The sequence below is a fragment of the Rosettibacter sp. KY25 genome (assembly GCF_057554405.1).
This window is the reverse complement of the sequence record NZ_BAAJAO010000010.1, coordinates 1-57,671: the sequence shown is the minus strand read 5'-3', so window position 1 is coordinate 57,671 and position 57,671 is coordinate 1. Positions and strand designations below refer to the sequence as shown.

General features: G+C 29.9%; 48 protein-coding genes (1 of these 48 running past the window's edge). 9 read left to right on the top strand and 39 right to left on the bottom strand.

The window, feature by feature from the left end; all coding sequences use genetic code 11:
- The 3 genes in view from hisC to hisG are tightly spaced (each overlapping or abutting the next) and all read right to left on the bottom strand, a layout consistent with a single transcriptional unit that may run on beyond the window.
- Positions 1-178: the start of a histidinol-phosphate transaminase gene (gene hisC, locus AC27L2_RS07800; protein WP_487211176.1), read on the bottom strand. The gene continues 872 nt to the left of window position 1, outside the view; 178 of the gene's 1,050 nt are visible here — the first part of the coding sequence; it begins with the start codon at positions 176-178; the stop codon falls past the left edge of the window.
- The gene (gene hisD, locus AC27L2_RS07795; RefSeq protein ID WP_487211175.1) at positions 165-1,457 is read right to left on the bottom strand and encodes a histidinol dehydrogenase; all 1,293 of its coding nucleotides are present in this window, start codon (positions 1,455-1,457) and stop codon (positions 165-167) included. The genes hisC and hisD overlap by 14 nt, the downstream gene beginning before the upstream one ends.
- Complete coding sequence (hisG, locus tag AC27L2_RS07790) at positions 1,454-2,323, bottom strand: ATP phosphoribosyltransferase (RefSeq protein WP_487211174.1); 870 nt, start codon at positions 2,321-2,323, stop codon at positions 1,454-1,456. The genes hisD and hisG overlap by 4 nt, the downstream gene beginning before the upstream one ends.
- Before the next feature lie 210 nt (positions 2,324-2,533).
- Here hisG and AC27L2_RS07785 point away from each other — a divergent pair, with 210 nt between their 5' ends.
- Positions 2,534-3,367: a metallophosphoesterase family protein gene (locus tag AC27L2_RS07785; protein ID WP_487211173.1), complete on the top strand. Its 834-nt coding sequence runs from the start codon at positions 2,534-2,536 to the stop codon at positions 3,365-3,367.
- Here the strand turns inward: AC27L2_RS07785 and AC27L2_RS07780 are convergent.
- Entirely contained in the window at positions 3,359-6,547 is a 3,189-nt protein-coding gene (locus AC27L2_RS07780) for a PEP/pyruvate-binding domain-containing protein (protein WP_487211172.1), read from the bottom strand. The genes AC27L2_RS07785 and AC27L2_RS07780 overlap by 9 nt on opposite strands.
- Positions 6,548-6,744: 197 nt before the next feature.
- Positions 6,745-8,031, bottom strand: coding sequence for a Glu/Leu/Phe/Val family dehydrogenase (locus AC27L2_RS07775; protein ID WP_487211171.1), 1,287 nt, complete (start codon positions 8,029-8,031; stop codon positions 6,745-6,747).
- A 389-nt stretch (positions 8,032-8,420) separates the two neighbouring features.
- Between AC27L2_RS07775 and AC27L2_RS07770 the strand changes: the two genes are divergently transcribed.
- The 3 genes from AC27L2_RS07770 (at position 8,421) to AC27L2_RS07760 (ending at position 13,170) form a co-directional block, all read left to right on the top strand.
- Entirely contained in the window at positions 8,421-10,526 is a 2,106-nt protein-coding gene (locus AC27L2_RS07770) for a prolyl oligopeptidase family serine peptidase (protein WP_487211170.1), read from the top strand.
- A gap of 35 nt (positions 10,527-10,561) precedes the next feature.
- The gene (locus tag AC27L2_RS07765) at positions 10,562-10,765 is read left to right on the top strand and encodes a PGPGW domain-containing protein (RefSeq protein ID WP_487211169.1); all 204 of its coding nucleotides are present in this window, start codon (positions 10,562-10,564) and stop codon (positions 10,763-10,765) included.
- 128 nt (positions 10,766-10,893) lie between these two features.
- Positions 10,894-13,170 (top strand): TonB-dependent receptor, encoded by a 2,277-nt coding sequence (locus AC27L2_RS07760; RefSeq protein ID WP_487211168.1) that lies wholly within the window; start codon positions 10,894-10,896, stop codon positions 13,168-13,170.
- Here AC27L2_RS07760 and AC27L2_RS07755 read toward each other — a convergent pair whose 3' ends face one another.
- From AC27L2_RS07755 to AC27L2_RS07720, 8 genes are all read right to left on the bottom strand, one after another.
- A complete protein-coding gene (locus AC27L2_RS07755; RefSeq protein WP_487211167.1) occupies positions 13,171-13,776 on the bottom strand; it encodes a YdeI/OmpD-associated family protein in 606 nt (201 codons plus the stop codon).
- Between the two features lie 18 nt (positions 13,777-13,794).
- Positions 13,795-14,667 (bottom strand): sensor histidine kinase, encoded by an 873-nt coding sequence (locus AC27L2_RS07750; RefSeq protein ID WP_487211166.1) that lies wholly within the window; start codon positions 14,665-14,667, stop codon positions 13,795-13,797.
- 154 nt (positions 14,668-14,821) lie between these two features.
- A complete protein-coding gene (locus AC27L2_RS07745) occupies positions 14,822-15,508 on the bottom strand; it encodes a response regulator transcription factor (RefSeq protein WP_487211165.1) in 687 nt (228 codons plus the stop codon).
- A gap of 2 nt (positions 15,509-15,510) precedes the next feature.
- On the bottom strand, positions 15,511-16,509 hold the full coding sequence (locus AC27L2_RS07740) for a Gfo/Idh/MocA family protein (protein WP_487211164.1): 999 nt from the start codon (positions 16,507-16,509) through the stop codon (positions 15,511-15,513).
- Entirely contained in the window at positions 16,509-18,428 is a 1,920-nt protein-coding gene (gene dxs, locus AC27L2_RS07735; protein ID WP_487211163.1) for a 1-deoxy-D-xylulose-5-phosphate synthase, read from the bottom strand. Before dxs ends, AC27L2_RS07740 begins: the two co-directional genes overlap by 1 nt.
- Positions 18,425-18,664 carry an exodeoxyribonuclease VII small subunit gene (locus tag AC27L2_RS07730; RefSeq protein ID WP_487211162.1) on the bottom strand — a complete coding sequence of 80 codons (240 nt, stop codon included), beginning with the start codon at positions 18,662-18,664 and terminating at the stop codon, positions 18,425-18,427. The genes dxs and AC27L2_RS07730 overlap by 4 nt, the downstream gene beginning before the upstream one ends.
- Positions 18,657-19,835: an exodeoxyribonuclease VII large subunit gene (gene xseA, locus AC27L2_RS07725; protein WP_487211161.1), complete on the bottom strand. Its 1,179-nt coding sequence runs from the start codon at positions 19,833-19,835 to the stop codon at positions 18,657-18,659. Before xseA ends, AC27L2_RS07730 begins: the two co-directional genes overlap by 8 nt.
- A 24-nt stretch (positions 19,836-19,859) precedes the next feature.
- Positions 19,860-20,699, bottom strand: a complete 840-nt coding sequence (locus AC27L2_RS07720; RefSeq protein WP_487211160.1) for a hypothetical protein — start codon at positions 20,697-20,699, stop codon at positions 19,860-19,862.
- A 165-nt stretch (positions 20,700-20,864) separates the two neighbouring features.
- Here AC27L2_RS07720 and surE point away from each other — a divergent pair, with 165 nt between their 5' ends.
- Genes surE through AC27L2_RS07705 form a run of 3 tightly spaced genes read left to right on the top strand, consistent with a single transcriptional unit; the run spans position 20,865 to position 24,493 of the window.
- Positions 20,865-21,647 (top strand): 5'/3'-nucleotidase SurE, encoded by a 783-nt coding sequence (gene surE / locus AC27L2_RS07715; RefSeq protein WP_487211158.1) that lies wholly within the window; start codon positions 20,865-20,867, stop codon positions 21,645-21,647.
- 3 nt (positions 21,648-21,650) lie between these two features.
- Positions 21,651-23,780, top strand: coding sequence for a hypothetical protein (locus AC27L2_RS07710; protein ID WP_487211157.1), 2,130 nt, complete (start codon positions 21,651-21,653; stop codon positions 23,778-23,780).
- Positions 23,781-23,809: 29 nt separating this feature from the next.
- On the top strand, positions 23,810-24,493 hold the full coding sequence (locus AC27L2_RS07705; RefSeq protein WP_487211156.1) for a ComF family protein: 684 nt from the start codon (positions 23,810-23,812) through the stop codon (positions 24,491-24,493).
- On the opposite strand, the gene argS is transcribed toward AC27L2_RS07705, so the two are convergent.
- From argS to AC27L2_RS07680, 5 genes are all read right to left on the bottom strand, one after another.
- A complete protein-coding gene (gene argS, locus AC27L2_RS07700) occupies positions 24,494-26,122 on the bottom strand; it encodes an arginine--tRNA ligase (RefSeq protein WP_487211155.1) in 1,629 nt (542 codons plus the stop codon). It lies immediately after the preceding gene.
- A complete protein-coding gene (gene rsfS / locus AC27L2_RS07695) occupies positions 26,123-26,536 on the bottom strand; it encodes a ribosome silencing factor (protein WP_487211154.1) in 414 nt (137 codons plus the stop codon). It abuts the gene before it with no gap.
- A gap of 7 nt (positions 26,537-26,543) precedes the next feature.
- Complete coding sequence (locus AC27L2_RS07690) at positions 26,544-26,954, bottom strand: LytR C-terminal domain-containing protein (RefSeq protein ID WP_487211153.1); 411 nt, start codon at positions 26,952-26,954, stop codon at positions 26,544-26,546.
- 130 nt (positions 26,955-27,084) lie between these two features.
- Positions 27,085-27,573: a hypothetical protein gene (locus AC27L2_RS07685; protein WP_487211152.1), complete on the bottom strand. Its 489-nt coding sequence runs from the start codon at positions 27,571-27,573 to the stop codon at positions 27,085-27,087.
- Positions 27,574-27,690: 117 nt separating this feature from the next.
- Positions 27,691-28,149 carry a RidA family protein gene (locus AC27L2_RS07680; protein WP_487211151.1) on the bottom strand — a complete coding sequence of 153 codons (459 nt, stop codon included), beginning with the start codon at positions 28,147-28,149 and terminating at the stop codon, positions 27,691-27,693.
- A 122-nt stretch (positions 28,150-28,271) separates the two neighbouring features.
- Between AC27L2_RS07680 and mazG the strand changes: the two genes are divergently transcribed.
- Positions 28,272-29,033: a nucleoside triphosphate pyrophosphohydrolase gene (gene mazG / locus AC27L2_RS07675; RefSeq protein WP_487211150.1), complete on the top strand. Its 762-nt coding sequence runs from the start codon at positions 28,272-28,274 to the stop codon at positions 29,031-29,033.
- Positions 29,034-29,148: 115 nt separating this feature from the next.
- Here the strand turns inward: mazG and AC27L2_RS07670 are convergent, their stop codons facing one another.
- The 20 genes from AC27L2_RS07670 to AC27L2_RS07575 all read right to left on the bottom strand — a co-directional run bounded on the left by AC27L2_RS07670 (position 29,149) and on the right by AC27L2_RS07575 (position 54,333).
- Positions 29,149-30,618 carry an aminoacyl-histidine dipeptidase gene (locus AC27L2_RS07670; protein ID WP_487211148.1) on the bottom strand — a complete coding sequence of 490 codons (1,470 nt, stop codon included), beginning with the start codon at positions 30,616-30,618 and terminating at the stop codon, positions 29,149-29,151.
- On the bottom strand, positions 30,603-30,992 hold the full coding sequence (locus tag AC27L2_RS07665) for a PqqD family protein (RefSeq protein ID WP_487211147.1): 390 nt from the start codon (positions 30,990-30,992) through the stop codon (positions 30,603-30,605). Before AC27L2_RS07665 ends, AC27L2_RS07670 begins: the two co-directional genes overlap by 16 nt.
- Positions 30,993-31,118: 126 nt before the next feature.
- Entirely contained in the window at positions 31,119-31,748 is a 630-nt protein-coding gene (locus AC27L2_RS07660) for a hypothetical protein (protein WP_487211146.1), read from the bottom strand.
- Positions 31,745-37,150, bottom strand: a complete 5,406-nt coding sequence (locus AC27L2_RS07655) for a C25 family cysteine peptidase (protein WP_487211145.1) — start codon at positions 37,148-37,150, stop codon at positions 31,745-31,747. The genes AC27L2_RS07660 and AC27L2_RS07655 overlap by 4 nt, the downstream gene beginning before the upstream one ends.
- Complete coding sequence (locus AC27L2_RS07650; RefSeq protein ID WP_487211144.1) at positions 37,137-37,874, bottom strand: WecB/TagA/CpsF family glycosyltransferase; 738 nt, start codon at positions 37,872-37,874, stop codon at positions 37,137-37,139. The genes AC27L2_RS07655 and AC27L2_RS07650 overlap by 14 nt, the downstream gene beginning before the upstream one ends.
- Before the next feature lie 6 nt (positions 37,875-37,880).
- Positions 37,881-39,002, bottom strand: coding sequence for a glycosyltransferase family 4 protein (locus AC27L2_RS07645; RefSeq protein ID WP_487211143.1), 1,122 nt, complete (start codon positions 39,000-39,002; stop codon positions 37,881-37,883).
- Entirely contained in the window at positions 38,992-40,137 is a 1,146-nt protein-coding gene (locus AC27L2_RS07640; protein WP_487211142.1) for a glycosyltransferase, read from the bottom strand. Before AC27L2_RS07640 ends, AC27L2_RS07645 begins: the two co-directional genes overlap by 11 nt.
- Positions 40,115-41,215, bottom strand: a complete 1,101-nt coding sequence (locus AC27L2_RS07635) for a glycosyltransferase family 4 protein (protein ID WP_487211141.1) — start codon at positions 41,213-41,215, stop codon at positions 40,115-40,117. The genes AC27L2_RS07640 and AC27L2_RS07635 overlap by 23 nt, the downstream gene beginning before the upstream one ends.
- A 95-nt stretch (positions 41,216-41,310) precedes the next feature.
- Complete coding sequence (locus AC27L2_RS07630) at positions 41,311-43,356, bottom strand: OPT family oligopeptide transporter (protein ID WP_487211140.1); 2,046 nt, start codon at positions 43,354-43,356, stop codon at positions 41,311-41,313.
- A 74-nt stretch (positions 43,357-43,430) separates the two neighbouring features.
- A complete protein-coding gene (locus AC27L2_RS07625; RefSeq protein ID WP_487211139.1) occupies positions 43,431-44,225 on the bottom strand; it encodes a TIGR02757 family protein in 795 nt (264 codons plus the stop codon).
- Positions 44,215-44,934 (bottom strand): pyridoxine 5'-phosphate synthase, encoded by a 720-nt coding sequence (locus AC27L2_RS07620; protein ID WP_487211138.1) that lies wholly within the window; start codon positions 44,932-44,934, stop codon positions 44,215-44,217. The genes AC27L2_RS07625 and AC27L2_RS07620 overlap by 11 nt, the downstream gene beginning before the upstream one ends.
- Positions 44,935-45,039: 105 nt before the next feature.
- Positions 45,040-45,924: a DMT family transporter gene (locus tag AC27L2_RS07615; protein WP_487211137.1), complete on the bottom strand. Its 885-nt coding sequence runs from the start codon at positions 45,922-45,924 to the stop codon at positions 45,040-45,042.
- Positions 45,921-46,958 carry a glycosyltransferase family 9 protein gene (locus AC27L2_RS07610; RefSeq protein WP_487211136.1) on the bottom strand — a complete coding sequence of 346 codons (1,038 nt, stop codon included), beginning with the start codon at positions 46,956-46,958 and terminating at the stop codon, positions 45,921-45,923. Before AC27L2_RS07610 ends, AC27L2_RS07615 begins: the two co-directional genes overlap by 4 nt.
- Positions 46,952-47,947 (bottom strand): glycosyltransferase family 9 protein, encoded by a 996-nt coding sequence (locus AC27L2_RS07605; RefSeq protein ID WP_487211135.1) that lies wholly within the window; start codon positions 47,945-47,947, stop codon positions 46,952-46,954. Before AC27L2_RS07605 ends, AC27L2_RS07610 begins: the two co-directional genes overlap by 7 nt.
- A gap of 117 nt (positions 47,948-48,064) precedes the next feature.
- Positions 48,065-49,276 (bottom strand): acetate/propionate family kinase, encoded by a 1,212-nt coding sequence (locus tag AC27L2_RS07600; RefSeq protein ID WP_487211133.1) that lies wholly within the window; start codon positions 49,274-49,276, stop codon positions 48,065-48,067.
- A gap of 14 nt (positions 49,277-49,290) precedes the next feature.
- Entirely contained in the window at positions 49,291-50,226 is a 936-nt protein-coding gene (locus AC27L2_RS07595; protein ID WP_487211132.1) for a 3-hydroxyacyl-CoA dehydrogenase family protein, read from the bottom strand.
- 259 nt (positions 50,227-50,485) lie between these two features.
- A complete protein-coding gene (gene icd, locus AC27L2_RS07590; RefSeq protein ID WP_487211131.1) occupies positions 50,486-51,739 on the bottom strand; it encodes an isocitrate dehydrogenase (NADP(+)) in 1,254 nt (417 codons plus the stop codon).
- Positions 51,740-51,852: 113 nt separating this feature from the next.
- Positions 51,853-52,431, bottom strand: coding sequence for a Maf family protein (locus tag AC27L2_RS07585; RefSeq protein ID WP_487211129.1), 579 nt, complete (start codon positions 52,429-52,431; stop codon positions 51,853-51,855).
- A gap of 49 nt (positions 52,432-52,480) precedes the next feature.
- Positions 52,481-52,876 (bottom strand): hypothetical protein, encoded by a 396-nt coding sequence (locus AC27L2_RS07580; RefSeq protein ID WP_487211127.1) that lies wholly within the window; start codon positions 52,874-52,876, stop codon positions 52,481-52,483.
- 53 nt (positions 52,877-52,929) lie between these two features.
- Positions 52,930-54,333 carry an MATE family efflux transporter gene (locus AC27L2_RS07575; protein WP_487211126.1) on the bottom strand — a complete coding sequence of 468 codons (1,404 nt, stop codon included), beginning with the start codon at positions 54,331-54,333 and terminating at the stop codon, positions 52,930-52,932.
- Positions 54,334-54,431: 98 nt separating this feature from the next.
- Here AC27L2_RS07575 and AC27L2_RS07570 point away from each other — a divergent pair, with 98 nt between their 5' ends.
- A complete protein-coding gene (locus AC27L2_RS07570; RefSeq protein ID WP_487211124.1) occupies positions 54,432-54,965 on the top strand; it encodes a helix-turn-helix domain-containing protein in 534 nt (177 codons plus the stop codon).
- Between the two features lie 4 nt (positions 54,966-54,969).
- Here the strand turns inward: AC27L2_RS07570 and AC27L2_RS07565 are convergent, their stop codons facing one another.
- Positions 54,970-57,348: a PAS domain S-box protein gene (locus AC27L2_RS07565; protein ID WP_487211123.1), complete on the bottom strand. Its 2,379-nt coding sequence runs from the start codon at positions 57,346-57,348 to the stop codon at positions 54,970-54,972.
- Between the last annotated feature and the right edge of the window lie 323 nt (positions 57,349-57,671).

Here is a 57,671-nt window from a genome sequence, read left to right as displayed (position 1 = left end):
TTTGCTTTTGATATGGGTCGGGATAACGGTTCACATTTGTAAATTCATCATCAGGCAAAACCGTTCCAAAACTGTTTTCATTTGCATCAAGAAGAATTCCTTCGCTGTGTGATTGACGCGCAGAAGTGTAAGGTTTCAGTTGAAGTATATTTTTTCTAACCAAATTATTTATATCCATCTTCAATCCTTATTTTGATAGCATTTGCATGTGCCTGCAGTCCTTCAGTTTCTGCAAGTGTTATTACTGTATCTGCAATTTTATTTAATCCATCTTTGGATAATTTCTGAAAAGTAATTGATTTCATAAATGAATCAACACTAACTCCGCTGTAAGACTTTGCATAACCATAAGTTGGCAAAGAATGATTTGTGCCAGAAGCATAATCTCCAGCGCTTTCTGGAGAATAATTTCCAATAAATACAGAACCAGCATTAACAATTTTATTTATGAATTTATTATAATTCTTAACAGCTAAAATCAAATGTTCAGGGGCATATCGATTACTAATTTCAATTGCTTCATCAAGATTTTGAACAAGAATAATTCTCGAATTATTTAAAGATTTTTCTACAATTAATTTTCTTGGTAACAATTGAAGCTGATTTTTCAAATCAATTAAAACCTGCTCTGCTAAGTTCTTGCTGGTAGTTAACAAAATTACTTGAGAATCTTCACCATGTTCTGCTTGTGAAAGTAAGTCAGCAGCAACAAATGAACTGACTGCAGATTCGTCTGCAATAATTAAAACCTCACTTGGACCTGCAGGCATATCAATTGCGCAGCCATCAGGGTCAATGCTTACCAATGTTTTAGCTGCTGTTACATATTGATTTCCAGGACCAAAAATTTTATCAACTTTTTTTACATCCTCTATTCCATAAGCCATCATTGCTATTGAATGAGCTCCGCCTATTTTATAAAATTCATCAACTTCACAAATTCTTGCAGCAAATGCTAAGGCAGGATTAATTTCATTCTTAACAGGTGAACAAACAACAATACGTTTACAACCAGCTATTTTTGCAGGTATACCTAACATCAGCATTGTTGAAACTAAAACTGCACTTCCACCTGGAATATATAATCCAACATTTTCAATTGGGACAGTTTTTCTCCAGCATTTGATTCCCTGCATGGTTTCAATTTTATAGTCATATCTTTTTTGTATCTCATGGAATTTATAAATATTATCAGCTGCCTTTAAAATTGCTTTACGAACATCTTTAGATAATTTTTTTTCTGCATTCAATAATTCATTTTTACTTGCAAGAATATTTTCGCTTCTCAACCCATCAAATTTTTTTGCATAGCTTATTACAGCTTTTTTCCCTTTCTTCTTTACATTTTGAAGTATTAGCCGAACTTGTTCATAAATCTCTGCAGTTTTTATTGCAGGACGACTTAACAACTTTTCAATTTGTTTGCTGTTGAGATTTTTGTAATCAATAATTTTCATAATATCATATTTTCAATTGGTAAAAGTAAAATTCCAGAAGCACCTGCTTTTTTTAATTCCTGATAAATTAACCAAAACTGTTCAGCTGGAATTACTGCATGAACAGCAACCATAGTAGGATCAGCAAGTGGTAATATTGTTGGACTTTTCAATGAAGGAATAATTTTTTCAATCTCTTCGAGTGCACTTTTTGGTGCATTCATCATTAAATATTTTGAAGTTTTGGCATTGAGTGCAGAATCAATTCGAACGAGCAGTTGATTTAGCAATGAATTTTTATTTTCATCATTAACAAGATTTTTATTTTTAATCAGAACAGCTTCCGAAGAAAAAACATCAAAAGATTTTTTTAGTTTATTTAGTTTTAATGTATTGCCTGTTGAAACGAGGTCGCAAATAACATCTGCAACACCAAGTGATGGTGCAATTTCAACTGAACCGCTGATTTCTACAATTGTAGCTTTGATGTTATTCTCATCAAGAAATTTTTTCAAAAGATTTGGGTAAGAAGTTGCTATTCTTTTTCCATTTAGTTCGGAAATATTATTCAATGTTTTATTCTCTGGTATTGCAAGGGATAGATTACATTTGCCATATCCCAGTTTTCTAATCACTTCTACATCAGCATTTCTTTCATACAAAACATCTTCACCTACAATTCCAATATCAGCAACTCCATCACTAACATATTCAGGAATATCATCATCTCTTAAGAATAAAATATCAAGTTCGAAATTTCGGGTTGTTATTATTAATCTTTCAGAATAGTCTTCAATATCTAATCCGCAGTTTCTTAATAATTGAAGAGATTTATCAGTTAATCTTCCTCGTTTTTGTAAAGCTAATTTTAAATTTCCATTTAACATTTTTTTACTCCATATAATAAAAAACCCCGACTAAGCGCCGGGGTTTGTTCATAAAATTTATTTAATTAATTTAAAGTATACCGGCGCTTCTATTAAGAAGTAAATGATGATGATGGTTAAGATGGTATACTTTTGTTTTCATTTAAAATTCCTAATTTTGATTGCAAATCTAAAAAATTTGATTTAAGAAACAAAAATATTTTTTAAGAAATGTATTGCTACTTCGTTTCGGATTTACACGGTACAACTGATAAATATCAAAAACTATTTAATTCAATCCTGATTGAAAAACCTGATATAGTTTTGATTGGCGGTGATTTACTTCCTCATTATACAATAAAAAATTTTGTTGCTACTTTTTTAAAACCTGAGCTGGATAAATTGAAACAAAAATTAAAAGATAAATTTCCTCAAATACTGATTATACCAGGCAATAACGACCCAAAATCTGAAGAAGCGCAATTAATCAATCTCGAAAAAGAAGAACTCTGGATATATTTACATTTTAGAAAAATAGAAATCAATAAATATAAATTTTTCGGCTATGCTTACTCGCCCCCTTCTCCTTTTTTACTAAAAGACTGGGAAAAATATGATGTAACTCGAAATACTGGGATTGGATGTATTTCTCCTGAACATGGAATACGCACTATAGAAATACCAGATTCAGAAAAGAAATACTCTACAATTAAGAATGATTTAAAAACTTTTGCAGATAAAGAAGAAAACACTAATACAATTTTTTTATTCCATGCACCACCATACAAAACAAATCTTGATAGAGCTGCACTTGATAGGAAAAAAATTAATAATGTTGAATTAGATGTTTACGTGGGAAGTAAAGCAATTAGAAATTTCATTGAAAGTTTTCAGCCGTATTTAACATTGCATGGTCATATTCACGAATCTTCAAGGTTAACAGGCAGGTGGAAAGACAAAATTGGCAACACACATTGTTTTAGTGCGGCGCATGATGGGAAAGAATTAGCAATTGTAAAATTTCACTTAGAAAATCTTGCTAATGCCTATCGTGAATTAATTTGACTTCGATTTTAATTTAAGTGGATGAGCTGCATCAGATAGAGCATTAATTTTTAATGCAAAGCTTGTTTTATTTTCAATATCATCATCAGTAACATAATGAACATCAAGCAAGCCATCTGTTTTGTAACCTGTTCTTAAATAATTAATTTCGCTTAGGCATAAGCTCCAGCCTTCGAACCATAATTCCAATTCATATCTTTTGCATTTATCTTTATCAATGTGAACAAGCAAATCTATATCACTGCCTGGTCCTGAGACAGCATCTTTAGTACTTCCAAAGACATAAATTCCTTTGACACCAAATCTTTCACCATCAAGTTCTGATGCAATTTTTTCTGCCATTTTCATTCTCCAACGCCAATGGTCGCTTGGATGATATTCAACACTTTCTTTAATTTCTTTTTCAATTTGAATGTCAATAGAAGGATGAACAAACATTGCAATGGCTTCATCAAGTTCAGCATTCATTAAAATACGTAAAATCATTCCTTCAGTTGCTCGAACAATGTCAATCACTCGAATTGTATCCTGCATGTAATAATATTCAGGCAATAAATTTTCAAGAATATTTTCTGATTCTGTTAAAAATTTTTCATTAAATATAATTCCTTCATCATCAGGATAAAGTGGTAAATATCTTATGTTGGACTCTACCAAATCCTGAAAGAAATGTGTACCAAAAGATACTTCAGGGATATAATTGCCTTTCTTTCTTGCTATTTCAATTAGCATTGCAGTATTGTTAATATCAGAGTAAGTAACACTAACACCAAGTTTAATATCACCACGACTGCCCCATCTGCCAGGTCCCATTAAAATAAATTTTCTTTTTGGAAGAAGTTTATTAAGTCTGCTAACAACTCTTCCTACTTGAAGTAATTTGTTTTTATCAGAAATCTCGTTGTATTTAATTGGGTCAACATAAACAATGTGAGTTATTTCTGGCACTTTACCATTTGATACAAATTTTTTTGCAGTAAATAGAATTTTTTCTTTAGGAACATCTTTAGGAATTATATCACCAGCAATTTCTCTGGTTTGACTTTGAGGACGACATTGTAACAAGTAAAAATCTTTTCCATCAGAAGCAAACTCTATATCAACAGGATTTTTCATTTTTATTTGTAAAGTTTTCAATATCATATCAATCTTTTTTAGGAAGTCTGTTTTCAAAAAAAGTCCATCAAATGTAACCACATATTCTTTTGATGGGTCATCAAATTCAAAAGCCATCGGTTGACGAAGCATATTGCCTTGAATGACTGAAAAGACTAAGTCAAATGAAGGATAATTATTATTTGTTTCTTCAAGAAATTTTTTAATAGAAATAGTTTCAAACTCATTTGTTTTTAGATTAATAACATCAATCTTTTTGGGTGAATATCTTAAAATTTCTTCTGGTGATACATTAACTCTTAAATTTGGTTGAGTAGGTGAAATAAGAACTGGATAATCATCACTTAATCGGTCTACTGCACGAGTTCCTAAACCAGGAACTAAGCGAACTAATCCATCTTCTCTCTTTATTCTTGGTGACCAACGAAATTCATTATGGCTGAAAGCAACTCCAGCAAATGCAGGAAGGAAATAGTTTCCAACGCGTGTTCCAACAACTTCTTGAATCATAATTCCCATTTCTTCATGAAAATCAAGTAATCCTCTTTCTGCACGATACTCGATTGGATCGGGACCAAAGGTCGATGCATAAACTTCTGCAATTGCATCCATTAATGCAGCAAGCCTCTGCTGTTTTGTTCCCTGATTTGCAAGGAATAAACTTTTATACTTTCCAGAAAATGCAGCATCCATCTGGTCTTCAAGCAAACTTGAACTTCTTACAATTAACGGTCTATCACCAAAATCATCCAATGCCATTGATAAACCTTTAACCATATCCTGTGGGAATTCTGAATTTTTAAAAAGTTGAACAATGTGAGGATACTCAATTCTAACTTCATCAATATCCTTATATTTTTGTTCTAATACCTCTTCTAAGTTATTATGTTGCATAAAATTAAGCACTCCATCTGAAGCAATATACCATGTTTTAGGAACCTTAACATTTTTCAGTAAATCATTGTTTTCAGCTTCCTTTTGAAGAATATGGGATGCTATAAATAATCCAGCACTTTTACCACCAAGTTTTCCATGACTTCCTGGAGGAAAAATCATTTTGTCTATAAGCTTATAAAAATCTGTAAGCTTTACATATTCTTTTGCTATAGAAATAAAGCTAAGCTGGTCAGTAAAAAATCTTCGGAGCAAAGATACTCTTAATCCTTTGATAGTCGAGGGTGGCAATTCAAATTTTTCTGGAGCAAGATGATAATATTTGCGAATTGCATCTGCTATTTCTGTTAACGAAGTATCCTGATTATCAACTACTTTGATTAATGCACTCGATTTATCTTCTTGAATCCATTTTTGAATTTTATTCAAGATTACTTCATCAGGCAAATGGTCATCAGCAAGCCTTTGTATTCTTTCCACATATTCATCATAATTAATAATTCTTTCTACTTTTGTTGGTTTATTCTCATCTGTAAGTTCTTCATCTCCCAAACCAATTTTTACTCGTCTTGAAATATTAGTGTGTTTCATTAAAAGTTCTGCTTCTTCAATTCCTTTCCAACATAATAGATTAAGAAGTTTTCTCATCAAACTCATAAATAAATTTGGGTCTGTTTTTCTTATCATATCGAGAACAATTTTCCATTCACCTCTGATAGTTTTGCCAACTTCCTGTCTTGCAGTTTGAAGTTCTTCATATAAACTTTTTAATTTCTGATGAAGAATAAAATGCCCTAATCTTTCTGCCACTGTTTTTAATAATTTTTTTTCTTCTTCTAAAAAAGGTGTGCCTTCATCTGTTTTAAATTCTTTTGTATAATAAACAAATATTTTTCCTACTAACTGTTCCTCAACAATAATATCAGTAGTGATAAACCATGGTGTTTCTTCGAATTCAATTATTTGATAAACTATATCATTATAAACAATTTTTGCTTGACAATATTCGGAATATTGAAAGCCCTGAGGTAATGCTTCTAATACTGTATTAATTGCCTGACGAAGTGATATTTCTGAACGATTTAAGCTATCTTCAATTTTAAATAGACAATTTAATACTTTCGTTCTTTCCATTAATAAAATTTCAATCTCATTGTTTCTATTTTTCATAATTAATAATGCCCTTAAAAAATTTTTTTATTATATCACTTTAATTCTCGTTAAAATAAATCTCTTTTGTAATTTATTAAAAAAACAGGTTCTTAGAAATAGAAATATTTAGGAATGCCTCAGTGTAAAGTTTTTAATAAAAAAATATCAGGAATGGACATTAGGTAAATGTCCATTCCATGAATAAGGAAATAAGTTTATACCCAACCTCTGTCTTTGCATGCTTGAGCAACTCGACTTACAGCTATTATATAAGCTGCATCACGCATGTATAAATTTTTCTTTCGTGCGAGTTCGCTTACTGATAAATATGCAGAAGTCATTTTAACATCTAATTTGCTCAGTACTTCGTCACGTTCCCAGTAGTAATTCATATTAGACTGAACCTGTTCAAAATAACTGCAGGTAACACCGCCAGCATTGGCAAGAAAATCAGGTATCAAGAAAATTCCTCTTTCTTGAATAACTTTATCTGCTTCAGGAGTTGTTGGACCATTTGCCCCTTCGACAATAATTCTAACTTTATTGCTTATCTTAGTAACATTATCAGCATGTATCTGATTTTCAAGAGCGGCAGGAAGAAGTATATCAACATCCTGTGTAATCCATTCATCACCATTTAAAACTTCATATCCTAAATCCTTAGCTTTGGTTTTATCAATTCCTCCAAATTTATCTGTAATTTTCAAAAGCTCTTCTTTATCTATTCCATCTTTTTTTCTAAAAGTGTATGAACATTGGTCTTGTTCATCCCAGCTTGCAACAGTAATTACTTTTCCCCCCAATTTAGTATATAACTCTATTGCATATTGAGCAACATTACCAAAACCCTGAACCGACATTGTAGTGTCTTCAATCTTAATTCCCATTTCTTTTAGAGCTTCTCTCAAAGTAAAAATAACTCCATATCCTGTAGCTTCTGTTCTACCTAATGAACCACCCATTCCAACTGGTTTACCAGTTATAAATCCTGGATACTTACCGCCATAGATAGCTTCATATTCATCAAGCATCCAGAGCATGTGTTGTGCATTGGTCATAACATCTGGAGCTGGAACATCATTAACTGGACCAACATTTTTAGCCATTTGTCGAACCCAGCCGCGGCAAATTTGCTCTTGTTCTTTCATGCTTAAATGATGAGGGTCGCAAATTACTCCTCCTTTCCCTCCTCCAAGTGGAATATTAACTACTGCACATTTCCATGTCATCCACATTGCTAATGCACGCACGGTATCAATTGTTTCATGTGGGTGAAATCGAATGCCGCCTTTTGAAGGACCACGTGCATCATTGTGCTGAACTCTGAATCCTCTAAATATTTTTGTTGTTCCATCATCCATTTTTACAGGAATACTGAAGTGATATTCTCGTAATGGATATCTTAGCAGCTGGCGTGTAGCCTCGTCAAGATTTAACATGTCGGCTACTTTGTCGAATTGTGCTTGTGCCATTTCAAATGGATTAAACTCTTTTGATTTCATAATATCCTCAAAATTTTTTATTGAATTTATCTGCCATCATCAATTATTAAGATGATGACTTATTTTATTTTTCTTATGAACGAAAAATAGAGAGAGAATATCATAAAGCAAAATGAATAAAAATTGTTGGCTTTGTTTATTAACTTCTATTTTTAAGAACGAATAGAAAAATATTTTAAGAAAGTTATGTCATGTAATTTTATTTCTTAATTATTATCGAGAACTTTTTTAAATACCTAATTTTTCTCAAAGAGAAAAAAATTTTTTAATTAAAAAAAATTTATGGACATGATGACTTTATTTAAGTCATTTCTTAGTTTGGATTTTTTCCAAATGAATTCTATTTTGTAATCAAATAATCTCCTGTATATCAAACTTTGGAGAATAATATGAAAAGAATTTTTCTATTAATGTTCTGTTTCTCTTTCGCATTTTATCTGGAAGCTCAGAATTTAGAGTATCCAAAAACAAAAAAGATAAATCATATTGACGAATATCATGGAGTGAAGATTGAAGACCCATACCGCTGGCTTGAGGATTTGAATTCTGTAGAAACAAAAGAATGGGTTGAAGCACAGAATAAATTAACGAACAGTTACTTAGCAAACATACCTTTCAGAGAAAAAATCAAGAAAAGATTAACTGAATTGTGGAACTATGAAAGATACAGTGCACCATTCAAAGTGGGAGATTATTATGTATTTTCAAAAAATGATGGCTTGCAAGAACAAAATGTTTACTACATTCAAAAAGGAATTAATGGTGAACCAGAAGTTTTAATTGACCCAAATAAATTTTCAACAGATGGTTCTGTTTCACTTTCAGGAATCTTTTTTTCTAATGATAATAAATATTTAAGCTATGGGATTTCAAGAGGCGGTTCTGATTGGCGTGAGTTTTATGTAATGGAATTATCTACAAAAAAATTACTTGACGATAAAATTATGTGGTCAAAATTTTCTGGCAATGCATGGTATAAAGATGGTTTCTTTTATGCTAAGTATAATGAACCAAAATCAGGCGAAGAACTGAAACAATCAAATCAATTTCAGAAAGTCTATTATCATAAAGTAGGAACACCTCAAACTCAGGATGAATTAATACTCGAAGACAAAGAAAATCCTAAAAGATTATTTGGAGTAAATGTAACAGATGATGAAAAATATTTAATAATTTCTGTTTCTGAAGGTTCATCATCATACAATTTATTATGGTATAAAAATCTTTCCAATAATTCTTCAATTGTTAAATTAATCGATAGTTTTGATGCTGAATATACTTTCATTGATAATATAGACGACAAATTTTTGGTGCTTACAAATTATCAAGCTCCAAATAACAAGTTGATTTTAATTGACCTAAAAAATCCCTCAAAAGAAAACTGGAAAACAATTATCCCTGAGTCAAAAAATGTTATTCAAAATGTTTCTCGAATCGGAGGAAAATTAATCGTAACATATTTGCAGGATGCAAGCAGCAAAGTCTCTGTTTTTACTGAAGATGGGAATTATCTTTATGACATTAAACTTCCAACATTAGGAACAGTTTTTGGTTTTTCCGGAAAAAATAAAGATACGGAAACATTCTACACATTTACATCTTTTACTTATCCTCCAACAATTTATAGATATGATGTTCAAAACAATAAATCTACTCTCTTCAAAAAATCTAATATAAAATTTAATATGGAAGATTACGAAACGAAGCAGATATTTTATGAAAGTAAAGATGGGACAAAAATTCCATTATTTATTGTGCACAAAAAAGGATTAAAACTAAATGGAAATAATCCAACATTGCTTTATGCATACGGAGGATTTAATATATCACAGCAGCCAACATTTTCAATTCCAAGAATTCCTCTTTTAGAAAACAATTTTGTCTTTGCACTGGCTTGCTTACGTGGAGGAAATGAATATGGCGAAGAATGGCACAAAGCAGGAATGTTATCTAATAAGCAAAATGTTTTTGATGATTTTATTGCAGCTGCAGAATGGTTAATAAAAAATAAATACACTTCACCAAACAAACTTGCTATACAAGGAGCTTCGAATGGAGGTTTACTAATTGGTGCAGTAATTAATCAAAGACCTGAATTATTCAAAGTTGCATTCCCTATGGTTGGTGTAATGGACATGCTTCGTTTTCATAAATTCACAATTGGATGGGCTTGGGTTTCGGAATATGGTTCAAGCGATAACCCAGAACAATTTGAATACTTATTGAAATATTCTCCTCTACATAACATAAAAAATGCAGAATATCCAGCCACACTTGTTACAACTGCAGACCATGATGACCGTGTATTTCCTGCTCATTCATTTAAATATATTGCAACTCTTCAAGAAAAAAATACAGGGGAAAATCCAACTTTAATTCGCATTGAAACTAAAGTTGGACATGGTGCAGGCACAAGCACATCAAAATCAATTGATCTCTATACGGATTTATGGTCATTTATGTTTTATAATCTTGGAATAATTCCAAATTATTAATCAATAAACTTTCTTCATCAAACAAATATAATGCTATGAGGAAAAGAAAAATAAGGAAGATAATAATTAGCATTGTTGGAAGTATTTTATTAATAATTGGAATTATAATGATAATTGTGCCAGGTCCAGCTTATTTAATTATACCTGCAGGATTAGGGATGCTTGGAACAGAATATCAATGGGCAAAAAGAATGCATGAAAAAATAAAGGGAATATTGAAAAAAATATTTAGTAAATAAAGTAATTCTGGATCCAATAATAGACATAAAAGAACTTACCTTAAAAGCCATTTCTTCTATGTATCTTTAATGAAACTTTAAAACTCGGAATTCGGTTATTATATGTAATTCATTAAAATGAGATAAGTATGAGAAAAGCAATTTTATTTATACAACTATTATTAATACCAATAGAAGTGTTACCACAAAATTATGGTGAAATTAAAGGATATGTTGTAGAAGCTAATACAAGATTACCTTTACCATTAGCAAATGTTATTATATTAGAAACTAATATAGGAGCATCTACAGATTTAGAAGGAAAATTCATTATTAAAAATGTTCCTCCTAATATTTATAGAATAAAAGCATCAATTATAGGCTATAAGTCTGTTGTTAAAACTGATATCATAGTTAAGCCCAATTCATCAACTCAAGTTAATTTTGAACTTATCCCTGAAACAATAGAACTTGAAAATGTTGTTGTTCAAGCAAATTATTTTGATAAAAATATAATTGAACCTGTGAGCTTAAGAAAATTATCAAACGAAGAATTAAGAAGAAGCCCAGGTGGATTTGAAGATGTAATCAGAGCTTTATCGGTTTTACCTGGAATATCTCAAGCAGATGCTGGAAGAAACGACTTAATAGTTCGTGGTGGAGCTCCTTCTGAAAATTTATATGTTGTTAATGGTTTTGAAATACCAAATATTAATCATTTTGGCACGCAAGGTTCTACAGGTGGACCAATAAGTTACATAAACCTTGATTTTGTCAGTGAAGTTAATTTTTCTACAGGTGGATTCTCTGTAATGTATGGTGATAAAATCTCATCTACTCTAAATATAACTTTACGCGAAGGAAATGATAGTAAATTAAAAGGAAAAGCAACAATTTCTGCTACACAGTTTGGCTTAAACTTTGAAGGACCAACAAATAACAATTCATCTTTTATAATTTCTGCAAGAAGAAGTTATTTAGATTTCATTTTCAAAGCTGCTGGATTTTCATTTGTTCCCGAATATTATGATGTTTTAACAAAATTTGATTATAAAATTGACAATGTTAATTCAATCAACTTTCTATTTATCGGTGCATTTGACAAAACAAAATTTTTTAATGATAATCAAGAAAAAATATCAAATAATTCAAGAATTTTAGGAAGCAATCAAACACAATATTTAGCTGGCTTGTCATATCGTAGAGTTTTTAGTAACGGTTTTATGAATCTCAAATATTATAGAAATTTTACTGACTTTGATTATATGCAAAAAGATACCTTGTTGCAACCAATATTCAAAAACATTTCCAGAGAAGAAGAAAATAATTTTCAACTTGATGTTGTTCATAAATTTTCAAAAAAAATTGAAATGAATTTTGGGGCTGTAACTAAATTCATAGAATTCAACTCTGATGTGTATTTCCCATCATTCAAAACTACTTTTGGTGAATTTTTACCATCATTATCTATCAATCAAATAAATAATTTTATCAAATATGGAACATACATAAATTTCAATTTTCTATTATCACCACAATTATCAACTAATTTAGGTTTACGATATGATTATTTTAATGGCATAAACAAAAAAAATTACCTCAGTCCTAGATTTTCTGCATCATATTTCTTCAATGATATTTTTAGCTTTAATTTTAGCGTAGGAATCTACAGACAATTTCCATCTTACATTTGGCTAATTTCAAATAATCAAAATAAAAATTTAACTGCAATTAAAACTAACCAATATGTATTTGGAATTAATTATTTGCTAAGGGAAGACACAGAATTGAAATTAGAAGCTTTTCTTAAAAACTATATTGATTACCCTGCAAGTGAATTACGAAAATATCTTGTTTTAGCAAACACTGGGGCTGGATTTTCAGGAAGTGATGATAATTTTTCATCATTCGGACTTGACCCCTTAATCAGTGCAGGCAAAGGTACTGCAAAGGGATTAGAGCTATCGATACAGAAAAAAATTTCCGAGATTCCTTTATATGGAATTTTCAGCTTGACTTATTCAAAATCGGATTTTATTGCTTTAGATGGTATCAAAAGAAGCAGTAGTTATGACCAGAACTGGATAATAAATATTGCTGGTGGATATAGATTTAATATGTTCTGGGAATTAAGCATGAAATTTAGATATGGCTCAGGAAGACCATATACCCCATATGATGAAAACGGTTTACAAAGTGTTTCTCATTATAATTCAAGAAGATTAAAATCTTTTCATTCTTTAGACTTAAGAGTTGATAAAAGATGGTTAGTTAACAGCTGGGTACTTATTACTTACATCGATATTCAAAATGTATACAACAGAAGAAACTTAAGCGGGATAAGATGGGATCAAAAAACAAAATCGGTAGACGAAACTACTTCAATAGGTATACTCCCATCTGTGGGTATATCACTTGAGTTTTAGTTATTTCTTGGTCTTGTATTTTTTATACAAATCTTCCTTCTTTAAAATCATTGGAATTATTTTTTCAATTCTTTGGAGTTTTGTTTCTTGCTTTTTTGCTTCTGCAATGTAATCAATATACTCTCTTTTACATGACAGAGATAAATCCTGAAAAGCATTGTACAACTTTTTATTTTTTCTGAAAACATTTTTTAACTCTTCAGGAATAACAAGTTCTTTAGATTTCTCCTTCTTAATAATTTTACCTTGATTAAAGTTATTAATAGATTCTGTTAAATAATCAACTATTATTTTTTTATTCTCAATTATTTCATCGGGGGTTTTGAATCTCCATTGTCGCAACACTTTTGTTTTGTCCTCTTGAGCATTTATCAATTTCTTATACTTATCATTTAATAAAGCTCCTTGATAAAACCATATAGCAGAATAATTTTTAAAAACAGCAAAACCAGCCACATTCTTATTATTATATGAAAAAACTGGAACACCCCACTTAATTGCTGCTGTTAATCCAATTTTCGTTGTTATTTCATATAATAAATTAAAAGCTTTTACCCATGTAGGATATTTTATAATATATTCTTCTATTGAATTTATTTTTACCATATTAACCTCAGTATATTTTTATAAAAATTTTTTAATAAAAAATGAGAACTCGCTTCCCTTTCCCAATTCACTCTTTACTTCTACTTTGGAATTGTGTGCTTCTACAATGTGTTTAACAATAGCCAATCCTAATCCTGTACCACCCATTTCACGAGAACGGTTTTTATCTACTCTATAAAATCTTTCGAATATCCGATTTAAATCTTTCTCGTCGATTCCAATTCCTGTATCTCTTACAAAAATTCTAACTTCTTTTTCAAATTCTTCAACCCCGATTTCTACTTTGCCAACCTCAGTATATTTTATTGCATTGGTAATTAAATTATTCATTACTTGTTTTAATCTTTCTTTATCACCAAATATCTCAAGATTTTGATTTACAGGATGCAATATTAATTCAAGATTTTTCTTTTCTGCATATTGCTTCATTTCACTTACAATATTTTCAAGAAATGGCGCAGCTTTGAAATATCTTAGACTCATTTTCATTTGTTTTGATTCAATCATCGAAATATCAATTAAGTCGTTCAATAAATTGTTAAGATTGATTACATGTTGATTAGCTTTTTGTAAAAATGTTCTATTGACTTTCTTATCATCAATTGCGCCGTCAAGCAATGTTTCGATATAACCCTGAATAGCAAAAATTGGTGTTCTTAATTCATGAGAAACATTTCCTAAAAATTCTGTCCTGATGCGTTCTAATTTCTTTAAATGATTTATATCATTCCTTGCTTTCAAGAACATCTTACGAATTTCATCTTCAAGTTCAGATAAATTTTTTGGTAAATGAATTTCTTCAGGCGATAAATATTGATTCCTTCTGATATCATTGATTGTTTTAATTATAACTTCATTTTCTTTCATTCTCTTTCTTGCTAAATATACCATCAGCATAAAACTCAATAGAAATGTAAAAACAGATAATAAAATAAACTGAGATTTATTCAGATTAGAAATAAAAAGAGTTAATAAAAACAGGGAATAAAAAATTATGAAAGGAATTAAGTAATCAGAAACACTAATTAAAAAGCGATAAGTTTTTTTAAATATTTTTGAATTTATAACCAACTCCTTTTACTGTTTCTATTAAATCTGCATGTTTGCCAAGTTTCTCACGAATTTTTCTGATATGAACATCAATCGTTCTTTCAACCACAATAATATCGTTCCCCCATATGTCAGATAAAATTTTTTCTCTGTCAAAAACTTTTCCCGGATTCGAAGCAAGGTAAGCAAGTATTTCAAATTCTTTTCTTGGTAGAATTATTTTTTTATCATCAACAAAAACTGTGTATTCATCTCTATTAATTTTTATTGGTCCAATTATAATTTCACTTTTAATGCTCTCATCTTTTTTTGCAATTTCTGTTTTTCTAAGATTTGATTTAATTCTTGCTATTAGTTTTTTGGGAGAAATTGGTTTTTGAATAAAATCATCTGCTCCAATATTTAATCCATGTATTTCATCAATCTCGGATGATTTAGCAGTCAAAAAAATAATTGGCGTATGTTTGTGATTTTCATTACTTCTAATTCTTTTGCAAGTTTCGTATCCATCAAGTTTTGGCATCATGATATCAAGAACAATTAAATCAGGATTTTCAGAAAGTTTTGATAATGCCTCCATTCCATTGTAAGCTGGAATTACTTCAAAGCCTTCTGCTTCGAGATTGTATTGAAGAAATTCGATTATGTCTTTTTCGTCGTCTACCAGTAATATTTTTGCCATAATTATATTTTAATTTCTTTGCCTGATTTTGCTGATTTATAAATTGTATCAAGTAATTTCATTCTAATTAATGATTCCTCACTTGATGATATCGGTTGTATATTTTCTCTCACAGATGCAATAAAATGTTTTATTTCATTTTCATAAGATTTTCTAAAAAGATTTGTGATATTTGTTTTTGATGGAGTATAATCAATGTTAGTTGATTCAATTCTTTTATAAACTCTAAGCGGATTTAAATGTGCAGTTCCTTTTGTTCCATGAATAGCCATATTAAAGCTGTCGGTTTCTGAATGAAGTTCCCAGCTTACTTCAAAAGCAATAATCTGACCATTTTCAAATCGAATAATACCTATTGCCGATTCCTCAATATCTTTCAAAGTATGATTGAAAGTTTGAACAGAAACAGAATCAATTTTATCATTATTGAACATCCACAAAGCCAAATCGAGAAGAACAATACCAAGGTCAATAACCACACCGCCGCCTGATTGTTTTTTATTTACAAACCATTTTTGTGCACTGCTTTTTTTTCTTAACCAGCTGCATTTTATATAAAATAAATCTCCTAATTCGCCGCTGTTAATTATGCTTTTCATTAACATCGCATCTGGCCTGAATCTCAAATTCATTCCTACCATAGCAATTTTTTTATGCTTTTTAGCAGTGTTATTTATTTCTTTTGCTTCTTCATAATTGATTGCTATTGGCTTTTCAATTAAAACATTTACATTTGATTTCAAACAATGAAGTGCAATATCTGCATGAGTAGAAGTCGGTGTAGCAATAACAACAGCGTCAAGATTTTCATTAGCAATCATTTCTTTATAATCTTGATATTTCTTTGCAGATGGATACTTTTCTCCAATAGTTTTCAATCTATTCTTATTTATTTCGCATAATGCTGCAAGTTCTGCATTTTCAAGTTTTGATAAAATTGGGAGATGCACAAGTTGTGCAATGCTGCCAAGTCCAATAATTCCAGTTCGTACTTTTTCCATCAGGCTACAATTCCATTTTTGATTGCTTTTTTATTGATAAACTTTAATACTTGATTTGCTATTCCTTCAGGGTCAATGCCAAGCAGTTGATGTAATTGCTGCTGAGTTCCATGTTCAATAAATTTATCAGGCAAACCTATTCTTAAAATATCATTCTTGTAATTTTTTTCTGCAAAATATTCAAGCACACCAGATCCAAATCCTCCTGTCAAAGTATTTTCTTCGAGTGTAACAATTTTATCAAAACGATTTGCAATTTCATCAAGTTTATCTTTATCAAGAGGTTTAATAAATCTCATATTTATTATTTCTGAATTTACTCCATGTTCATTCAAAATTTGAGAAGCTTTCTTTGCATATTCAACCATAATTCCAACTGCAAGAAGAGCAATATCGTTTCCATGCTGAATAGTTTCGCTCTTACCAATTTCCAATTCTTCAAATTCATTCTTAATTGTTACACCAAGTGCATTACCTCGAGGATAACGAATTGCGATTGGACCTTTTTTATAATTTATTGCTGTAAACAACATATTTCTTAATTCAGCTTCATCTTTAGGAGCCATTATAACCATGTTTGGAATTAATCGAAGATAAGACAAATCAAAAGCTCCGTGGTGAGTTGGACCATCAGCACCAACCAATCCTGCTCTATCTAGTACAAATACAACATGAAGATTTTGTAAAGCAACATCATGAATTATTTGGTCAAATGCTCTTTGCAAAAAAGTTGAATAAATTGCAACAACAGGAATTATGCCTTGAGTTGCAAGTCCTGCTGCAAAAGTTACAGCATGTTCTTCAGCAATTCCCACATCAAAATATCTATGGGGAAATTCTTTTTGTAAATAATCCAATCCTGTTCCATCTGGCATAGCTGCTGTTATGCCAACAACATCGGGATTTTGTTTTGCAATTTCAACAAGAGTTTTTCCAAATATTTCAGTGTAAGATGGAACTGCAACAGATTTTTTAACTGTTTCGCCAGTTATCTTATCAAATGGGATTGCAGCATGTAATCGCTGATCATGTTTTTCTGCAGGGGCATATCCTTTTCCCTTTTCTGTCAGAACATGAACAAGAATTGGTCCCTTAAGATTTTTTACATGTTCAAATATTTTTATTAATTGAGAAATGTTATGACCATTAAGTGGCCCAAAATATCTAAATCCAAGAGCTTCGAACAACATTCCAGGTGTAACAATAGCTTTTATTCCATGCTCAATTCTTACAGCAGCTTTTCTTATTCTATCTCCAAATTGGTCGAGTTTACCTGTTAAGTCCCAAATTGCTCCTTTTAATTTATTGAATTCTGGATGAGTAATAACTTCTGTAAAATAATTAGATATTTGCCATTTATTTGGTGCAATTGACATTTGATTATCATTGAGAACAACAATCAAATCACTTTTAATCAAACCAGAGTTGTTCATAGCTTCATAAGCCATTCCACCGGTCATTGCACCATCACCAATTACGGCAATTACTTTTTTATCAGTATTCAAAATATCTCTTGCAACAGCAATACCTAATGCTGCAGAAATCGAAGTTGAAGCATGTCCAGCACCAAATGCATCATATTCACTTTCACTTCTTTTTAGAAATCCACTTATTCCATTAAGTTGTCTGATTGTTTTCAATAAATCTCTTCTGCCAGTAATAATTTTATGAGGATAAGCCTGATGACCTGTGTCCCATACAATCTGGTCATAAGGAGTATTAAAAACTTTATGCAAAGCAACTGTTAATTCCACTGCTCCAAGTCCTCCACCGAAGTGTCCACCAACTTGAGAAATTACATCTATCATATATTGTCTAATTTCATAACAGAGCAATTTCAATTCTTCAAGTGAAAGATTTTTTATATCAGCTGGGGAATTAACATTAAAAAGAATTTTGTATTGAGATTGGTCAATCATAATTCGGTCCCATTTTGAAAATTATTTTTTAAATCTGCTTCAAATTGTTTTTTAAGTTCAGTTACTTTGAGTTCTGCTTCTTTCAAAGTTGTATAGCAAAACTTTGCTAGATTAATTCCTTCTTCGTAAAGTTTGATAGATTCTTCAAGACTAACTTCGCCTCTCTCAAGAATTTCTGAGATTTCTTGAAGTCTTTTTAGCGAATCTTCAAATGTATTTTCTTTCTTTTTACTCATTTATTTTTATTTCTCCATCATAAAATTTTAATTGAACAGGTTTTTGAATTGATAATTCTTTTAATCGATGAATAATTTTTTGATCCTGCTTAATAATAACAAATCCCCTCTTTAATATTTTTTCCACATCGAAAGATTGAATTTTGCTGTTAAGCAATTCAAGATTATTTCTTTCTGACATAAGTTTACTATCAATCAAAGTCTGAAATTTAAAAATAGTGCTGTCTAAAAATTGAATCTTATTTTTAATATTATCCTGAGGCAGACGAAAACCATAAGAAGAAATTAATTGATTAACCTCATACCTGTAATCTTCAATAATTCCAAGCATATTTTCTGTGAAATAATAGGAAAAATCATTTATAAAGGCAAAAAGTTCATCAATGTTTGGAGTTGCAAGTTCCATTGCAGCTGAAGGTGTAGGAGCTCTTAAGTCTGCAACAAAATCTGCGATTGTAAAATCAATTTCATGTCCCACAGCACTAATGATTGGAATTTTTGAATTGAAAATAGCACGAGCAACAATTTCTTCATTAAAGGGCCATAAATCTTCAAGAGAACCGCCGCCGCGTCCAACAATAATTGTATCAATATCATCAAATTGATTGAGTAACTTTATGCTTTCTACAATTTCCTGTGCTGCACCTTCTCCTTGAACACGGCATGGAGCTATAACTAACTCAACAAGAGGATATCTTCTTGCAGCTATACTTTTCATATCCTGAAATGCTGCACCATCGATTGCTGTTACAATTCCAATTTTCTTAGGAAATTTTGGAATTGGCTTTTTATGTTCAACATCAAACAAACCTTCAGCTGCAAGCTTTTGTTTTAGTTTTTCAAATGCAGCCTGAAGTTCTCCAATACCAGCAGGTTTCATCGAACGAACATCAATTTGATAACTGCCTCTTGGTGGATATACAGTTATTTTTCCGCTTACAATTACTTTCATTCCATCCTGTGGAGTGAAAAAGACGTAATTGTTCAAACCTCGCCACATTGTGCAGCTGATTTGAGCATTTGCATCTTTCAATGTGAAATACCAGTGACCCGATACATGAGCTTTAAAATTAGATATTTCACCAATTACATTTACTTCAGAATAACTTTCTTCAAGCGTAACTTTTATAAGATTTGTTATTTCACTTACAGATAAAATTGTTTCTTGCATGTAAATTAATGCGATTAAATTTTTCTAAAAATTAATTGAAAAGAAATTAGAATATAATCCTATAGAGATTTCATGAAAATCTGTTCCACCTCTGTCCGGCTGAAAATTATATCTGTATCGTATAAAAGCTGTAAAAACATTTTGTATCTGGAACAATCCCAATGATAATTCTGGACTTATTCCATTGTAACCTTTTAAATCAGTAAAATAGTTCAATCCAGCAGAAATATATTTTATAAAGCTCATTTGAATAATCTGCTTATATCCTGCTCTCAAAAAATTTTTTCTATCTGTGTTAAAAACATATGCATATTCTAAACCAATATAACCAAATGGATAATTAAAACTTCCTTTATAAAAAGAAAAGACTGGAATTTCTTTTGTTAAACCAAAATAATCTTTATTGTTTTTAGAAATATAAGTTGGTGAAGGTAAGCCAAAAATTATTCCTCCAAAACAACACACCTGAAATAAGTTCACATTTTTTTTGTAAGCATAAATAATATTCTGGGGAACATCTAAATCATATAATTGACTTTTAGATTCTACATTATTTTTATCGTATACTAAAATTCTAAATTGGATTGAATTCTTATTGCTGATAATGCCGTCAAGGTCAACTTCAATTTTATGATTCTCATTCAATTTATCTGATACAACAAATTCTTTTTTGTTATCAAAAATTAATTTTGAAGTGCAGCTGTCGCTGGTATAAAATGACAAAGTAAATTTATACGGCGGTTCAGGTGTTATGTAAGAATCAATAACAAATATGTCAATGTTTCCGCTTGAAGTTGAATCTATTTGAGCTTGTATTGAAAATGCAGTTAAAACCAGAAAGAATAAAATAATTTTGTGCCTCATATTTATCATAATTTTTTCAAGGCAAAATTAAGATATTTAGAACAAAGTTTTATAACTAATTTTAAGTTCTTTGTTAATTCAGCTTTTAAGTATATTTACTTTTATAAAATTTATTTTATTTAAAAAATATTTAGCTAATTATTCAATCAAAACAACAGGTGAATTGTGAAAATATTAATTACAAATGATGATGGAATTGATTCCACCGGGATATCAGCTCTTGCTGATGAAATGAAAAAAATTGGAGAAGTTACTGTAGTTGCTCCACGAACAGAACAAAGTGCAGTCGGTCATGCCATTACAATGAAAATTCCATTAAGAGTAACAGAATATTTCAAAGATGGAGAATTTTTTGGTTATGCAGTTGAAGGAACTCCAGCAGACTGCGTAAAAATTGGAATTCGAAACATAATGAAAACTAAACCCGACATTGTAATTTCTGGAATTAATAATGGTTCTAATACTGCAATTAATATAATTTATTCAGGGACTGTTTCCGCTGCAAGAGAAGCAGCTATCATGGATGTTCCTTCAATTGCTGTATCTGTAACAAGTCACGCAGCAAAAAATTTTCAATTCGCTGCTAAAATATCAAAAGCTCTTTCATTATTAGTTATGAAAAATGGATTGCCAAACGGAACTTTACTTAATGTAAATGTTCCCGACTTACCAGAAAATCAAATTGCAGGAATTAAACTAACTCGTCAGGGAAAATCGAAATGGGATGATATTTATGAAGAAAGAATTGACCCTTATGGTAAAAAATATTATTGGCTTACAGGAAATTTAATTGAAACAGACAATGACTTAAATACAGACCAATTTGCAATTAAAAATAATTATGTTTCAGTATCACCAATACATTTTGATTTGACAGACTATAAAACTTACAATTCAATGAAGAGCTGGGAAATAGAAAATCTAATGGAAATTATAGATAAAGGTTGATAAATGCCTGCTAACAGCTTTCATATAACTGCAGAAATTAATTTTTTCTATTTAATTGCTGGAATAATTCTGCTAATATTTTATTCATATTTTATTTATAAATATACAATCCCAAAAGTATCAACCTTTATAAAAACATTTTTAGTAATTATAAGAAGTATTTCTATAATACTTTTACTGGCATTAATTTTTGAACCTGTTCTTACAATCAGTTACAAAAAAATTATTGAACCCAAAATTTTTCTTTTTACAGATAATTCAAAATCAATCGCAGTTAAAGATAGCATCCAAAGAATTTCTAATAATATTGAGGCAATAAAAATATTAACATCTGACCAAAAGAAGAATTTTAATATTTTTACTTTTGGAATCTCTCCCAAACCTTTAGCAGTTGATTCGTTAAATAAAATTAAGTACAACGAACCGCTTACAAACTTTGATAAGTTAATATCATTATTAAAAAATTCTGATGATAATATTGCAGCTGCTGTTATAATAAGTGATGGAATAATAACTGATGGCAGTAATCCAATTTATGAAGCAGAAAAATTAAACTTCCCAATCTTTACTGTTGGAATTGGAGATAGTTCTGTTAAAAAAGATGTTGCTGTGCAGGAGGTGCTTTATAATCAATTCATTTATGCAAATAAAAAAACAGAAATTGAAGCATTAATAACACAAAAAGGATTTGATAACAACACTATTAATGTATCCTTGTTTGAAGAAGATAAGTTAATTGAAACAAAAAACATTAAACTCAGTGAAACAGGTTTTAACAAAGTTAAATTTGATTACACACCTAAAAATTATGGTGAAATAAAATTAAGCTTGTTAATCTCTTCGTTTAAAGATGAGGATAATTTTTTTAATAATAAAAAAACATTTTTTATAAATGTATTAAAAGACAAAATTAAAGCTGTTTTAATTGCTGGCAGTCCTTCCCCAGATTTATCAGCGTTATCGAAAGCACTTGAAAGTAATGAAAATATTGATGTGATAAAAATTGTACAAATAACACAAACTAAAATTTGGAACAACAATTTCAATAAAATTGACAGTGCAGATGTTTTAGTATTAATAGATTTCCCGTCAATAAATACATCACCAGAACTTGTTCAGCGAGTATTTTCAAAAATTGAAAAAGATAATAAACCTTTCTTGATAATTATTTCTTACAATACCGATTTGCATCAATTAACTGCTTATGAAAAATTACTCCCTTTTTCTATTAACAACATTTCGAACAGTTTTATTGAAATTACACCAAGTATTTTCAGCAGTTCAATTAAGTCAATCTTTTCAAAATCTTTTGAAGAAAATGAATGGGATAATTTACCTCCTCTTACGAAATCAACATCTGAATTGATACCCAAACCTGGCAGTGAAGTAATTGTCAAAGGAATTGTAAAAAACATTTCATCCAATATTCCACTGATTATTTCAATGAATATTGGAAGACAAAAATCATTTGCAATTTTAGCTGGAAATATATGGAGATGGCAGTTATTAAAAGCTGAAAAAAATCCTTATTTCTTTTCTAATTTTATAAACAATATAACTAAATGGCTTAATACAGCTGAAAGACAAAACCAATTTCTTGTACGAACAAATAAAAAGATATTTTCTGCTGGTGAATCAATTGATTTCATTGCTGAGTTATATGACAATACATTTACTCCTGTTGATTCAGCAAAAATTAATTTGACAGTTTTTAATGAAAACCAAAAATATAATTTGATATTAGAGAAAGTTAGAGACGGATTATTCCAATCAACACTTGAATTCAATGCTAAAGGAGATTATACCTATGAAGCATCAGCAGAATATGATGGAATAAAATTAAAAAGTAATCGTGGAAGATTTTCTGTTGTTGATTCAGAAATTGAAAAATTAAATACACAAATGGATGTAAATTTCTTAAAACAATTAGCTTATGCATCGAAAGGATATTTTTATCATTTGCAAGAAATTGATAAATTAAAAAAGTCATTAAACCAAATTCTTAATTCATCAACAAAAGAAAAAACTATTTCTTCTGAAATAAACTTACGAACAGACAAATGGCTGCTGATTATAATTTTAATATTATTTTCAATTGAATGGTTTATCAGAAAAAGATATGGAATGATTTAAGAGAATCATTTTACAAATAAACTTTTCAAATGAAGTTCATAAAAGAAATTTTAGATTTTTTCTTCCCAAGAATTTGCACAGCATGCGGAATTAAATTAAAAGAGAATGAAAAATTTATCTGTATTAATTGTCTATTATCAATCCAAAAAACAAACAAAGATTTATTATCTCAGGAATACAAACGGAAATTTGAAGAAGAAAATATTATAACAGATTTTCTTTCACTTTACATTTTTGAAAAAGATAAAGCATTACAATCATTAATTCATGACTTAAAATACAACGGGAACATCAAAGCAGGAATTTACTTGGGTGAACTTGCAGGGGAAAATTTTTGCAATGAAATTTTAAGTTGGAAACCAGATTATTTAATTCCTGTTCCACTTTATCATCTAAAAAAAGCTGAAAGAGGTTATAATCAATCATATTATATTTCAAGAGGAATCAGTAGAGTAGTTAAAATTTCTGTAGAGACATCAATCTTAAAAAGAATCAGATATACGCAGTCACAAACAGAACTAAATTTAGAAGAAAGAAAAGCAAATGTAAGCGGGGCATTTACTTCTAAAAAGAATAAGCTAATAAGAAATAAAACATTTCTGCTTGTTGATGATGTAATTACAACTGGAGCAACAATTTCCGAATGCGGAAAAGTGTTGATAGAAAATGGGGCAGCAAAAGTTTATGCCTTATCTATTGCCTTAGCAGGTTAATTACATTTTCTCTGGAGCAGAAACCCCTAGAATTTTCAATCCATTCCTTATTACTGTTTGAACAGCAACAATCAATGCTATTCTTGCTTCTGCTAAATCTTTTGGGCTACCAATTATTCTGCACTCTGTATAAAATTTATGAAATAATGATGCTAATTCTTCAAGGTAAACACAAATTCTGTGCGGCTCAAAATTTTCTGCACTCAACAACACTTCATCGGGGAATTCATATAATTTCTTCAAGAGATTTTGTTCTTCATCTTTTGTGAGCAGTTTAAGATTTTCTAATGACAAATTCAGATTTTCATCTTTTGTCATTCTTAGTATTGAAGAAATTCTTGCATGAGCATACTGCAAATAAAAAACTGGATTTTCATCAGATTGTTTCTTGGCAAGTCCAATATCAAAATTCAAATGACTTGAAATGCTTCGCATATTAAAAAAGTATCTTACAACATCACTTCCTACTTCATCAATTAATTCATCGAGTGTTACATAATTTGCTTTGCGGGTTGACATTTTAACAACTTCACCATTTTGCATGATAGTAACAAATTGATGAATCAATACTTTTACTTTGCTGATATCATAACCAAGAGCTTTAAGTCCAGCTAAAACATCAGGATAAGTTGCATTATGGTCTGAACCAAATAAATCAACTATTAAATCATAACCTCTTTCAAATTTTGTAATATGATATGCAATATCAGGTAGTCTATATGTAGGTTCACCTGTTGATTTGACAATAACTTTATCTTTTTCATTACCCAGTTCAGAAAGTTTCAGCCAAACAGCATCATCTTTTTTATAAGACAAATTTTTTTCTTCAAATGTCTGCAGAAGTTTATTGATTCTTCCATTTTCATACAAACTATTTTCGTTATAATAATTATCAAAATGAATATTAAGCCTGCTCAAAGTTTTATTAATGTCATCAAAAATTTCTTTTTCGGCTCTTTGCTTAAAAATGCCTTCTGGATTTTCATTAATTAATTTATCTCCATATTCATCATAAAGTTTTTTAGCAATATCTTTAATATAATCGCCTTGATAATATTCTTCAGGGAATTCAATATTATGACCAAGCAATTCAAGATATCTCAAACGAACGGAATCTCCAAGAATCCGCATTTGTCTGCCGGCATTATTGAAGTAGTATTCTCTCTCAACTTTATAACCAATCCATTCGAGTAAATTAGCAACAGTATCTCCTGTTACAGCATTTCTTCCGTGCCCGACTGTTAATGGTCCAGTTGGATTTGCGGATACAAATTCTACTTGTGCAACTTTGCCTGAATATTTATTCGATTTGCCATAGTTATCTGATTTTTCGATTATCTCTTTTATTACGTTGGTTACATATTCTTTTGTGAAATAAAAATTTATAAAACCTGGTCCTGCAATTTCTATTTTTTCGATAATAGATTTATCATAGTCCAGATTAGAAATAATTTCATTTGCAATTTCTTTTGGATTTTTCTTTAATGATTTTGCCAGCAACATTGCAATATTTGTTGAATAATCACCATGTGTCTGTTGATTAGGAACAGTAAATATTAAATCGACATTTTTTAGATAATTCAGCTTTTCTGAAAGTTCACTAAAAATGTTATATAAATAATTTTTCAATTATTTCTCCGTTTTCTTTTTTGATGAATTTTGAGATTTTCTTGTTGTGAGTTTTGGTTTTGGTTCTTCTTCATCTTCAACAGGAATAACTGGTGCATCGCCCCAGAGTTTCTCAAGGTTATAATAATTTCTTGCTTCAGTTCGAAAGATGTGAACAATAACATCAAAATAATCCAATATAACCCAGTTTAATGTTTCATAGCCTTCTCTGTTAAAACATTTAATACCTTTCAAATTCAATTTCTCTTCTACTTCATCAGCAATAGCTTTAACTTGTTTATCCACCTCAGCAGAACAAATAACAAAAAAATCTGAGATAGTAGAAATTTTACGGATGTCAAGAATTTTTATGTCGTAGCCTTTCTTGTTTAATATCAATTGAGCTATTTGTTTAGCAAATTTTAATGAATCCACACTTACCTCATTTTAATGGTTTTAAGTTATAATAATCTTTTCCAATTACAATTGAAACATCAAGAAAATAATTTTCGTTAAGCTGTTGAATAACATTATCTCTTTTAACTCCTAAAACTTCTGCAACTTTATAAGCATTAGCTTTATTGCCTGTTCTATCAATAACTATTGTTTCATCAATGTCATTATTAATGTAATTGCCAATATTAACAACATCAAAGCCGTTGTTTCTAAGAAAATCTGTAAATCTGTCTGCAACGCCAGCAACATTGCATCCATTCAATACTTCTACTTGAATAATTTCTGAAGGTAACTGTTCATCTTTGTATGAATTGGTTTTTGCATCTGAAATTTTAATATAAAGCGAATAGACCATAAAAATTATAATTGCAAGTAGAAAGAAATTGGTAATGTTCAAGAATAGATTTATTGAGGAAGATTTTAAATCTAAATTCTTTTTTGATGATTTTTTCGAATTATTTTTTTCCAATTGCTGTGTGTCTAAATTAAATCAAAATATCAATCCTAAATTTAATAAAATTCTATCTCTATTTATCATACTCAAAACGCTCAAACAAATCTCTGTAATAAAATTGTGAATAATAACCGTAAGGATAATAATAAGAAGGAATATTTCGATACTGAAACATAATTGACATGTTTTCAGAAGGTTTATAATTTATTTGTGCGCGGCTCAAATATAATCCATTGATTTTATTCGAGAATTCTTTTCCGAATGAATTATAAGGAGAATTAACAAGGCTTATATCTGCCTGAATATTCAGCTGGTCATTTATCTTAAAAAACATGCTGTTAGTATAAGTAGTCAAAGCTAAACTGCCTGCTGCTCCAAAAGTTTGATAAGAAATATCGAATGTATGGTTCATTCGAAAATTATCTGAATTAAAAAACTTAAATAAACTTGATGAATAATTTTTAATGATACCGCTCTTTATATCATAATTACTTGGTTGATCTTTGAACTGGGCATTCAATGTAGTTGCAAAAACCACTAAAACTAAAATTAATTTTTTCATTGCAGGCTCCATTTTTTGGCTTTTAACAATGAATCAAAATTTTTGTTTCTTTGTTAATCGCTATAGCAATTTTATCATAACTTTTATAAAGTTTCAAGTCATATAACAGTCAACAGATTATTTAATGCGCACAACCATTTCAATTTCTACAGGTGCATTTAATGGCAAATCGCTTACACCGACCGCACTTCTTGCATGTTTTCCTTTTTCTCCAAAAACATTAACTAAAAATTCCGATGCACCATTAGCAACTTTCGGCTGAGATGAATATCCTATTCTTGAATTTACAAATACTGTCAACTTAACAATTTGTTCAATTCTATCAAGACTGCCAATTAAAGATTTAATTGCGCTAAGACAATTTACAGCACAAAGCTGAGCACATTCCATAGCTTTTTCTTCGCTTACTTCATAACCAACTTTCCCTTCGGCAATTAATTTCCCATTTTTAATTGGAAGCTGCCCCGATGTATACACTAAATCACCAATTTGATTTGCTGGAACATAAGCTGCTAATGGTTTTGGTGCATTAGGTAAATCGTAACCTAATATTTCTCGAATTTTTTGTTCATACATTTTTACTCCTCCTTAATTTTAATGCAAATATATTGAAAATATTTTTTTGATTTATTCAAAATTTTTGAGTTAGCTTTTTATCTAACTCATTACTTATCTTTGCAACAAAAAAAGGCAATAATATGACAGGTGAAAAATTCGAAGAATTATATAATATTATGAAAAGATTAAGAAAAGAATGTCCATGGGATAGAGAACAAACGCACGACTCTATAAAGGCTGCTACGATTGAAGAAACTTACGAACTTATCGAGGCAATTGATGAAAAAAATTATAAAGAAATTAAAACTGAACTTGGAGATTTACTTCTTCACATTCTTTTTCATTCAGTGATTGCAGAAGAAGAAAATCATTTTAATATCAATGATGTAATTGATACAATTAGAGAAAAACTTATTCGCCGTCATCCACATGTTTTTGGCGATGTTAAAGTAAACGGCACTGAAGATATAGTAAAGAACTGGGAAGAAATTAAATTATCTGAAGGAAGAGAATCAATTCTCGAAGGAGTTCCAAAAAATTTACCAGGACTTGCAAGAGCATATAGGTTGCAAGAAAAAGCTTCTAAAATTGGTTTTGATTGGAGCAATAAAGAAGATGTATGGAAAAAAGTAATTGAAGAAATAAATGAGATGCATGAATGCGAAAAGAGTGGTAATCATAAAAAATTAGAAGAGGAGCTTGGAGATGTTTTCTTTGCACTTACAAACTATGCAAGATTTCTCGGAATTAACCCAGAAAATGCGTTGAGAATAACAAACGAAAAATTTATTGCAAGATTCAATTATGTTGAAAATAAAATAAAAGAAAGCGGAAAAAATTTAACAGATTCTTCACTTGAAGAGATGGATAAATTCTGGGAAGAAAGCAAAACAATATTGTAATTTATTTTATTCGGTTTCTTTGATAATTAATTAATGAAAACACATTAAACATAAGCAGAGAGCATATAAAATTTCTGCTCTCTGCTTTTGAATTTTTTTAGTAATCAAATTTAATTTAAGTTGTTGATTGCTCTGGTATGTTTTTTAATACATTAACTAATGTATTCCAGAATTTTTCAACAGTGCTTATTTGAACTCTTTCATCAGGAGAATGAGCACCGATTATTGTTGGCCCAAATGAAATCATATCCATTTCTGGAAACTTTTCTTTAATGATTCCACATTCAAGTCCTGCATGAATTGCTTTCACATGCGGTTCGGTTCCATATAAATTTTTGTAAACATTTTTCATTATTTGAAGAATTTGAGAATTTACATCCGGCTTCCAGCCTGGATAACTGTCCTTTTGATGAACTTCTGCTTTGGCTAAATTGAATACTGATGAGATTGCATTTGATATATCATGTTTCTCAGTTTCTACTGAACTTCTTTGGCTTGTAATTACTTCAACAGTTTTGCCTTTAGTTTTTACCACTGCTAAGTTTGATGATGTTTCAACAAGTCCATCTATATCTGCACTCATCTTAATTACACCATTTTGAATTCCATATAATGAATTAATCAAGTTTACTGCAGAAGCTTTATCCATAACTTTTGAGCGGTTTTTTATTTCTGATACCGTAACATTCAAATTAGGTTCAACAGTTGACAGTTCACTTCTAACAATATTATTATAATTTTCAATGTAACTAATAACATCATTTAATACTTTCTTAGAAATTCTGATAATAGAAAAACATTCACGGGGAATTGCATTATGTTTGCTGCCGCCGTTTATACTTACTAATCTTAAACCAAATTTATAATTTAATTCATGAAGTAAACGAGCCATCAATTTTATTGCATTACCTCTTCCTGTATTGATGTCCAATCCTGAATGTCCACCTTTCAATCCAGTAATTTTTATTTCAAGTGAAGAAGTATTTGCTGGAATTTCAGAAGGTTTGAAAATAAATTTTGCAGTTGTTGTTTGTCCACCTGCACAACCAATATATAAATCACCTTCTTCTTCTGAATCCAGATTAATTAAAATTTTTGCATTAAGAAAATTTGGTTTTAGAGCTTGTGCTCCATTCAATCCTGTTTCTTCATCCAGAGTAAACAAAGCTTCAAGCGGCCCATGTTCGATGTCGTTCGATTCGAGAACTGCAAGAGCTGCTGCAACTCCAATTCCGTTATCAGAACCAAGTGTTGTCCCTTTTGCTTTAACCCAATCACCATCAATGTAAGGCTGAATTGGGTCTTTATCAAAATCATGCTTAACATCAGCATTTTTCTCTGCAACCATATCAAGATGTCCTTGAAGTACAACTGGAATTAAATTTTCTTTTCCAGGTGTTGCATTTTTACTTATTACAATATTTCCAAATTCATCTTTTCTAAATTTCAAGCCATTCTTTTTAGCCACTGAAATTACATATTCAGCAACTTTCTCTTCTTTTCTGGAAGGATGCGGACGCTTGCAAATTTCTTCAAAATGATTCCATAGAAGAGATGGTTTTAAATGACCTAATATTTCTCCCATAATTTTTCTCCTTTAATTTCTTCAAATGTGATTAATCTTTGTTCATATAATTGTGTTAAAAATTTTGTTAATCTTTCTTCAACAGGTTGGATTTTGGAACCGTATTTTTTTGAGAGATTTTCTGCAATCTCTGATACTCTCTTTTTCCCATCAATTTCAAGCCACGCAGCAGAGCCTAATTCATCAAGTTTTAGTTTTATGTATGGATTCTTCAATTTCGGCATGATGTATTTCATACTAAATTGACTGGTAAATTTAGGAATCTGAATAGTTACCAAATTGTTTTCATCAGCATGATATTTCATTAAATGAACTGGAGTAAGCTCAAGGTAATTTGCTTTTTTCAGTTTTTTTCTTCGTTCAAAAAAATTCATATTAATTTGTTATTGTGATTTAATCTTATACTTCTAAACCAAAATTATGAAATTATTGCATCTAAAAAAAAGAACGTGAATGTAAATCTTTTTCTTACATCCTTAAAAAGATGTTCAAAGATATTATCATTTCACTAAAACTACTTTTTTCATCTGGATTATTTTTGAATTTGATGTAAAAATTATAACATAAACTCCACTTGAAAAGCAAGCAGGAATTATAATTGTTGGTTTACTTGCTTCAATATGAGTTTCAAAAATTTTTTCTCCAAGAATTGAATAAAGAAGCAAGTCACCTGAAATTGATTTTTTATTATTTATTTTGATAGCATAAACTCCATTTTCAAAAGTATATTGGAAATTAATTTCTTCTTTATTACAATTTTCGCTTATTCCAGCAAGATTATAATTTATTTCAATTGTATCTGAAAAGTGAAAATGCCCATCAATATCAATTTGTTTCAATCGATAAAAATATTTTCCTTCATTAATTAAAGTTGAATCAACAAAAAGATAATTTTTGGGTGCGTTTGAATTTCCACTACCGCTAACAAATCCAATTGAGTTAAACATCATTGAAATATCTGAGCGTTCAACATAAAATCCATAGTTATTTACTTCAGTTGCTGTACCCCAGCTTAATAATACAATTCCATTTGACACTATTGCATTAAAATAAACCAGCTCAATAGGAAAGATATGATTCTGAGCAGTTAAACTGGAAATGCAAATTAACATAAAAACGAAAAACTTCATTTAATAACAGCCAGCTTTTGAATTGTTGATTCTATCTTATCTTTTTTCTTTACAATGATTTTATAAAAGTAAACCCCATTTGCCACAATATTTCCATCATCATCTCGTCCATCCCAATAAATTTTATTAAGATTAGTTGTTAGTTCATAATTATAAATATTTATTTCTTTTATTAATCTTCCGGCAACAGTATAGATTTTGATTTTTAATTCATCTGGAATCTGAGTAAGAACAAAAGTAAAATAAGTATAACTACTGAATGGATTAGGAAAATTGTATGCATTTTTTATTTCTATTTCAGAGGTAACTACAAAATACTTTTCATAAATTGGAACAGCCATAAATTTTCCAGAAGCATCCTTCATAAAAACTTTTAAACTGTGTTCCCCTTTTTCAAAATATTTATAATAAGTAATTACCATCTTCTTATTAATTGTATCATAATTTATTTTGCTCAGATTATTGAGCTCGGAATATGGAATTATTTTGTTATCAAGAATTAATTTGAATGTTGTAGTATCGTCATGCATAAACCAGGAAGGATAATTTATTTCTATTTGAATATTAGTTTCAGGTTCTACATAATCCCAATCATCTATCTCCATTCCATTAAATTTTACTTTAACATCAACAGCAGTAATTGAAGTGATTGTATCTTTCTCTACATAAAAAGTTTTTACAATTGTGTTATTATTTTCAAATAATTCTTTTACTTCATTTTTATTATCTATTGTTAGAATAAAATTAAATTTCCCATAACTATCAAAACTATTTATATATTCATAAGAAAATGAACTGTAGCTTAATGGTAGTAAATTATCAACAAGAGTATCTTTCAAATTAATTATTGAATTATCAGGCTTAACAAGCTGAAGCATAATATTAAAATTGCCAGAGTTCGATTTACCAGCATTAAAAATCTTTGTATGAAAATTAATTTTTTCTCCTTTTCTAATTGTATCTTTTTCTAACCATGTAGTTTGATAATTAGCAACTAATTCAGGAGAAGATGAATAGTAAGCTGAAAGAGACTTAATGACTGGACTTTCTTTCTTTTCATCAGCAAATAATTTTGCAATTATTTTAATACCCGAATATTTTTTTGCATCAAGTTGACTTAAATCTACTGAATCAGAATATGAAATAAAAGTTTTCAATGTGTCAAATTCATTATTAGCTTTTATTCCAATCGGCATTAAAACAATTTTAGAATTGTGAGGCTTGTAAGATTTGATTATAATTTTTTCCCACTTATTTGAATTTACTATTTCAGGAAAAATTAAATATCCTTCTTCGAACATTAGATATTTTGAAATTTCTATTTGAACTGATCCTCTTGTTTGTTTTTTGTAAGCCTCAGGAACAGAACCAGTAGCTGCACCTTTTCTTCCAATAATACACCATGAATCACGATACTGAACACTATCAATATAAAAGCTGCCCAGACTTTTGATTGCATTTCGAACTTTTGAATTCATACCACCAAAAATATTTTGTTGTGCATCTGCGCACACTGTCATAGCTACTATTGTACCCTGAGATAATGATTTAATAAAATTCACCAATGAATCTGCTGCTCCTGCATCTGGCACTAAAAAATATTTTATTAATTTTGGCTGAAGTGATATTGAATCAATAATTGCAGCAGCAATGCCCCAGTAATATGTTGAAGGCAATTGTTCATTATTATCATACAATATTGAACCATAAGAACCATCCAGCCATCCGGCTGATTTTACAATCAATGAAACATTTCTGCTGTTTAACTTCCAACACTTATTTTGATTGTCATAAATAGTATTTGAATAAAAAAATTCTGTATCATTACCTACTTGTTCATTAATAAATATCTCAGCACTATCATTGATTTTCTGAAAAGAATATACATCTGAAAACTGATTTGAATTATTATTCAACCTTATTCTAAAAAAATATTTTTTATTATTCTCTAATTGATTTAATGGAACTTTAGTAATCAAAATACCAATTGGCTGCACAATTTCTAATGGATTTGAGAAATCAGGGTTTTCATCAAACTGAATTAAAATTTCATCAGCATTATTTTGTTCTTCAACCGGATTCAAAATCAACAATGTATCTTTAACTATGCTGTAATGTTTTGAAGAAACTAATGGCATAAGTGAAGTTGAATAAACAAAAAATTTTATCTCAGCATTATTATCATCTTCGTAGATTTCATTAATAGAATTTTGGGTATCTAATTCAATTTTTATTTTGTGTTCTCCTGCATGCCCTTTTATTGGAATATTAAAAAACAAAGTATCTTCATTCATAGGAAGATTAATATCAATTAATTTTTCAAACAAAACATTATCTTTGAATAGCTCTTCAATTTTTATTGTGACCTTAGAATTATTATATAAACCATAATTTGATACATTAATTTTAACCAAAGCAGAATCCATCTGGTCATTTATATTGGATGAAACCAGTTTGATTTTAGAATTATCAACAAACAAATTTGGTTTTGAAGGTAATGCAAGATTAATGATTGGGTCGCCAAGCAAAAGATTACAATATGTAAAAACACGATTAACATCATTAAAACCATCTTCGGTAAGCTGCTTAATTTTTGAAGCAAGATGTGCATAACCAATCCCTTTTAGTGAATCTTTCAAAAATATTTCATAAAAATATTTTGGAAATCTTAATGAAGTAGAAAGATAACCCCAGCTTGAATTACCGAGATATGCTATTGCCTGTCCATTAACAGATTGACAAATGAACAATTCTCCAAATGCATCAACATCAGGTTCTGCAAATTTTGCTGTAGAACAACCAAAATCTGTGATTAATGGAAATTTATCTGGATATTTATTTTTCAAATGTTCAACTTCAGTAATTCCATTATCCCAAGTTCTTGTTCCGCTGTGTCCAATGTATGAAATAAATAGAGCACCTTCATCAATTATTTTTTGAAATTCTTCACTTGAATAAGGACCAAAGTTTGTTTGTGGTGATATTGTTTTATAAAAGTGTGTGCCGTTCCCAAAATAAGGAGGTGATAAGATATAATTTTGGTAAAGTTCATCATTTACATTTTTAATTTCCTGGAGTTCTGATTGTCTTGTTGTATTTCCACCGCTGAAAAATAAAAATGTCTTGTTGAATTTATCATACTTTCGTGAAATATATTTTTGATGTTTATTCATGTAAAAGATAACTTGTTCATCATTATTAGCTGGAATTCTTCCAACATACATTTGAGGAACTGCTGTTGATGAGCTGTCCCACATTACATACCAAATATCACTTACAGGGAAACCAAAAGATATTACTAAATTTTTTCTTTGATTCATATGTGAAGATGCAGTAACATTTTTGTAATCATAATTTGCATCCCCAATAATTGTTAAATAAGATGGTTTTGGATTTCCCCAATTTTCATAAGCAGAGATTAAAAAGTTCTTTATTGCATTTACATCTATCTGCCCATAAGAAAATTCATCGTAAATATCTTCATCATAAATTAACTCGGTTTTCACATTATACGAATCGCTAATAAATTTTTTGTAACTTTCTGCAGAATTCGATAATGATTTATTTGTGACTATGATATAATCTGCACTTCTTGAATTATCTCTCAGATTAACAAAATGCTTTTTGTATCTGTAAATTGGTTCTGCAACATTTTCAGCTTTAGTAATAAAATATTTGTCGCCTCCTTTTACTGTATCAATTATCAATAAATTCTTTTTGTCATTTCCAATCAATAAATAATTATCAATTTTTTTGAATGTTGGATGAATTTTATAAACAATTAAATTATTTCTATCGCTCAAAATGTTTTCTACTTTTATTACTCTTACTTTTTTTCTTATTGTGTCTGGAATTGTAATTAATAATGAATCATTTATTGCAATATTTTTTCTCAAATATTCTATATCTATCCAATCAATTAATGATTGATGAAATGAAACAGATGTTGGTATTCCAAATATTTTTATTGTATTCGTTCCATTTTTCAATTGCTTAGAGTGAAAAGATGAAATAAAATTTACTGTCTCTTTGTAGTTATATGTGATTGTATTCTGGATTGTTGGGCTGTTTAGACCTATCCCGATTTTATGTGTATTATAAATTCCCTCAGGATTATTGGCAACATCAGCTGAATAGCTAATCAATCTTGTAAATATTTTTACTTCAGAATTTTCAACATAATTGCTTGCATTAAAATTAATATTTAGAGAACCTGAATTTCCTATCACTAACCATGTATATAATTTATTCTCCTGCCAGAAAGGCAATTGAACTCTGGGTTCAGTTGGGTCGTAATACCAAAGTCTCTCATCTTTCTCAAGATGTAATTTTACAAGATGATAATCGATTGTGTCTGTAATTTGTCCATAATGTGAATTATTAATTTCAATTCTTTTCCCTTTTTCGTCTCCCCATGTAATCCATAAATTTGTAGTATCATTATATAAATTCATGTAGTGAATGTAATCCTCTCCTTTGTTTACAACTTTTCGATAATCTTTGCCGGAATAATTTTTTTCACAATAAAATTCTATGTAATCATTTTCGTTGAAAGTATAATCTTCATCTCCTTTAACATAAATAGGAATTTCTTTCCCCTCTCGAAAGATTTTAATTTCAGCAGGATTAATTAAATGCGGATTAATACCATGCTTGAGAAAATAATCAAAAGTTATTCTGTAAATATTATCGTTTGCCACAGATATTTTTATGTATTGTTTTGAATAATCTATCCATCTGTCACTTGAATCAGAAAAAGCATATTTGTTTTTAGTACGAAATTCTTTTGCTTCATCATAATTAACAATAAGGTTTTTCAAAGATTCATCGAATAATGATGATTCATCACTTCTTATGAAATCTGCTTTATAATCTTCATAAAGCAATTTTAACTTACATTCTTCAATAAAGTGTAATGTTCTCTCGTTAAATGAATAACGATGTGTATTAATTTTTATAACTGCACAATAAAAACCTCGCACCCATGTATAACCAATAATTTCATAATCTTCTTCTGGATAAAAATCTTTTATGGGATTGATCTTGTTTTGATAATTTTTATAGAGAATTAAATTATTCTCGTCGACTGGCAATCTATTCAATGTAATATCTACATCACGAATTTGTGAAACAATTTTATCTGTTAATTCAACTTTTACTTTTGATTTCGGAGGGATTGCAACAAATAATGTTTTTGATGGCAGTTTAGGTTTTCCCGGATTTGATTCATCTTCATTATAAATAAAATTAATTTCTGAATTATTCTTGATTTCATAAACATGCTGATTAAATTTAATGTTCAGTTCAAAACCATTTTGAATTTTCTTCACATTAATATCTTTTGCAAAAAAAATTGAATTAAGTAAAACAAAAAGCATTATTAAAAAATTATGCTTTTTCATAGTTAAGCCCTCGAATAATATTTATATAACGAGACGCAATTAAATAAAAAAGAAATAATGGTATGCCTGTAAAATATCTATAAAATAATCTGTTCGGCTCTTTAACAACACGATACAACCATTCAAGTTGTAAATTCTGAATATACTTTGGCGCCCTTTTTTTTATTCCAAAGTAGTAATTAAAAAAGTCACCGACGCATATACAATTAATTTGAGGTAAATGTTTTTTCAATTCTGCTGCAACAAATTCTTGCTTTGGTTTGCCCATGCCGATAAAAACAAATTCTGCATTGGAATCTTGTATAAGATTGATAATTGATTGTAATTCACATTTGTTAAAAAATCCATGATGATAACCAGCCAGCCAAAGATTCTTTTCGCAGCATTTGTTCTCAACAAATTCCTTGTTAAAATCATAACCGATTAAAAATATTTTTCTTTTTGTCTTTATCAGCTTTTGAATAAGCCAATTATAATAGTCGGTACTTGTAATTCTGTTTGCATCTTTTCTTAGATAATTCAATGCTAAAAACATTCCTATTCCATCTTGATATATGTAAAAATCGTTTTGCATCAGTAAGCAATATTCATCATTATTTATTACATGATTGAATGCGTTGAAATCAAAGTAGGTAAGAAGTATTCCTTTACTTTTGAAAAGCTTGTTTAGTGTAAAGTTTATTAAATCTTTTCTGCTTAATATTAATTTGTTAAATAATTCCATAGGCAGTTAAGAATCATTTAACATAGACAAATAAATTTCATAAAGTTTCTCTGCATAAATTTTATAATCAAAGAAAGTATTAACTTTTTCATGTAAATTTTCTGCGAGCTTTTGTTTTTGAACCTCAGACATATTTAATGCTTTTTGAATTGCTTCTATCAATTTTTTTTCATTTCCTGCATCGAACATAACAGCATGCTTACCATCTTCTAAACTTTCACTATTTCCATCAACATTTGATGCAATCAATAATTTTTTATTAATGCCAGCTTCAAGAACTACAAAAGGACAGCTTTCAATAAGTGATGGGACAACTATAATATCAGAAATTTCATAATACATGGCTACATCATCACAAGGTTTGATAAAAATAATTTTATCACTTTTGTTAAGGATTTTTCTCTTAATATTATCTTTTGCATCTGTAATCATTAACAGATATAAATCATAAACTTTTGATACTTCTAAAAATGCTTTTACCAAAACATCAACACCTTTTTCTTTCGAATATCTCCCCACAAATAAAATTATTTTGCTTTGGTCATCTATTTCTAAGTTACTTCTGTTAATTCTCTTCTTTCCATAATTATTAGATTTATCAACTGGATTATAAAATTGAATAATTTTTTCTTCTGAGACATTATAGTTGTTAATTAGATTTTTTCTTACTGTTTTGCTCACAGCTATAATTTTATCTGACTGAAAACTGAGATTCCTGTAACCATTAACAATGCTGTGAACTGTTGTAATTGTTTTTATTTTCTTTCCTGTTTTTTTGAATATTCTTTTTTTAATTATGTTTGAAATTAATTCTGGATACCGATGATGCGAGTGAATTATATCAATGTTATTTGATAAACAATATTCCTTAAGTTGACATGAGTTTGGAATTAGATAAAACAAATTAGTCATACATTTTTTGAAATCAATGATGTGAGGTTTTATCCCAAGTGAATTGAGTCTTTGCAGAGCATCTCCACCATTTGTTATAAAGTACAAATTTATTTTTGGGATACAATCAACGGACAATTCTTTCAGCCCTCTTAATAATAAATAAACATATTTACTTACTCCACATACATAGTTAAAGTATGGAGAGATATGTAAAATGTTAATGTTATCCCTCATTTATCAAATTGTAATAATATTTCTCAAAATAACTTTTGAAATTGTTCAAATTATATTTTTGTATAACTTCTTGTTTGCCATTTTCGCCTAATTTTTTGCATAAAGATTTGTTATTCAGCAATAAAATTATTTTTTCGACAGCTTCTTTATAATTATTATGATTAAAAATAAATCCACAATTGTTTTCTTCAACAACTTCTTTTATTCCTCCTGCATCTGTTGCAATAATGGGGATTCCACAAAACATTGCTTCCCATACCACAAATGGCATTCCCTCTCTTTTTGATGTCAGTATCAATAAATCAAATAATTTTATATAATGAATTGCTTCTGGTATAAAGCCAAAAAATTTTACATTTCTCATTGATAAAGAAGATGACAATCTTTGCAGTCTTAATCTTTCCTCCCCATCGCCTATTATTACCAAGAATACATTGTAATTTCTTAATTCATATAAAATCTTTATGATACATTCAACATTTTTTTCTCTGTTTAATCTGCCTGCATAACCGATAATAAAATATTTTTCTTTTAAGTGATTAAGTTCTTCAATTAAAAAATTATTAATGTTTTTGTTTGAATAAATTGGTAAGTATCCATTATAATAAAAATCAATTTGGGTGAATAATTTTGTTTCATGTATTAAAATGTTTCTACTTTTTTTGGAGGGAACCAATACTTTTACATTATTAAATCTGCTTACAAATTGATGAATAATTTTATAAATAAGCTTTTCGATTATTGTGTTGTAATCATTTTCAATAAAACTACCGTGATAACTAAATATTAACTTTTTCCTTAAAAATAAATTTATCAATCCCGCTATAATGTATGGCTTCAGCAAATGAGCATTTATAATATCAACATTTTCTGATATTATAATTTTTGTTAAATAAAAGAATATTTTGATTGAATACTTTTCATTTAAAAGAGGAAGTGAATAATATTTAATGTTGTTTTCTCTAAAAATTTTTTCAACAAAAAAATCACCATGAAAAACAACAAACTGTTCATACATTTCATTGTCAAGATATTTTAATTGAGCATAAATATGCCGGAAAACTCCATCTTCTTTAGCAGTAATGCGATTAACAATATGACAAACTTTTATTTTACTCTTTTTGAAGTCTTTCATACAAACTCATATAATTATTTACAACATCAGACCATCTTAATTGATAGCAAAATTTTCTTGAATTTTCAGAAATGTATTCAAATAATTTTTTATCATTATATAATCTTTCAATAATTGATTTTAGCTCATTATAATCGTTATACACAATTCCATTCACATAATTATTAATTAATTCCTTAACACCTGTCTTATTGCTTACTATCACAATTTTACCAGCTGCCATACATTCAAGAGCAAGTAATGAGAAAGAATCAAATGCATTGCCTTTTATTAAAATATGTTTGTCTTTAAGAAATTTTGCTAAGTCTTCCTGATTCAAATAACCTTTATAAAAAACTTTTAAATTATTTTTTGAAACAACATCTTTCACTGAATCTCCAATAACAAAAAGTTCTAACTCTGTATCTTTTATTTCAAGTAATGAATCGTAAATTTTCTGTAAATCTCTGTCAATATATTTTGAAGAATTATAGAAAATTAATTTTAATGGTTTCGAATTAGTTACAGGGGAAGGATTAATAAAAAATATTTCATCGATTCCATGATAAATTATTTCGCAATTTTTATTTGAAAGGTCATAATATTCTGAAAATAAATTCTTCAATTGTGCAGAAACAAATATCAAATAATCTGCTTTTGATACAGCAAGTTTTTCAAGAATACTTAATTTTAATTTTTGTATACGATTAAATTTTTGTTTTGAATTTTTCATTTCATAATGGATGGAACCATGAAATGTTATGATAATTCTTATCTTCAAAAAATATTTAAGCAGAAAAATAATTAACTGATAATTTTCTAATGTAACGATGTGAAGAATTACTGGTGATTTTTTAAGAAGAATAAAAATTAATCTAACAATACCAACACAAATTACATTATTTTCATTTTCTGATTTAGAAAAGCCAAAAATTCTGTTAAATACATTTGCATTGAATTTATTTTTAAAATAGAAATCACAAAACAGAACTTCACAATTTCTTAATGACAGAAAGTAAAATAATCTTTTAGCAATTTTTTCAGGTCCGTTTAAAATTTCTGTATTATTGAAGCGCCCTGTAAGAATAATTTTATGCATTAAAATTTACCCTCAAAAATTTTAATGCAGGCTGATTAAATAATGATAAACTTATCAAGTCATCATATTTAATCAGCCTTAAAAGTTTTCATAAATTACATTGAAACAGGAGGTGGAGCAGGTTCATCTGCTTTGCCTGCATTCTTAACAGGAATTTGAATTAAATACCATGCTATAAATACAAATACCAGCAAGCTTACATAAAACGATGGATAATCAAATATTGAGAACAATTGTATTTCAAAAAATGCGAATGCAGCAAAGACAAGTCCTATAAGAGCTTCGCCTGCAATTAAGCCAGCAGCAACAAGTACGCCTGTATTTTCAACTCTTGATTTTTGTGCATCATTAAATTGCTTTTTAGCACTAATTCTTTCTACAATACCTTTAATAATTCCGCCAATAAAAATTGCAAAAGTAGTTTCGAGCGGTAAATACATGCCAACGGAAACAAGCATAGGGCTTCGCACCTGCATCAAAATAAAACCAAAGCCCATAACCATACCAACAATAATTAGTGGCCAAGCCATATCCCCTTTAACAATTCCTTGAGAAAGCAAAGCCATTAGTCCAGCTTGTGGAGCAGCTAATTTGGCACTTCCAAAACCACCTTCATAAGGTGGAACAGCCATTTTGCCTGCATTAACATCACCTTGATGCAAAATTAAAAGTGGAATAAACATAACAGCAGAAGCAAGAGCTACACCAAGGATATCACCAACTTGCATTTTCCATGGTGTTCCGCCGAGTATATGTCCAACTTTCAAGTCTTGAAGCATTTCCCCCGCTACAGCAGCAGAAACACATACTACTGCAGCTACTCCTAAAACTGCAGCAACACCTTGTTTGCCAGTCATTCCAAGGGCGACCATCAAAAGAGCTGCGACAATTAAAGTGGAAAGAGTCAAACCACTAATTGGATTATTACTTGAGCCTATGATTCCAACCAGATATCCTGAAACTGCAGCAAAGAAAAATCCTGCTATAATCATTACAAGAGTTGCAACAAGAGCTGCAAAAATATCCTGAGCAAAATAATTATAGATTAAAAAAGTCATAACAGCGGAAAAAGCAATTCCAATCATAATCCATTTAAAACTTAAGTCCTGGTCAACTCTTTCAGTTGTATGTTCACCTGCTGCTGCTTTTTTTACATCACTAATCGATCGTTGAATTCCAACAGCAAGACTTTTTCTCATTCTGAAGAGTGTGTAACCTGCACTTACAAGCATTCCACCAATTGCAATTGGACGAACAATATATCTCCATATCATTTGTGACCAAATAATCCAATCATTATCTGAAGGATTCATTCCTGGATGTGCAGATTGATATTGTTGAATTAATTCAGGAGAAAGAAAATATAAAATTATTGGCACAAATAAGCCCCATGCAAGCAATCCACCGCTGAAGTTAAGTGATGCTAATTTTGGACCAATTATGTAACCAACACCAATGTATGCAGGACTTACACCAGGCGAACTAAGTAAAACTCCTCCTTGTGCAGTTGCAGAACCAGCAGATTTCAAATTTATAATTGATTTTGAAAATCCAACAAATTTTTCCCATGTAGTAGCAAAAAATTTAAGTTGACCAAGTGATTGAATTACAGCTCCAACCCCCATTGCAGTAAATAAAAATTTTGCTCCAGTTCCACCTGCTCTTCCAGCTTTATGAATTTCAGAAGCTGCTACTGATTCAGGAAATGGCAATTCTGCATCTTCAACCATAACTCTTCTCAAAAGTGCAACGAACATAATACCGAGAACTCCGCCTACAAACATAATTGCAGTTGAAATTAAGTAATTACTCAGAGTATCAAACTGTACCCAGATACCTGCAATATAAAATGCAGGGAGAGTAAAAATTGCACCAGCAGCAATTGATTCTCCAATAGAACCAACAGTTCTGGCAAAGTTTTCTTCGAGTATTGTTCCTCTCATTAATTTAAGAAGTGCCATCCCAATTACTGCAGCCGGGTAGGTTGCAGCTATTGTCATACCGGCTTTTAATCCAAGGTATGCATTTGCGGCACCCAAAACAACAGACATTATTAATCCGATTACTAAAGCTCGGACTGTAAATTCTGCCATATTTGTTTCTGAGGAAACAAAGGGGACAAATCGTTTTTGTTCCGACATGCCTTTCTCCTAATTATGATTGTAATGTTTTTATAAAAATAATTATGTATATGACTATGAGCAACAAATAATTTCTAAAAATTCATTTTTCTCATTCCAATATGGCAAATAGCAAAATCATATTTTACAGGGTCATCGGGGTCAAATCTTCTTAGGTTTTCTGTTATCTCTTCTGCCATTAGCCACGTTGTATTTTTTCTTTTTGTAAGTCCAAGATTTCTACAAATTTTTGCTACATGAGTATCAACAGGAATTACAAGTTTTGATGCAGGAATTTCATTCCATAAACCAAAATCAATATCATCTTTTCTTACCATCCATCTTAGAAACAAATTCATTCTCTTACATGCACTTCCTTTCAATGGGTCTGGGAACATAAATTTAATTCCTGCACTTACATTAAACCGAGAATTAAATATTCCAAGCATATTCTTTGAAAAAAATGAAATAGAACTTTTTAGATTTTTTTCTTCATTGAAGTAATACAACAGAAAAAAATATTTTAACGATTGATATGACACATAAATTTTATTCAATACATAAAAAAATTTTGAAATATCATCGGAAGTATAAAATCGATGAACAACTTTTTTGAAAAATATCTTATCGGTCGAATAATTATAATTAATTACAAATTCATAAGGTTGGTGATTCATTATTGAATGGATTTCAATAAGAGTTTGATTTATTTGTTTTACATTCCCATAAGCAAAAATTGATGAGACTATGCCAGAAATTTCTATATCAAAATAATTTTTATATCTATGAAGAAATTCAATCGGGTCAGGTGATATTTTCCCTTTATCAAAATATTTGTAATGATATTCTAACTTCTTTTTCAGATTCCGAATCAAAATTTTATTTTGCATTACGAATGATTTCAATCATTTCTTTAACAGCTTTTTCGACTCCAACAAAAACAGAACGAGCAATAATTGCATGTCCAATGCTTACTTCGTCAATATCCTGAATTGCAACAAGTTCTTTCATATTGATATAATTCAAACCATGACCTGCATTTACACCAAGTCCTAATTTTTTTGCGTGTTTGGCTGCAATTCTAATTTTTTCTAATTCATCAAAAATATCTTCTTCGCTTATAGCATTAGCATAGTGTCCTGTATGAATTTCAATAAAATCTGCATTAATTTCTGCAGCAGCATCAATTTGATTTAAGTCAGGTTCAATAAATAATGATACTGCAATTTCAGCATCGTGAAGTCTTTCAATTGTTTTTCTTAAATGATTGATATTATCAATAACATTAATACCGCCCTCGGTTGTAAGTTCCTGTCTTTTTTCTGGAACAATAGTAGCCAATTCAGGCTGCACTTCACATGCAATTTCAATAATCTCATCAACTGCAGCCATTTCAAGGTCAAGTTTTGTTGTGATTAATTCTCTAAGTAATCTAACATCTCTTTCATTAATATGTCTTCTGTCTTCTCTCAGATGAACAACAATTCCATCAACACCATATTGTTCTGCCATTAATGCATAAGCAACTGGATCAGGTTGAACTTCTGCACGAGCATTTCTTAAAGTAGCAATGTGATCTATATTTAAGCTGAATCTCATGTTAATCCCCTATTATTTTGATGTCAAAATTAAAAAAATATTTGATATCAAATAATAAATAAGTATCTATTTCGAGGAATATATTTAAGTGCAATCATAATTTCATTATCTCAAAAATAAAAGTGCAACTCCTCCTACAGCTAAAAAGGCTCCAGTGATTGCAATCCATGTTAATTTTTCTTTATAATAAAATTTTACAAGCGGCAGCATAATTATTGGAACTGTTGACATAAGTGTAGATGCAATCCCAACTTTTGTATGTGAAACAGAAATGAGACTGAATGTAATTCCAAAGAAAGGACCAATTACTGACCCAATCAAAGTATAAGTTAATGCTTTACTGTTATTTCTAAAAACTGCAAATGGATTTTTAATTTTTGTTATAAGAATAAATAATGGATACATTAAAACTACAGAAGAAAATATTCTAATAAATGCTGCAACAAAACCATTGATATCAGATTCATTAAAAGCATTTTTGGCAAAAATTAATCCTACAGCTTGACCAACAGCTCCCATCAACGCATAAAAAATTCCAGTATAATCAATTTTATAATTTGAAGTTGGTTTTTCCTGACGATTTAACACAACAATACTAATTCCAAAAATTGTTATTAGCATTCCAATTATTCCTATAAAAGAAATTTTTTCACCAAGAAAAATGAAAGCTAAAAGTGCAGAAATTCCCGGCACAGAAGCCATTATAAGCATGCTTAATCTTGCCCCAATATTTTGAAATGCTTTGAATAAAAATGTATCTCCTATTACAAGTCCAATTATTCCACTTAAAACTAAGTTAATAATTTGTGATGATGATAAATTAATCTCTATTTGGAAAATCAAAATTGTTAAAGCAAGACAAATTGTTGCTATGATTAATCTTGTTACATTAACATAAAATGAACCTACTCTTACAGAAGCTTCTGTAAATACAATTGAAGTTCCGGACCATAAAAGAGCTGTAATTAGTGCTGCAATTTCTCCTATCATTTATTTCCTCGAATTTCTGAATATCTATTTTTAACAATTTCCCACACATAATCTGTTGATAAAGCTTCCATAGCTTTTTTCTCATCTTCTTCTGAGTAATGTTCCAAATCAAGAGGTGATTTTATGTTCACATGCGAATCACCATAAGCTCCCCAATCAATTGGATGTGAAGAACCAAGTAAAGCTATGGTTGGAGTTTTTACCGCTACGGATACATTCATCGGACCAGTGCAATTTGAAAAAAACATGCTGCAGTTTTTTATCATTGCTGCAAGTCTGCCAATTGTTTCTGTCGATGCAGATATAATTGCTTTATCACCAATTTCTTTTGAAACATATTCAACTAACTTTTCTTCTCCTTTGCCCCAGGTTAATAAAATATTTGCATCAAAATTTTTTACAAGCCTTCTTCCAATTTCTGCAAATCTTTCTGGCATCCATGCTCGAATTGGTTTACTTGCCCCAGGGTGAATACAAATTGTATTTGTTTTTTCTAATTTATTTTTTTCAAAAAACAAATCAGCAAATCTTTGGTCTTCTTCTGAAATGTAGACTACAGGATTCTCATCAGAAACATTGCATCCAATTGCTTTCACAATATCAAGATTCCTATGAATTTCATGATATCTACCTTTTGGATGTCCCAATTTTAGCGTATACAATCTCATTAAATTTTTTGGACCACTACTAACTCTTTCTTTTGCTCCACTTAAGTATGTAATTAATGCTGCTCTTTCTGATGTCCATCTTAAGTTTATGCCTAAATCAAATTTTTTCTTTCGAAGTTTTAGAATAATTAATAATTGCTTAAATGCTGAATCTACAATTTTATTTCTATCAGTATTAATTATTATATGTTCATCAACTAAAAATTTTGGTGGAATAATTTGAGTCATAAGTTTATTTGTTAAAAGTGTAATGTGTGCGTGCGGAAAATTTTCTCTTACAGTTTTTATTGCAGAAGTACTTGCTACTAAATCTCCCAATGCACCCCATTTTATTATTAAAATATTCTTTACATTTTCTTTTACCATTGATTTAATATTTCTCCAATTTTATGATAAACTTGTTCAACTTCTATGCTGCTTAAGAAAGATTCATTTTCACTTTTAATTCTTTTCCCTAATAATGAATAATGTCCATCTTTTTGTGTATAAAAATTCCAGCAACTTGCATTATCATCTGGCATTAAAGCAAGAACTGGAGTTTTTAATGCTACAGCTAAATGACGGGTGCCTGTGTCATGTGTTAACAAAAGTGAAGATTTTTTAATTAATGCAGCCGTATTTAAAATGTTTTCCGAGTAATAAAATGCGATGTCATCAATTTCGTCTAAGATTGAATTGCAAATATGTAAATCGCTTGGTCCTGATATAAGTAAAATTTTTAAGCTGGTATTTTGTTTCAACATTTTTATTAAATCAACAAAATTTTCTCTTTTCCATATCTTAGATGGTTCACTTGCACCTGGGTGAATGCACAGAACTTTTCCTCCATTTAAAGAATTATTTATAAAAAATTCTTCAGCCCATTTAATTTCATTTTCTGAAATAAAAAATTCTGTTTCTTTTGATTTAATATTAACATGAAACGACTCAACAATTTTATTATAATAATCAATGTAACTAATTGTATCTTCCTGCACATCAACTTTTCTGTTAAATAAAAAAGAGAAGCTTTGCTTTCGCGGTGCAATTCTTATCTTTGCTTTTGAAAACCAGGATAATAAGGCAATTCTATCGCCTGGATGCAGAGCAATAACAACATCAAATTTTTCTTTTCTAATTTGAAAAATGAATTTGAAGCCTTCTATAATGTCTTTAAAATTTTTCTTTCCTTTAATTTGTGGATTAAAAGAAATTACTCGGTTAATGTTTGTATTATATCGAAAAACATCTTCAAATCCTTTTCGAACCATAACAATTATTTCAGCATTAGGATAGTTATTGCGAAGTGCTCTTAAAGCAGGAGTTGAAATAATTAAATCACCAAGATATTTGATATTAATAACGAGTATTTTCAAAATAAATTAACCAATAATTGCAATCGTAAATTTAAGAAAGAATTAATTTCTTTAATGAAAAATAAAAAAGGTCACTAAAATTTTAGTGACCTCGAACATTACGAAAAAATTTTTGAATTACATTTGATTCCGTTGTTCGCTGACAATTTTTTCTGTATCAAGTGCTATAACCAATTCTTCGTTAGTAGGAATTCTAAATACTTTCACTTTGGAATCATCTGCAGAAATTAAACATTCGCCTTCAACATTTTCATTTCGTTTTTCATCAAGTTTAATTCCCAGATATTCCATATTTGAACAAACTTCTTTACGAACCATTACAGAATTTTCGCCAATTCCTCCTGTAAATACCAGAGCATCCAAGCCATTCATTGCTGCTGTATAAGCTCCAATATATTTTTTAATTCGATAGTTAAAAACATCAAAAGCATTTTTTGCTTTTTTATTCCCTTCAAGAACAGCTTCTTCAATTTCGCGCATGTCGCTGCTTTCACCGCTTATTCCAATTAAGCCACTGTGTTTATTTAATAAAGTATTAGCTTCCGAAAGAGATAAACCTTCTTTTGCCATGATATAAAGAATAATCGAAGGGTCAATATCTCCACTTCTTGTTCCCATAATTAAACCTTCGAGAGGAGTAAAACCCATAGTTGTATCGATTGATTTTCCTCCCTCAACTGCAGCCATTGAACAACCATTTCCAAGATGAGCAGTAATAATTTTTAATTCTTCGATGGGTTTACCAATTAATTTTGCTGCTCTTTCTGAAACATAACGATGTGAAGTGCCATGGAAACCATAACGACGAATTTTATACTTTCGATAAAGTTCATAAGGTATTCCATAAAGATAAGCTCTTGGTGGCATTTTGACATGAAATGCTGTATCAAAGACACCAACTTGTGGTGTATTTGGCAGATGTTCTTTTGCTGCTAAAATTCCCTTAATATTTGGCGGATTATGAAGAGGTGCAAGTTCAATATTTTCTTTGATTGCATTCATAACTTCATTTGTAATTAAAACTGAGCCTGAGAATGTTTCGCCGCCATGAACCACACGATGTCCTACAGCATCAATTTCTTTTTTGTCTTTGATTACTCCATGATTAGGACTTAACAAAACAGCAATAACATATTCAATAGCAATTGTGTGGTCTAAAATTTCTCCAACAATTCTTATTTTCTCTTTTCCATAAGGAGTATGAGTTAAAACTGCGCTCGACATTCCAATTCTTTCAACCATCCCTTTTGCTAATGCAATTTGAGTAGATGTATCAATAAATTGATATTTAATAGAAGAACTTCCGCAATTAAGAACTAAAACTTTCATGTTATCTCCAATTTTTAAGAAATTATTTTACCTTCAGCGTCATATTTGAAGAAACCTTCGCCAGTTTTTTTACCTAATTTTCTTTCACGAACAAGTTTACGAAGAATTGGGCATGGTCTGTAACGAGGTTCTCCTAAACTATGCCATAAAGTTTCCATCCATGCAAGAACTTCATCAAGACCCATTGTATCAGCCATTTCAAGCGGACCCATCGGGAAATTATAACCAAGCTTCATTGCAGTATCAATATCTTTAGCTGATGCAATACCTTCAAGTAAGATATGCATTGCTTCGTTTAACAAAGGCACAATTGCTCTTGTTGTTACAAATCCAGGATATTCATAAACTTCAATAGGGGTTTTGCCAATTCGAGCTGCAAATTTTTTAATTATTTCTACTGTTTTATCAGAAGTATCAAGTGCACGAATTAGTTCAACAAGCGGAACTTTTGGAACAGGATTCAAAAAATGCATTCCAATTATTCTATCTTTTCTATTGGTTACTTCTGCAATTTTTGTAAGGCTTAGTGTAGAAGTGTTAGATATAAAAATTGTTTGTGGTTTTGCAATGGCATCTAATTCTTTAAAGATTCTTTGCTTTAATTCATAATTCTCGTCAACAGCTTCGATTACAAGGTCACATTCAGGAATATCATTTCTGTCTGTTGTCCATTTGATTCTTGAAAGAATAGATTTCATTTCACTTTGTGTCATTGCCCAGCGTGCAATTTCTCTTTCCATCGATGCTTTCAAACTCTCTTTGGACTTTTCAATTCTTTCTTCATCTTTTTCAATAATCACAACATCCAAACCAGCTGCAGAAATTGTGTGGGCAATTCCCTGTCCCATTACACCGCCGCCAATTATTGCGACATAATCAATTCTGTCATAATCCTCACTTCTTTGAACGCTGCCAAGTAAATCTTCCAGTTTTAATTTTTCTTCTGCCATAAAAACTTTTTCCTTTTATTTTAACAAAATTACAAAAAAAAGCCGTTTCATTTAGCAAAACCTATACCAGAAGAATTTCTAAATAATTAACTAAAATCGATTAGAGAATTTGAAATTTTTATTAAAAGTAAAAATTAGGAATCAATATTGAGAATTATCGATTAAGAAAAGTAATAAAATATGATGAGTTATAATTTTAATGTGGAAAATAAATTAAGAGCAGGGGAAAGATTTAATTTCTTCCCCTGCTTATAACTTTTTACTGCATATTTTTAACAATTTCTCTTGCGAAATCAGAGCAGCTTAATTCTGTAGCTCCTTTCATCAATCTTGCAAAATCATAAGTAACTGTTTTTGCTTTAATTGTTTTGCTCAATGCTTTTTCAATCAACTTTGCTGCTTTTTTCCAGCCAAGATAATTTAGCATCATAACCCCAGATAGGATAACTGAACCTGGATTAACTTTATCAAGACCAGCATATTTTGGTGCAGTTCCGTGAGTTGCTTCAAAGACAGCATGATAGTAACTCATGTTAGCACCCGGTGCAATTCCTAAACCTCCAACCTGTGCAGCACATGCATCGGATAAATAATCACCATTTAAATTTGGTGTGGCAATAACATCATATTCATCTGGTCTTAATAAAACTTGCTGGAACATACTATCTGCAATTCTGTCTTTAATCAAAATTTTACCTTCAGGAATTTTGCCGTCATAGGATTTCCATAATTCTTCTTCTGTAATTGTAATATCGCCAAAATATTTTTTTGCAGTTTCATAGCCCCATTCTTTGAACGACCCTTCTGTAAATTTCATAATATTTCCTTTATGAACCAGGGTTACACTTTTTCTTTTATTTTCAATTGCATATTCAATAGCTTTTTTCACTAGTCTTTCAGTACCAAACTGACTCATTGGTTTTATGCCAATTCCGGACCCTTTACGAATGTTTTTGTCAAACTTTTTGTTGATATAATTAATTAATGCTTCTGCTTCTATAGAATTGGCTTTAAATTCAATTCCTGCATAAACATCTTCAGTATTTTCACGAAAGATTACAACATCCAAATCTTTCGGGCGTTTGACTGGACTTGGCGTTCCTGAATAATATTTGACTGGTCTAACACATGCAAATAAGTCAAGTTCTTGTCGAAGCGTAACATTCAAACTTCTTATTCCACCACCTACAGGAGTAGTAAGTGGACCTTTGATAGCAACAATAAATTCTTTAATTGCTTCAAGGGTTTCTTTTGGAAGCCATTGATTTTTGCCATAAGTTTTTACTGCTTTCTCGCCAGCATAAATTTCCATCCAAACAATTTTCTTTTTTCCACCATAAGCTTTTTCTACAGCTGCATCAAAAACCATTTTAGATGCGAACCAGATATCTGGTCCAGTGCCATCACCTTCAATGAAAGGAATTATTGGATTATCAGGCACCGAAAGTTTTCCATCAGTAATTGTAATTTTTTCACCTTCAGATGGAACGATAATTTTTTTGTACTTAGCCATGAATACTCCAATTTTATTCACATTATAATTTTCTTAGTGGATATATCAACCAAATATCCAAACCAAAATTAATCAGAATAAATCAAAAACCAAATTGATGATTTTACAAAAATTTATAAAACTTTTTGAAGTGCCTGATAAACTTTTGCAAGCGGCAAACCTACTACATTGTAATAACATCCATTGATTTTTTTTATAAACACAGCTCCAAAATCATCCTGAATCCCATAAGCTCCTGCTTTATCCATCGGGCTTCCGCTTGAAATATATTTTTTAATTTCTTCATCGGTAATTTTTCTAAATGTAACTTCTGTTTTTTCGTAATCAACTATCTTTTTATTCTTTATAACATTACAAACTACAAAACCTGTGTAAACAGTATGTGTTTTCCCACTTAAGAGTTTCAAAATCCTGAATGCATCTTTTTCATCAATGGGTTTTCCAATTATTTTTTTATTCAAAACAACTATTGTATCTGCAGTAATTATAATTCCATCTCTTTTTCTTTTTAATGCCTCTTCAAATTTATAATTGGCAAGGCGCTTTACTGTAGCTGCGGGATGTTCTCCGTCAAATATTTCTTCATTAAGATTGACTGAGAATGCTTTGAAGTTAATACCAAGCTGTTTTAATAATTTTCTTCTTCGTGGTGATTTTGATGCGAGATAAACAGGCAAATTAATTTTCAACATTTTATAAAATCTTTTTGTGGAATTATGAACGGAATAAATGAGAAGTTATTTAACGGAATAATGCTTTTATGCTTCCCCACGTTCTCTTAACACTTGATACACTATGTGCAACTGAAACAGGAGCTGAATAAGTAACTGTTCCGTCATTGTCTACAATTTTTAATCTGTAAGTATAAACTGCATCAGAAGATTTAAATGCGGTTTGGTCTATAAATTCATAAGTTCTGTCGGCACGAGGTTCAATTCTTGCAATAGGAATGAATCCTCCTGATGCTGTTGCTCTTTCAATCACAAAATAATTTAGATTAGTTTCAGTAGAAGTTTTCCACTCAAGTATTACATTTCCATCTTTACTTGTTGCATTAAAATAAATTAATTGCGCCCCAGCGAAAATCACAGAGGAAATTATTGTGATTAGTAATATGTTGAATTTAATCTTCATCATAATTTTTACGTTGGCAATATATCTTAGAAAAATTTTTTTGTCAAGTAATTAAACTAAACTCTTTTGTATCCATCCCAATTTCCAAATAGAAATTTGAGAAATATAATTCCTGCATAAAGTAAAACATAAAATGGAAGTGCAAGCCATGCCCCAATTAAACCTAATTTTAGAATTACACCAAGAAAGAAAGCAATAGGCACAAATACAAACCAATTTGCAATTACTTCTGCCATCATTACAAAAAATGTTTTACCTGCAGCCTGCAGTCCATTAGCAAGCACAACACCAAATGAATAAAAAATCTGGCCAAATCCAGCAATTCTTAATGCAGGAACAGCTGTTTCAATAACTTTATAATCATTTGTTGTAAGAATTAAAACTGCTCTTGGGACAGAAATAAAAATAATTCCCACAAACAGAGTATAAATTGCTGCTATTTTGCTTGTTTCAAAACCATAATGTTTTGCAAGTTTAATATTTCCGCTTCCTAAACTATTTCCTACAAGAGTTTGAACTGCAATTCCAAAACCAAAGCAAGGCATAAGTGAAATTAATAATGAAGAGAAAACAATATTGCTTGCTGCTTGTTCAAGTGTGCCAATAAATCCTGTGATTGCAATAAAACTTAAGAATCCAATAAGAATAAAAATATTTTGAAGAGAGACAGGGAGAGAAATTTTAATGATGGAATTTGCAATATCTTTCACAAATTTGAAATTCCTGAAATATTTGTATCTATGTCGATATGTAGGAAGAAGTGAAACACCAAAATAAAAAAGTGCATCGCAAAAAGTTGCAAGAGTTGAACCTAAGCCCGCACCTGCCAATCCCATCCCTTTAATTCCAAATGCACCATAAATCAAAATGTAGTTAAAAATAATGTTAAGAAAATTTGCGAGCACACCTGAATACATGAAAATTTTTGTTTTGCCGATACCAAAATAAAACCCGCGATAAGATACAGTCATCAAAAAAAATGGGATACCTAAAAATCGATAATGCAAATATTCACCAGCATAAATTCCAACTTTTTTATCAACGGCAAAAAAATCTGCAATATCATTAGCAAAAAGAACTACGAGTAAACTGATGATTATTCCAATTAGAAGAGAAAGAAGTAATGATGTATTTAGAACTTTACCGCATTCCTCATAATCTTTTGCACCATACCTTCTTGCAATTAGAACATGAGTTCCAGTTGCAAGACTTGAAAAAAAACTTACAACTGCCCAAGTTGCAAGCACTCCAATGCCCATAGCAGCAAGGTAATATTTTGCATCTGGAAGGCGTCCAATCATTGCAGTGTCAACGAGTGATACAACCATTTGTGTTGACAAGCCTGCAATTGCAGGTAGTGCAAGCCTTAGAATATATTTATGGTCGTCATTAATAGAAAATAATTCCATGAAACTAAAATATTGAAATAAAATTTTTGATAAAACTTTTTTATTCTTCAAATAATTATTAATTCATTTTCAAAAAAGATTAATTGAAAAGTTAACATTTAATCTAAATTTTACTATTTTTCAAATGACAACGATAAAGCTAAGAGATAATGACAAAGCAAGAAGAGATAAAATATTTAATTCACACCTATGGAATTAAACTTAGTTACATTGCAGAAAAAATTGGAATAAAAACCCAGACATTGAATTACTTACTCAATGAGCATTATCCTTTTGATGATGAACTATACAAAAAAATAAAAGAGATAATTGACGATTATCAGTTCGAACTAAATTTATTTGATGAAGCTTATCAGGAAGATTTTGATTTATTCAATGAAGAAAATCAATTCAGTATTGGAGAACGGATTAGAATTTTTGCAAAGAAGAAATTTGGCAAGCTCAAAAAACTTGCCGATGCAATGAACATATCCCCTCAACAGCTTCAGCAGTATATTAGTGGCAAACGAGAACCCGGAGCAAAAATTTTAATAAAGCTCCTTAGACTTGGTTGCGATATAAACTGGCTTCTTGGCGGAAAAGAATCAATTGAGTCTTACAGAATTTATAAATTAGAAACAAGATTAAGAGAACTTGAACAAGCTGCAGAACAGATTTCTCAAATAATAAAAAAATTAGAATAATTTATTAGCTTTGTAATGCTTTACCATAATTAATCGTAAATGTTGTTCCCACTCCTTTTTTTGTTTCAAGATTAATTTTTGCTCTGTTCAAATCAACAAATTTTTTTACAAGTGCCAACCCCAATCCAACTCCATCATAGGCTCTTCCATAGCCCATTTCTTCCTGAACGTAAGGTTCGAATATATTCTTTAGATATTCTTTGCCTATTCCAATGCCTGTATCTTTCACGCTCACAATAATTTCATCATTTTCATTCTTATCAAGAATAACTTTCACATAACCTTTTTTTGTATACTTAATTGCATTATCAATCAAATTCGAGATTGTTTGAGTAAATGAGTATTCATCAAGATAAAGAAAAACTTCGCCGCAATTATTTTCAAAAGTAAAGTCGATATTTCTTACGGCTGCTGCGGATTTAAATTCTAGAAAAAGATTATTAATTATTGATGTTATATTAACCTTTTTCATTTCAACTGGAAATTCACCAATATGAAGTCTTGAATAATTTAAAATCATGTCCACAGTTCTAATAATTCTTCTGCTTGAGTTATCGATGCTCACAAAATATTGTTCTTCTTCTTCTCCAATATATTTTTCAAATGATTCTTTAATTAAACTTACCATACCAAGAATTCCATTCAATGGTGTTCTAATTTCATGAGAAATATTTGCAATAAATGCATCTTTGAGTTTGTTAGCAGATTCTGCTTTTTCTTTAGCTTCAACCAATTCATCATGAATTTTCTTTAGTTCAGTTATATCTTCAACTGTTCCATCATAATATAAAGTTTTACCATTTGCATCCCTTACTGCACGAGCACTTTCACGCACGTAGATTGTGCTTCCATCTTTTCTTTTCCATGCAGATTCTAAACCTCGAATTATTCCTTCTTTTTCTATTTTCTCAATAAATATTTTTCTTTCATAAGCAGGATGAAATCCTTCATAATTCAAATTTCTTTGACTCAATTCATTAAAAGATGAGTAACCAAGCATATTAATTAGTGTCTTATTTGCAAGTAAAATTTTGCCATCTGGGGTTGTTCTATAAAGTCCAATTGTAGAATTCTCATACAATGAACGAAATCTTTCTTCACTTTCTTGCAGTAGTTCATAAGCTTTTTTTCTTTCTGTAATATCTTCAGCTATTGATAAAATTGCAGTTCGACCATCAGGCAATTTAACTTTTCTTTCTACAAGATGAACCCAAATAGGCTGCTTCCCCTTTTTCAATGAAGTAATTTCCACATCAAGTATTTCTCCTGCAAGCAACCTCTTAATATTTTTTTCAACATGATTAATTTTATTTTCTGTTTGAAATTCTCTAACATTCATTTTTAGTAATTCATCTCGGCTATAGCCCATTATCTGGCAAAACTTTTTATTGACATCAATTATATTTCCATTTACATCTTCAAGAATAATTCCCACTGGAGAGGTTTCAAAAAGATTCATGTAAAGTTCAGCATTAAGATGAAATAGTTCTTCAGCTTTTTTCCTTTCTGATTCTTTCTTCAAAAAATCCAGTGCAAAAGAAATATCCAATGACATTTCTTTAAAAAGTTTTATTTCATCAGCATCAAAGAAATTTATTAATGATGAATACAGAGCTAAAATTCCTACAACTTTTTTTGAAATGATCAGCGGGAAAAACCCAATAGAGTTTATGTTAAATCTTTTATAAACCTCCCAATCAATTGTTTTATTAATGCTGTTAAGAATAACATATTTTTTACTTCTTTGAATTTTGTTGATTATCTTTTTGTAAGAACTTTCTTTCAATAAATTACTTTGTTTGTTAATAAAACTCCGTCTAAATCCTTTGCAAGCTGTAATTTCTAAATTGTCATTATTTATTAAACCAATCCAGCATAAAAGATTAGCTTTTTCATAAGAAAGTTTGCATATCTTTTCAAATAATTTTTTTTGTTCTTTAACTCTAACAATGGTCTGATTAACATCACTTAAAAATGAATAAAGCTTATTGAACTTCTCCATTTTTTCATTCATTAATATTTCGCGGGAAACATCTCTTGCAATTACAAGAACAGCATCTTTCCCGTTATATTTAATTTTATGCGAAGTGATATCTACAAAAATTATATTACCATTTTTTAATTGATGCCTCCATAATCCTGAATGCTGCAAAGCAGGTCTTTTCTTTTTTACATCTTGAAGAAGTCTCGGCACATCTTCTTTTGGTCTTATATCTTTTATTGTCATGCTTAAAAATTTTTTTCTTGAGTAACCATATTTATCGATTGCTGCATTATTCACTTCAAGAAATTTTAGAGTTTTTAAATCATAAATCCACATGGGCAGAGGATGATTCTTAAAAAGCAAATTAAATGTATATTCTGCTTGTGTACCGAAAGGCATATTACCCTCACAAAATTGTTGAGAGATGATAAATCATATTGTTCTTAATTTAATTTCAAAGAAAAACTAATTAATTAAAAAACAATACTCAAGAATTAAAATTGCTCTGGATTGCACGGGAAGGAGAACTATTACGAAATGAAAATTGTGGAGCTGAGGGGATTCGAACCCCTGACCTCTCCGATTGCATTGGAGCGCTCTCAACCCTGTGCTTTTGATATTAACTCTTCTATGTATTTCCTGCTTTTCTTCTTCTTAATTTCTTGTTCTCGATTAAATGCTTCCTTCTTTGTCTCATACTCTTCTACATAAACTAATTCCCA

Excerpts from the sequence above, each read along its gene's own strand:
- AC27L2_RS07660 (WP_487211146.1), bottom strand. The coding sequence starts at position 31,748 with ATGAAGTTTTTCGTTTTTATGTTAATTTGCATTTCCAGTTTAACTGCT.
- AC27L2_RS07685 (WP_487211152.1), bottom strand. The coding sequence starts at position 27,573 with ATGAAAAAATTAATTTTAGTTTTAGTGGTTTTTGCAACTACATTGAAT.
- dxs (WP_487211163.1), bottom strand. The coding sequence starts at position 18,428 with ATGATTGACCAATCTCAATACAAAATTCTTTTTAATGTTAATTCCCCA.
- AC27L2_RS07775 (WP_487211171.1), bottom strand. The coding sequence starts at position 8,031 with ATGAAATCAAAAGAGTTTAATCCATTTGAAATGGCACAAGCACAATTC.
- hisD (WP_487211175.1), bottom strand. The coding sequence starts at position 1,457 with ATGAAAATTATTGATTACAAAAATCTCAACAGCAAACAAATTGAAAAG.
- AC27L2_RS07740 (WP_487211164.1), bottom strand. The coding sequence starts at position 16,509 with ATGGAAAAAGTACGAACTGGAATTATTGGACTTGGCAGCATTGCACAA.
- AC27L2_RS07585 (WP_487211129.1), bottom strand. The coding sequence starts at position 52,431 with ATGTTGAAAATTAATTTGCCTGTTTATCTCGCATCAAAATCACCACGA.
- AC27L2_RS07600 (WP_487211133.1), bottom strand. The coding sequence starts at position 49,276 with ATGAAAGTTTTAGTTCTTAATTGCGGAAGTTCTTCTATTAAATATCAA.
- AC27L2_RS07635 (WP_487211141.1), bottom strand. The coding sequence starts at position 41,215 with ATGCATAAAATTATTCTTACAGGGCGCTTCAATAATACAGAAATTTTA.
- AC27L2_RS07610 (WP_487211136.1), bottom strand. The coding sequence starts at position 46,958 with ATGGTAAAAGAAAATGTAAAGAATATTTTAATAATAAAATGGGGTGCA.
- AC27L2_RS07780 (WP_487211172.1), bottom strand. The coding sequence starts at position 6,547 with ATGAAAAATAGAAACAATGAGATTGAAATTTTATTAATGGAAAGAACG.
- AC27L2_RS07570 (WP_487211124.1), top strand. The coding sequence starts at position 54,432 with ATGACAAAGCAAGAAGAGATAAAATATTTAATTCACACCTATGGAATT.
- mazG (WP_487211150.1), top strand. The coding sequence starts at position 28,272 with ATGACAGGTGAAAAATTCGAAGAATTATATAATATTATGAAAAGATTA.
- AC27L2_RS07720 (WP_487211160.1), bottom strand. The coding sequence starts at position 20,699 with ATGAGGCACAAAATTATTTTATTCTTTCTGGTTTTAACTGCATTTTCA.
- AC27L2_RS07785 (WP_487211173.1), top strand. The coding sequence starts at position 2,534 with ATGTATTGCTACTTCGTTTCGGATTTACACGGTACAACTGATAAATAT.
- AC27L2_RS07770 (WP_487211170.1), top strand. The coding sequence starts at position 8,421 with ATGAAAAGAATTTTTCTATTAATGTTCTGTTTCTCTTTCGCATTTTAT.
- icd (WP_487211131.1), bottom strand. The coding sequence starts at position 51,739 with ATGGCTAAGTACAAAAAAATTATCGTTCCATCTGAAGGTGAAAAAATT.
- AC27L2_RS07680 (WP_487211151.1), bottom strand. The coding sequence starts at position 28,149 with ATGTATGAACAAAAAATTCGAGAAATATTAGGTTACGATTTACCTAAT.
- AC27L2_RS07710 (WP_487211157.1), top strand. The coding sequence starts at position 21,651 with ATGCCTGCTAACAGCTTTCATATAACTGCAGAAATTAATTTTTTCTAT.
- AC27L2_RS07755 (WP_487211167.1), bottom strand. The coding sequence starts at position 13,776 with ATGGTAAAAATAAATTCAATAGAAGAATATATTATAAAATATCCTACA.
- AC27L2_RS07650 (WP_487211144.1), bottom strand. The coding sequence starts at position 37,874 with ATGGAATTATTTAACAAATTAATATTAAGCAGAAAAGATTTAATAAAC.
- xseA (WP_487211161.1), bottom strand. The coding sequence starts at position 19,835 with ATGCAAGAAACAATTTTATCTGTAAGTGAAATAACAAATCTTATAAAA.
- AC27L2_RS07595 (WP_487211132.1), bottom strand. The coding sequence starts at position 50,226 with ATGGCAGAAGAAAAATTAAAACTGGAAGATTTACTTGGCAGCGTTCAA.
- AC27L2_RS07565 (WP_487211123.1), bottom strand. The coding sequence starts at position 57,348 with ATGCCTTTCGGTACACAAGCAGAATATACATTTAATTTGCTTTTTAAG.
- AC27L2_RS07750 (WP_487211166.1), bottom strand. The coding sequence starts at position 14,667 with ATGGTATATTTAGCAAGAAAGAGAATGAAAGAAAATGAAGTTATAATT.
- AC27L2_RS07765 (WP_487211169.1), top strand. The coding sequence starts at position 10,562 with ATGAGGAAAAGAAAAATAAGGAAGATAATAATTAGCATTGTTGGAAGT.
- hisG (WP_487211174.1), bottom strand. The coding sequence starts at position 2,323 with ATGTTAAATGGAAATTTAAAATTAGCTTTACAAAAACGAGGAAGATTA.
- AC27L2_RS07620 (WP_487211138.1), bottom strand. The coding sequence starts at position 44,934 with ATGAGATTCAGCTTAAATATAGATCACATTGCTACTTTAAGAAATGCT.
- AC27L2_RS07705 (WP_487211156.1), top strand. The coding sequence starts at position 23,810 with ATGAAGTTCATAAAAGAAATTTTAGATTTTTTCTTCCCAAGAATTTGC.
- AC27L2_RS07580 (WP_487211127.1), bottom strand. The coding sequence starts at position 52,876 with ATGATGAAGATTAAATTCAACATATTACTAATCACAATAATTTCCTCT.
- AC27L2_RS07615 (WP_487211137.1), bottom strand. The coding sequence starts at position 45,924 with ATGATAGGAGAAATTGCAGCACTAATTACAGCTCTTTTATGGTCCGGA.
- AC27L2_RS07760 (WP_487211168.1), top strand. The coding sequence starts at position 10,894 with ATGAGAAAAGCAATTTTATTTATACAACTATTATTAATACCAATAGAA.
- AC27L2_RS07630 (WP_487211140.1), bottom strand. The coding sequence starts at position 43,356 with ATGTCGGAACAAAAACGATTTGTCCCCTTTGTTTCCTCAGAAACAAAT.
- AC27L2_RS07640 (WP_487211142.1), bottom strand. The coding sequence starts at position 40,137 with ATGAAAGACTTCAAAAAGAGTAAAATAAAAGTTTGTCATATTGTTAAT.
- AC27L2_RS07670 (WP_487211148.1), bottom strand. The coding sequence starts at position 30,618 with ATGGGAGAAATATTAGGTCATTTAAAACCATCTCTTCTATGGAATCAT.
- AC27L2_RS07665 (WP_487211147.1), bottom strand. The coding sequence starts at position 30,992 with ATGAATTTTTTTGAACGAAGAAAAAAACTGAAAAAAGCAAATTACCTT.
- AC27L2_RS07655 (WP_487211145.1), bottom strand. The coding sequence starts at position 37,150 with ATGAAAAAGCATAATTTTTTAATAATGCTTTTTGTTTTACTTAATTCA.
- AC27L2_RS07645 (WP_487211143.1), bottom strand. The coding sequence starts at position 39,002 with ATGAGGGATAACATTAACATTTTACATATCTCTCCATACTTTAACTAT.
- AC27L2_RS07625 (WP_487211139.1), bottom strand. The coding sequence starts at position 44,225 with ATGCAAAATAAAATTTTGATTCGGAATCTGAAAAAGAAGTTAGAATAT.
- AC27L2_RS07730 (WP_487211162.1), bottom strand. The coding sequence starts at position 18,664 with ATGAGTAAAAAGAAAGAAAATACATTTGAAGATTCGCTAAAAAGACTT.
- AC27L2_RS07745 (WP_487211165.1), bottom strand. The coding sequence starts at position 15,508 with ATGGCAAAAATATTACTGGTAGACGACGAAAAAGACATAATCGAATTT.